The organism is Microcoleus sp. S36a_B3 (genome assembly GCF_036700745.1).
Classification (GTDB): domain Bacteria; phylum Cyanobacteriota; class Cyanobacteriia; order Cyanobacteriales; family Microcoleaceae; genus Microcoleus.
This window is the reverse complement of sequence record NZ_JAUBPN010000022.1, coordinates 9,905-67,575: the sequence shown is the minus strand read 5'-3', so window position 1 is coordinate 67,575 and position 57,671 is coordinate 9,905. Positions and strand designations below refer to the sequence as shown.

Genomic DNA, 57,671 nt, shown 5'->3' with positions numbered 1-57,671 from the left:
AAACAAACCCGATAGTGGCCCGCCCATCGCCCCGGCCAAATTCGCCGGCACGGGAATCGGCGTTTGCTGAGCGACGGGTGTCACCAGCCTGCGTAAAGTCAGGGTTTCCCAAGCCAACCAGCCCAACATAGCTACGCCCGCCATTTGACCCAGCAGGAGAGCACCAGTAATTCGCCCCGCACAAGTCCATAAAATTAACGCATAAAAAAGTCCTACCCCGCTCCAGGTAAAATCACTTTTGCGGTGAACTTCTGGAAAAAAGAAGGCCGCCATGTAAATACTGAAGCTGCCTAGACCGACCGCTAACGCCAGAATATATGCAAGCATCTTGTCGGTACCTCCGCTTTGTCAAATAACTTCTACGCGCTAATTCTACCTTTGTGAGACACTCAACGGCTTCTTTCTGTAGACCAATTATCTATTTGGAAGCAAGTTCGGCAGCGGATTAGTGTCCTGGATTTAACGGATTTAAAGGATTTAACGGGTGGATGTTGACCGTAAAGCTCAAGCGTGAAGATTTTCCCTACTTTCCCAATCTCTACCTCTTTACCCTCGGAGCGAAGTCGAAGCGCTTCTCACCCCTTCTTGGTCTCACCCCCTACTCGGTAGTGATGCGTGTCACTTAACTATGCCGGTACGATCGCACTTGCGGTAGAAGATGTTCTGTAGGGTATAGGTGTTGGAGGAATTATGCCTAGGGGCATAGATATTGGAGGTAGTGTCATGTTAGAAAAATTGTTGTTAGCTGCGGCTTTAACCTTATCGCTTCAAATTTTTGCTGGAGTCGGCACTGCCTCCAAGCTACCGAAAAATCTTGTATTGCGATCGAGCGATCTGCCGACACAAACCATACAACTGCCCCAGGTTGGAGCACCTTTGTCCGCACAGCAGAACGTCGAATCCTAATTCAGAGGGGAAAAATGAGAGGTGCAAGTGCGATCGAACCAAAGGCACAGCCTCTCTCTCATATTTTATGCAAGCTGTTCTGTTTTGTATTTTAGTCTTGACAATTTAGAGGTTTCATCATTCAGACTTCAGTCCTGATTATCAATTAATCAGGATTTGCGTTTCCAGCGATCGAACAGTAGGTAAATCAGGAATAGCCGATCGCATCTTAATTGCCACAACCTCAGACAAATCTTACATTAGGTTGCCAGTTATCAACACTCAAGGCTTAAAATGCTTGTGCAAACTTCAGTAAAGGATCGAAATAGATATATAATTTTCTGAAGGAACTTGAAGCTAATAAACACATTCACTGTTAAATCAAGGAGAGCAAAAATGGCACTTAGCGATATTTTATTGAATGAAAACAACAGAGACAATTTTGTTGATGACTGCGTACAGTTGATAGAGAAACAAGTTGCAGCAGCGCCGGGATTGGGCGGTTTGGCTCTGAAAGCCGCCTACTCTACTGTCAAAGGGATACGGGCTGACTATTGCGCTCAAGTCGTCGATCAAATTCTGCCAGAAATCTCGATCGCACTCGACCCCATGTGGACTGAAGCTGTAAACAATGGCAACCCAGTCGAATATTTTGCTGAAAGAAAAGCTGAAGTAGCAAACCAATTGCTCCAAATCAGTGACAAAAAAGCCGATAACAGCACAAGAGCAGTTGTTAAAGGTGCCTATGCCAAACTCCGCCCATCAGCTAAGACTTACGTAGAAAATGGCATACCGGATTTAGCCAAAATTATTAATAAACATACTGCGACCTGAATCTTGAATGGGTAGGAATTTCCTACCCATTTCAATGCTATTACGGGCAAAAAATTTCTGCCAAATTAGTTAAATCTCGCGATTTTGTAGGGTTGGAACTAATATTACTTGGTCAATTGATATCAAATCCTCTCTTCACCGGAATAGTAAATTCACTGTTGACTGTTGACTGTTAACCTCATTCCGATGCAACCGGAAACGATATGAATCAGCAGAGAGATTTTTGATTGTTCATATCGCGTCTGGTAGATTGACAACGATAAAATAGGTTCGTAGTGAGGACTGAAGTCCGCCACCTATTGCGCGATATTGTCCGCACGCGCGCACCTTGTTATGGTAATTGACCGGACATCAGATTAGAACATCATCAAAACTGACGCACCCTAGGATCTAAAATTGTATTATCCGCCAGCTACCCATTGATTCGCCGCCCATATTTTCCACATTGCTTGTCCCGAAATTCCCAATCCCAAAAACATTACTAACATCGCGCTCAAAGCCGGCAGAAACTTCACGGCTGTTATCTGTTTTGGTAGCTTATCAAAATTCCGTTTCGCATAAACTAAGATTAATCCGATCGCGCTCAGCACCAAAGCCAATCCCAAACTAAAGGCTACCACTAGCGCCATTCCCAAACCTACATTCCCCAAAGCAGACGCGCTCAACAGCATCACCAAAGCAGAAGGACAAGGCAACAATCCCCCCGAAATTCCCAACAATAATAAGCTTTTCCAAGTAATTGGATCGCCGTCAGCACCGGGGGGCAAATGTGAGTGCAAGCGCCCGTCTCCGTGATGGTGGTAGTGCTGAGAGATATCTGATTTTACTGGCTTAAATTCTCTTTCCCAAGTTCCTCTATTGAGCAGATTTACTGGTTCTTCAAGGTTCGTATTCAGGACGACAGTCCTGGTTTTTTTGCGAACTAAACTCCTCACTACGAACCTGATTTTTTCTAGGAATTTATTTAAGCCGATCGTGGTAAGAATTTGATTTTTTGATTTTTTGCGGACTGTCGTCCCCGTTACTAACCTTGTTTTGATTCTTTCTGAAAGTAACTTAAAGCCGATGACTGCTACTAATAAGCCGGAGATTAAACTCAGCCAAGGATCGAGTTTTTCTGGTTCGATTAAGTTGGAAGCGAAAAGAGTAATTCCGCCGACTGCAAACACCCCCGCAGTGTGAGTTATTGTGGTTGTTGCTGCTAAAAATAAAGCGTGCATCGGAGTAGCCCGCGAACCTACCAAATAAGCGCCGACTATGGTTTTTCCATGTCCGGGCGACATGGCGTGCACGCATCCCCAGACAAATGCTCCGGCTACTGCTAGCAGCAAACTCCAACCTGTATCCCAGATAGATTCATTTCCTGTTAACAAAAACTCCCGGTTTTGGGCTGTAAATACAAAGCTTTTAACAGCACCGGCTTCCACGATGGTAGCTTGACAGCTAGCTGTAGCAACTCCGGGTAAAAATAGATTGTAGTTAATCCGCAATTTTTCGTGTTTGGAAATGACACTATAAGCGGGCCAAGTGTAGTTTAAGATTAATGTGCTGTGGGTATTAGTTTGCTGGATTAAATGGGCGGTTTTACTGGCTAATTCTAGCGGATTTACTGTTAATGAACCTTGAAGTTTGCTGCTGTTGGTGATGCGAATTTGTTGGCTGAAAAACTTTTCTAGCTCTTTTTTGTGGCTGCGAACTTCGGCTGCTTGTAGCTGGCCGTCCCGATTGTCGTCGGCGAATTTTGTTAAGCCGGTTGGAAAAGTTAATGTTACTTCGGTTTGGAAATCGTTGACGATTATTTCTGCGACGGATAAGTCTGACCAGTGCGAGTAAACTGGTTTGGTTGATGTTGTGAGAAATAGTAATAGGGTGAGGGATAAAAGAATGAGGTATTTGTAGGATTTACGTAACTTTTTGGGCATATTTTTAAATTTTAAAACAAGTTGATTTTGTGAAATATTGTGGGTTTTTCAGGAGGCGATCGGGGGATTTATTCCCTGACTAATAGCTTGAGATTTTGTAGTAGGTACTCGTTATTAGTTAAAATTCAAAACTTCCTAAACTTAATGTTTTGCCATCACGCCCGTCAAAACTCGGATCTGTTTCTTTAGCCTTTTGAAAATAAGCGCGAGATTCAGCATCTTTTCCTAATGTGCGGGCGATCGCACCAGCCCGGTAAAAGATACCCGCATCGCGAATGCCCGATCGCATTATTTCGGCCATCACCCGATCGGCTTTTTGCCATTCCCCAGTGCTAGAAAGCGCCTTGGCGTAAATATCCAACGTCACAGCATCCCTGCGGATTTTTACCTCATCCTGCATTAACAGCAGCGCTTCGGCGACATCCTGCGATCGACCTTTTTCCAACAGCAAACTCGCCAAATCGCGCCGGTGTCCGAAACCGCGAGATCCAGAAGCCTGTTCCTGTCGCAGCCCCGCTTCTGCTTTGTCGCGCAGTCGCTTGGAGGATCGCGCATCTCCCTGCAACTCCTTCACCCTCGCCATACCGCGATCCACAAGGCGATCGTACACCGTCGCAGCACCGCCAGCATAGGCAGAAACCTTACTGTAACTAGCCTCCGCTTCCCGATAATTGCCCTGGTTGGTTTCCAAATCCGCCAAATAAATCAGCGCTAGCGGGTTTCGAGGCACCAACCGCAGCGATTCCAAAAACAGCGCTTTCGCCTGCACAAACTGCCCGCGACGCGCGTAAAATCGACCCAAGAGCGATCGGACCCGCGCCGATCCCGCAATCTCTCCGGGTTCCTCCGCCACCATTGCTTGTCGGTAATCCTGCAAAACCTCAGCATCTCGGCCCTGCGCCTCTCTCACTAACGCTCTTAATGTGAGAGAACCTAAGTTAGGAATCCGATTAACTAAGGTTTCTGCGGCTGTGTTTGCCTCACTAACTTTTCCCATCGCCAAGTTAGATGTAACCGAAAGGGCGATCGCATCTTCATTATTAAAACCCACCTGTTTCACCAAGCGCAAAGCACTAGCAAAATCGTGTCTCGCTTCAGCAATTCGAGCTAAAACCAACAGCGCACCTTTGTTGTCAAAAGGCAAATCGGCGATCGACCTTTCGGCCGCCTGTTCCGCCAATAAAAACCAACCACCCTCCCCAGTTGCGCGAGCCATTTTTAGATAAACTCCCGCCAACGCAGCCCGATTCAAACCGCTGTGAGAATCCACAGCCAATCGCTGCTGATAAAAAGCAATTTCTTGCTTAATCGCTTCCTTTGGACTGGGATTATTTCTGAGAGCGTCAAAAAAATGGTAGCGGTAATTTGCATCAAGATTAGCCGGAGTTTTCTCGGCAAATAAATCAGAAATAAGACGCAGATTTGGGGGAATGTTAATAACAGCAATACCCACAACAGGAACTGCTATCAATAACCACCACCAAAAAACATCAGATTTTATTACTTGTCCTGTTTTAGTTTTCATACATCCCCGTTAATCAGCGTTCATCTGCCGTAAAAAAAAAGCATTTTAGATAGTCATTTCTCAAAAAGATGAGGCACCCTAGGGCATAGGGCATAGGGCTATCCTCACCACGCGATCGAACCGCTATATGTCATTAGCCAACAAGCAATCACCAATCACCAATCACCAATTACTAATTACTAATTACTAATAACCAATAACCAATAACCAATAACTAATTCGGCAAAGCCAAATAAGGAAAATTCGGTTCTAACGGCTTGTGTCCCTGAGCCGCGTTTCCGGGAGTTCCGTTATATGAAACATTATCGCCAACTGGAGAACCTACCAAAGCTCCCAGAGTGATATCAATAACATCGTCCATCAGCATACGACCTCCGATCAAACTTCCTTGAGCATTTGTCGCACTACCGTAGCCGCTGGGTTTTGTGGTATCGATCCGCATGACATCGGGTAAGAAAGCTCCGGCGATCGCATTTGGATCTACATTATCGCTACCATCCAAAAGATCCACAGCATTCAGAGTAGCAACAGCTTCCTGCCGCACTGGAGCAGCAGCAGCGCTCAAATCCAATTTCGGAGAAATACTATTAAATGCCTCCATAAACGCGGGAGTAACTACCAAACCCTCGTTAATTGCAGGTCTCGCCAAGCGCTCGAATTGTTTGAAACCGCCAACTCCATCCCGGATCGAAATTGTTGACCAAACATCAAAAGTATTCGCCCCAGTTCCTGCTTGCAAAAACGCTTTTGGAACGCGGACGGTAATTGTATTGACGTTGTAACCTTTTGTAAAGTCGATCGCTTGATTCGGTGGCTTGAAACCTACTTTCGCCCCCGTGCCCAAAGCCCCAGCGCGGACTCGGAAAAATTGTTCTACATCAAAGAAAAATGGATCTTCCCGCAAACCTGCAAATACAGTTAAGTTAGAACCGTTCACAGGTACTGTATTCAAAACAGCATTAGAATTTAGCGGAGTTGTGGCAATTAGTCCACCATTAACTGTCGTTTTAGTAGTTGTTTCCGAGCCGTTGCGAATAACAGTTATGGCTACCGCTTGCATACCTTGATTGTTAGGCGGACTGAAGGCAAATCGCAAGATGGTATCGGCGCGTCCAGTAGGTGTAGAATTAACATCACCTACCTGCGAGATGTTAAATTGGTAGAGGGCTGTAGTGCTGAAATAATATTGATAGCGCGCTACAGACCTAGGATTTGAATTCATTGTCAATATTAAATCCCCGTCCGCAGCACTGGAATTTTGGTCTTTTTCGCGATATACGTACAAGTCTGTTAAATTAACAGTTCGACCTTTGATATCGACTTCGCCGTCGTCGTGATCGGAAGCGGCAATTATCCCTGGAGTTAATACAACAATTAGAGCTAATTCAATAGCTAGTATGGTTTTACGAAACTTTTTTGTTAGTTTCACAGTTAGCACCTTTATTTCAATGGGATTTTTGGACAAATCAATGGCAAATAACCCGCGTTTGCGGGTTGTATTTTTTTAGCAAAAGGTTTCAACCTTTCAACCTGTGGGGCTTTGGTGCTGTTGCCGATTATTGTGCTATCAGTATACGAGTTAGTATACGAAGGTTTGGCAATTTTGGATCTGTGCAGAAATATTAAGTATTAAAAACTAGACCGTCAGCACCCAACTGTTGCGGTTGTTGCTACTAACAAAAGCAGCAGGTACAATTTCCAGATTCATGCCCAAAGCCTTGAAAGTAGCGCGAATAGCTGCTGCGTGGGCTGCTTCTGCCATGCCGATGCTAGCTCCTGCAGTAATCAAACCCGGAGTCTTCAACTTGGCAGCTTCCACAGTGTAGGCGATCGCAGCATCGGTCTCTAAAGCCAGGGCTAATTTAGCAATATTTACATCAGAATCTATATTTCCCTCCTTCTTATTGATGTATGATGAAAGGTCGTAACTCGACTCGGCTGTCACGGGATTTGCGCCCAAATTTTTCACCGCAGAAGCGAGAAGATCTCGGTGCTCTTTGTGGTCGTTTTGATTGCGAAGTGCTAGGGCTAAGACTGCTTTGCCAACATCAGTATTTGTGAGCTTCCCTGCTGCAAAACTGTAGGCCCAAATTGCCTGATGTTCGTAAAAAAGTGCGTTGTTGAGAATAGCAGCATCATTTTTGTTGTCATCGGGAGTGGCGGCGATCGCCTTTTCCCCAAGCAGCGAAATGCCCAAAGCGCCAGCTAACCCGGCAATAGCACCACCTGCAAGCGCAGCGCGGCGCGATCGCAAATTATAAGTATGGCGAGTTTTAGACATTTGAGATAAAGCTATTTCTTCATTTTGCATAGAACGTATTGCTAGGTTTGAAAAGTTAACAAAAAAGGTGACAAAAGTGCAATATAAATCGGGAGCGGGACAATTTAAAGCATGACAAAATTAGCCCGTCAAGGCATACTTACGATCGCATCCCCAATTGACTTACAATTATGTTCTATAGTGATATACGCCAAATATTTAATTTTGGATCTGTACACTCAAAACAAAATTTTTTAGGTACACTGAGATGACAGGCCAGAAGTCCAGCGATGAATCGCTGCTTTTAGTGCAGATTGCCCGGAAAGACCAAACGGCATTAGCTCAATTTTACGATCGCTACGGTCGCCAAAGTTATGCACTAGCTTACAAAATCCTGGGTTCGGTAGAAGAAGCGGAAGAAGTGGTATTAGATGTGTTTTCCCAAATTTGGCAAAAAGCAGCAACTTACGATCCTTCTCGCAGTCGAGCGGATACGTGGTTGTTCATGCTTACCCGCAGTCGTTCCCTCGATAGACTCCGAGTTTTGCAGCGAACAGGCCGGGCGGCCGAAGCTTGTCTGGAAGATGCAAAAATTCCTTCTTCGAGCCTTCCAGAACCGATGGAAGATGCAATAATCGAAGAACGCAGGGAACGAGTCAAAGCAGCGCTAGAAAAATTGCCCGCAGAACAGCGAATTGCGATCGAACTCGCCTACTACCAAGGACTGACTTGTGCGGCGATCGCGACTAAAATTGGTATTCCGACAGGTACAATCAAAACCAGAATTCGTTTGGGTCTTTCTAAATTGCGTCAAGCTTTGAGTGAAGAAATTTAGGTTGTCACAAAAACACAAGTTAAATTGTCTAACCTCAATCGAAAATTATGGCATCTCCAATTTTCGATATTTAGTGCGAAAAAAACACTCTAAAATCGCAAATCTAAAATCTAAAATCTAAAATGGAAATGATGCCGGATGAGGAGTTTAATATGCTTGCAGTTTTTCAAGTTCTCGATACGATCGACGAGTCAGAAAGTCGCGCACTTGCAGAGAAATTGCAGAAATCGCCAGAACTGGAAAGCGAACGGGTGGTCTTGGAATCAGCAATTTCTGCGATCGCCTACACAGCCCCTCCAGTTCCCGTCGCCGCCGACCTGAAAAACCGCCTGTTGCAGCGTATAGCCGAACTGCCGCCTACTCCGGCAGAATCAGTCAATTTACCGCCAATTGTTACCGAGAAAACTGAGAATAATACTCGCTCTTTAATTGTGCGATCGGGCGATGTCAAATGGAAACCTTATGGAGTTCCCGGAGTTTGGATCGGCAAGCTTTCTTTTGATAAGAAAAAGCGCGAAATCACCTGCTTGATGCGACTGGAACCGGGGGCAAGTTTTCCGCTGCACCGACACGCGGCATCGGAAGAAGTCTTTGTATTAGAAGGAGATTTAATTGTAGAAGGGGAAGTTTGTCATCAAGGCGATTACATTCATTCGGTTCCCGGTTCCATACATTCGCCGCTCAGTGAAGGGGGATGTTTGCTGTTAATGAAAAGTTCCCTAAATAATGAAATGCTTGTTTGATATCGACAATTCGGTTTGTAGTAAGGAATGCGAGTCCGGGCGGTTTTGCGGACGGTCGTTTTCACTACAAACTGAATTTAGGTTCGTAGTAAGGAATGCGAGTCCTTAAGCGGTTTAAAATTCCAACTAAATAAGGTGAATGCTATGCTAAATTACTGGCGCTTAACTGCTGTGATGTGCGCCGTTATTATACAATTTGTACCTAGCGACAAAAGCGCGATCGCCCAAGAACACGAAGGATGTTTTTTGGTTAACTCAGCGGGAGAAGTGATTAACTTAAATCAGTTGTGTTCGCCTGAAGAATCAATTCAACTTACAGGAAACGATGGGAAATTTATTGAAGACTACAAACGCTTAGCAAAAAGCTACTCTCCAGAAGCAACGGGCAATTTACTGCAAGCAATCCAAAGAACCCCCGGTAGAAAAATTGCCGCAGCTAAAAAAATGTGTGCGGATGCAAAATCGGGACTTTCTTTGGCGGAAGTTAAATTAAGGGCGATCGGACAATCTCTCAGCATCGAAAATCCAAATGTCAAAGAAAGTTTTCTGGCTGATGCCGATATTATTACCACTCTTGCAGCTAACCATTATTGCCCGGAATTAGCAAATAAATAAATTAGTTGAAAGACGGAAGTTTCCCAATTGAGGAGGCGATCGACAATTACAGATTTTTGTGTAATTTAAAATAGATGAAACATTTAAAATCAAGTTCCGCCGACTTGCGGGATTTATTCAAAGACAGCATTACTGTTAAATACTTGGCGGAACCGCTAAAGTCTGTCCCCGCTGACGAAGATGCAGCTAAATTGCGATCGTGGATGGAGGCCCGGGATTTTGACGTGCTGGGTATCGAAGAAAACGGCACTGTTTGCGGTTATATAGAACGATCGCATTTAATCACAGGTAAATGTAGCGACTACCAGCAAATTTTTCACCCCTGTGAATTAATCGCCGCCGCGACTCCGCTGATGGAATTGTTGCCGCTGCTGCGAGAAAAACCGAGATTGTTTGTATTGGAAAGCAACCGCATCAACGGGATTGTCACCTGTGGCGATTTGCAAAAAGCACCGGTGCGGATGTTGCTGTTTGGGTTGGTGACGCTGCTAGAAATGAATTTATTGCGGATTGTGCGGATCTATTTTCCCCAAGATTCGTGGCAAAATTCGCTTAAGGGCGATCGTATTTTAGCGGCCAAACATCTTTGGGGATTGGGGCGATCGCGAAATGAAGCAATTGACTTAATCGATTATCTGCAATTCTGCGACAAGCGAGATTTAATCCTGACGAATGCCGAAATAATCGATCGGCTGGGGCTCAAATCCAAGCGTTACGGAGAGCGTTTTTTAAAGTCAGCAGAAGCATTGAGAAACAAATTAGCTCACGCCCAAGATTTAATCAACGGTTCTTCTTGGCCGGAAGTAATTTTGCTCGCTCAGGAAATAGAAGCGTTATTGCAGCGCTGCGAAGAAATTGAAATCACCAGAACCACTGAATTATAGCTTTTTTCAATAAGGTTAAAAGTTAGTCAATTTGAGATTTGAGATTGAGGACTCGATCGATACTTCATATCAATTTCGGTGGCATTCCTCATGATGTTAACTGTTAACTGTTAACTGTTAATTTACTATTCCGATACTAACGGATTTGAAATCATCTTTCACTCTAACTGCTGCAGACAGCATTTAATCCTTAATTTCTTAGTCCGCGGAGGCGGACATCGTTTGTATAGCAGCGATTTCAATCGCCGAGTATTGTCATTATTTCTTATTAGTCCGCGGAGGCGGACATCGCTTGTATAGCAGCGATTTCAATCGCCGTCCGATATCTGATTTAATTTCTAATTTTGAGTTTCCGGTTAGTATACTGAGGAACCCAACCTTGAGCGGTGGTGTAATACTGCACAGCTTTCAAGTAAAGCAACGGAGTCAAATAAAACCAATGTTCGGTATTGGATGGCACTTTTATGTATTCTTCAGCTTGTAACATTAATTGTACCTGAGATCCGTTAGGATACACAAATCCAAAAACACATTCGCCAGCTAACACATGAAGAACTTCTGCATCTGCGTGGGTGTGAGTGCGATCGCTTTGAGTCATGAGTGGGTAAATTTGCGGCGAACCGGGATGCAGCACTTTTAAGTCGCACCACTGACATCCGCTTGTGCGCTTTAACTGTTCAAACTTGCTGTTAAATGCTGAGAGAATCTGCTGTTTTTCTGTGAGGCTGAGAATGTCTTGGATGAGAATTTCTTGAACCGCAGGATTTTTTTTCGTTAGCAGGCGATCGACCTCAATATTTAAAATAGCGAGTTTGCTGGCGATCGCGCAAATATCGCTGTATGTCGTACCGTCTTCTAGTTGCAGAACAGCCATCGTACACCACCTATTTATTTGACTTTGAGAAGAATTTAGTTTCCAGTTTCTATATACTGTTGTGACAAACTAAACTCCTGCTTATTTTCAATAATAGCCGATCGCTCAAATTAGATATTGTGCTTCCCGAACATTTAAGGTAATATCATATTTTAACTATCAAGCCTTAAATTTTAACTTTTATTTAATAAACTTGCGAGTAGAGTCCGCCACAATCACCTGACAAAACTCAAAAAATTGACAGCAGCATTCCCGCCATGCAAGCAGTCATAAAACAAGCCACAGAACCAGCAATCATCGTCCTCATATCAATTCCGGTTGCAATCCTCATGATGTTAACGGTTAACGGTTAACAGTTAACGGTCAACAGTGAATTTACTATTCCGATGAAGAGAGGATTTGAGATCGCGCCCAACCGAGCAAAATCGCCCTGATGCGATAGCGCGATCGCACCAATCCCCCAAATTTGAATCCCGATGGAAGCAATATTAGAAAAACTGCACAAAGCAAAGCATAAATCGGAATAATTGCCGATCGTTCAGAAATCGTTTATGGTGATAAACGAAGAGAAAACAATGAGAGTCGGCAACACTGCAAAAGCGATAAAACGCTCCATCAATTTTTCTCCATATAAAAACTTTGCTCCGCTATATAAAAAAATTAGAAACTGGGTGACTAAATCTCCTAAAAATGTAAATAGCGCCAAACCACGAGCAGTTTTGAGAATCAAAATTGTCCAAATTAGCTGCCAAGCAATTCCCCAAAGTACGGGAAGCCACTTAACAGCGCGCCGAGAAACTGAAAATGCCTAGGACAAAGCGACAAAAACCGCTAACCCCAAGAGAGAAATAAGTCTGTCCATTTCAGTCAGATTCCCCTATAATCAGAGACTAAAGCTCAAAATTACGGCGCAGCATAATTGCTGCTACATTTATGCCTCTACCTATAGTTGCTATTATTGGACGCCCCAATGTAGGCAAATCGACGATAGTCAACCGTTTAGCCAACAGCCAAGACGCGATCGTCCACGACGAACCGGGAATCACGCGCGATCGCACCTACAGACCAGCATACTGGGGCGATCGCGAATATCAAATTGTAGACACAGGCGGGCTAGTATTCGACGACGAAACCGAATTTCTGCCATTAATCCGGGAACAAGCACTGGCGGCGCTTGCAGAAGCCAGCGCAGCCATTTTCGTAGTAGACGGAAAAACCGGACTCACAGGCGGCGACGAATCCATCGCATCTTGGCTGCGCCTGCAAAAAGTCCCCATCATTCTAGCCGTCAACAAGTGCGAATCGGAAAATACCGGACTCACCCAAGCAGCAGACTTTTGGACATTGGGACTAGGAGAACCTTTCCCAATTTCCGGGATTCACGGTAACGGCACCGGCGAATTGCTAGACGAACTAATGACTCACCTTCCCACAGAAATAGAGCCAGAAGTAGATGAAATTAAAGTAGCAATTATCGGTCGTCCCAACGTCGGAAAATCGAGCTTGCTAAACGCATTTCTCGGAGAAAACCGCGCCATAGTCAGCCCAATTTCCGGCACAACCCGCGACGCGATCGACACCATAGTACAACGCAACGGTCAAACCTACCGCCTGATCGACACCGCCGGAATTCGCAAAAAGAAAAACGTCGAATACGGTGCAGAATTCTTCGGCATCAACCGCGCCTTCAAAGCCATCCGCCGCGCCGACGTTATACTGCTAGTAATTGACGCAATTGATGGCGTTACGGATCAAGACCAAAAATTAGCCGATCGCATCAGCCAAGAAGGTCGAGCCTGCATCATGGTCATCAACAAATGGGATGCCATAGAAAAGGACAACGACACCATCTACGAGTACGAAAAAGAAGTAAGAAGCAGACTTTATTTCCTCGACTGGGCAGAAATGATTTTCGTCAGCGCCATGAGCGGACAGCGAGTTGAAAAAATCATTGAATTAGTAGACAAAGCCTCCGACGAACACAAGCGTCGCGTCCCAACCGCCGTGATTAACGAAGTCATAGAAGAAGCCACAAGCTGGCACTCAGCGCCAGTTACCCGCCAAGGAAAACAAGGTAAAATCTATTACGGAACCCAAGTGCGATCGCAGCCACCAACAATTGCATTGTTTGTCAACGATCCCAAACGGTTCACCGAAAACTACCGCCGTTACATGGAAAGCCAATTCCGCAAACACCTAGGCTTTACCGGCACACCAATGCGGCTGCTGTGGAGAGGCAAAAAAGTTCGAGCCACCGAAGTCAGCACAACAAACAGAGCACTCCGAGTCAAGTAATTTTGGATTTTAGATTGAAGAAAAAACGCAATTTAATAATAAAATTAATGAATTGCGTTTTTTTGTTTCATCAAAAATCAAACAATTGCAAAATCCCAATGTCAAAGACCCAATCTAAAATCTAAAATTTAAAATTCCAATGAAAAAATCAAAAATCGAAAATCGAAAATCCCAAGATGGACGAACAAGAGTTTAAACAAAGAACGAAGGCTCTAGCATTAAGACTTATTAAGCTAGTAAGTTCACTGCCCAAAAATACCGTTTCTGAGGTAATTGGCAAGCAGTTAATTCGTTCAGGAACTTCTGTAGGGGCTAACTATCGAGCAGCTTGTCGCGCTAGAGAGACAGCAGACTTAATTGCAAAACTCAGAATAGTGGAAGAAGAAGCAGATGAATGTCTTTACTGGATGGAGCTGATAGTTGAAGCTAAATTAGTAGATGTCACTAATTTGAGGAGTATCATGTCAGAAACGAATGAAATTTTAGCAATGACAGTTGCTTCAATCAAAACTTTAATTGCTAAGAACCCAACAGCAAGTCGCAAATAAAATAATCTCAAATCCCCAACCAAAAAAGTTTTCCCTCAAAAATTAAACAATAAAATAAAGTCCAATCAAATAATTAAACAATTCAAACAATCAAAAAATCTAAAATCTAAAATCTAAAATCTAAAATCTAAAATCGCAACATGGATTTACTTCGATCGCTCCCGATAGGACTTTACCTAGAACAACCCGTAACGTGGCTGCACCGCGTAGACTCCCGCGTCAAACTAGCCTGGTTGATGACATTCCTAATCGCGCCCATACTCGCCAACCCCGCTTGGCGGTTGATGCTAGTAGCAATGTTAATCGTACTGACACTAACCGCAGCCATTCCCCTGCGCGTGTGGAAACAGCAAATGGGACTGCTGCTGCTATTCTGCCTTTTAGTATTTTGCCTCAGCGCGATCGCCCCCGATGCACTCCCCTCAGAACACCAGCCCCGCATCCCCGCCGACGAATTAACCTTTTCCCAACAGCCCGCAACCCTTCCACCCCCTCCAGAGCCGAAAGCGTGGTACAAACCTTTTAATTTAGGCTCAAACTCCCCAACCCAAAATTCCAAATCTCAACCGCAAACTAAACTCCCCCAACCCACAAACTACCGTTACGTTTTATTTAAAGGCGGCCCGATCACAATCACCCGCAAATCCATAGATTTAGCTATCAACGTCAGCACCTTATTTTTCACAGTAATTTACAGCACCAACCTCTATCTACTCACCACAGCCAGCGAAGAAATCACCTGCGCTATTGAAAATTTAATGAGCCCGCTGCGCCGCTTGCACTGGCCTGTCACCGAAATAGCGCTAACATTAACGTTATCTTTGCGCTTCATTCCCCTAGTATTGGAAGAAATACAAAATTTAGTGCGATCGGTCAGCACCAGAGCCATAAACTGGAAAAAACTCGGATTTCGCCGCGCCGCTCAAGTTTGGTTGCTCATCGCCGAGCGGCTGTTAGAAAATTTGCTGTTGCGAGCCGAACAAATAGCCAGCGCCATGACTGTTCGTGGCTTCACAAGTCCCGATCGACACCGTGTAGAATGGCATCAGTTGCACTTCAAAATCCGAGACTGGATCGCCCTCGGTTGCTTGATCCTTCTCTGGAGCGCCCGCTTGGTTTGGGGTTGGGATAGTTAGGATTTTAGATTTTAGATTCTTCGACTTCGCGAGGGAACAAGTTTTAGATTTTAGATTGGGGGATTGAGTGATTGATGGGTAGTTGACGCCGCATTAGACCCGTTGGGCGATCGCGCTTCCTCGAAAAAGTTTACACGCCCGCCGAACGCAGGGATTGCGGGCAATAAAATTCTCAACACAGCAGCATTAAAGGTAAAATGAATCGAGTTTCCTGCAACCAGCTAGCTGCTGGGCCGCCAAGGACGCTGTTGTCAAAGCTCTAGGCACCCGATGGCGGGGAATACGATATGCAGATGTGGAAGTTCGGCGAGACGATCGCGGTGCTCCAAACGTGCAACTGCACGGAACAGCAGCAGCACGAGCTTCAGCCACGACGGAGACTACTGAACCGCTAGGGCGATCGCCCTTTGTACCCCGCCAGAAAACAACCCCCTCCCGTGATTCCCCAGCGAAACTTAAATCTAAAATCTAAATCTTTAAACTAAAATCGATCGACTGTGAGCATAAATGACTACAGAAACCTACCTGAACCATCCAAACTTCGGCCTCCTCTTCAGGGTATCCCAGGTTGAAGACAGCCAAGAATTATTCACCACACTATACGCCCAACGCCTATTCTTCTTAGTGACAAACGGCCCAGGCGGCCTGAGATTTGAACCCATCAGCCGCTCCGACGCTCGCCTGATGGTAGAAATTCGCCTGCGAACGCTCCGCCGCAACGGGCAATACAAAGATTACGACCAATTGCAAGCCATTCACCAGCGTACATTTCAATAGCGAAAATCTGTCATTGGTCATTAGTCATTGGTCATTAGTCATTGGTAATTGGGAATTTCGTAATAGGAAATTCCTCGTTACCAGGCTCTGCCTCTGTTTCCCTCGCCGCTTCTGGAAACACAGAAGTGTAGCAGATGTTTAAATTAAGTAACCGGGCATCATTAATTACAAAAAGACTCTTGACGCTGATTGGGCCCTGGGGCGATATGCAAGTGTAATTAATTCAGCACGCCCTACTGATTAAATTTTCGTTCCTAACTTTCCTTCCCTCCACTTCCGAGCATTGAGCAACTATGACCATTACCTCTCGAATTAACAGCATTCGCCAACACTTGCCCGAATCAGTGCGGTTAATTGCCGTTACCAAACAGGTATCGACTGATGCTATCCGCGAAGCATACGGCGCGGGCATCCGAGATTTTGGGGAGAGCAAGGTTCAAGAGACTGTCGAAAAACAAAACCAACTGCAAGATTTACCCGGCATCAACTGGCACCTCATCGGGCACTTGCAAGCCAACAAAGCAGCCAAAGCCCTAGAGCATTTCCAGTGGATTCATTCTGTAGATAACTTAAAATTGGCAGCTAGGCTCGATCGCATAGCGGGAGAACAGTCCTGCTCTCGGGAAGTCTGCCTGCAAGTCAAAATGTTGCCAGATCCCGACAAATACGGCTGGACAGTCCCAGAACTGCTTGCCGACCTCCCAGAACTGAATAAATGTCAGAATCTCAAAATTCAAGGTTTGATGACAATACCTCCGCTAGGATTAGATGAGGCGCAAATCCTAGAATTGTTTAACAGCACCCGCGAACTTGCTAATAAAATCCAGCAGCAAAATTTGCCCCACATCCAAATGCAGCAGCTCTCGATGGGGATGTCGGGAGATTATCATTTGGCAATTCAAGCAGGTGCTACTATGATACGGCTAGGAACAAGCTTGTTTGGCTCTAGAAGAGAGGACAACTTGGGTTAAAAATAGAGTAGTTAGCGACCCGCGGCTAACCCGCAACGCGAGTATAGTCGGGGCAGTACAGTCGTGAAGGAGCTTAAATGGTGAGCATTTTTTCTAAGCTACGAGATTTTGTAGGCTTCAACAATGAAGGTGAATACGATTACGAATACGACGAAGCGGATGGAGATCGTTTTCAAACCGTCTACCAACCGCCCGAACCGAACGCCGCTGCAGCCGCTGCAGCAGAAGAAGAACGCCGCCAAAATCGCAGAATGCGGGAGCGGTCAGTAGTAGGATCGACAGGTACGGATGTTGTTGCACCAACCGGGGGAGTAGGGTCAGTAATGAATAACGTGATTGGAATGCCTGGAGCTATGAACGGGATTTCGGAAGTAGTAGTAATGGAGCCGCGCACTTTTGAAGAGATGCCGGCAGCAATTCGAGCGCTGAAAGAGCGCAAGTCTGTGGTTTTGAACCTAACTGTGATGGATCCAGACCAAGCGCAAAGAGCTGTGGACTTTGTAGCGGGCGGTACTTACGCCCTTGACGGTCATCAAGAGCGAATTGGCGAAAGCATTTTCTTGTTTACGCCTAGCTGCGTGCAAGTGAGAACTCAGTCTGGTGTGGTTCACGAAGTGCCCCCAGCCCAAGGACGCCCCCGCCCTGCTGCTGCTCCTGCACCGACTGTCTGGCCGGCAGAACAAGCTCCAATGGCTCAGTAGTCATTAGTCAGTTGTCAACTGACAGTTGACAGTTGACAGTTGACAGTTGACAACTAATAAGCTGCTACGCATCTAAATTGAATACAAAGACGGGCTCTCCTGCCCATCCCACAATAATTGTAGAAAAATTGACTGTCAAATTAGATGCAAAGCAGCTTAACTGTGGAATCAAGACTGCAGATTAACTAACAAGCGGGAAGTCCCCCACTCTAATGGTAGTCCGTTGAGTGCCGGGATAAAAGCGTACAGAACAATTGGGTTCTATGCCCACTTGTTCGCTCTGCGATATTTGTAGATCGGCAAAACCTTTGATCTAATATTTACTATTAATTAGGAATTAGCAGTAACTAAATGCTACGCAAAGTTGTCAAAGTTCGTTTATACCCTACCGATCGGCAGTGCAAGCATCTGGCACAGAGCTTTGGTTGCGCTCGTTGGTGGTGGAATTACGCGCTTAATAAGTCGATTGAAGTCTATCAAGAGACTGGCAAAGGGCTTGGACAATCTGCATTAAATGCTTTACTGCCAGCCCTAAAAAAGGAATATGAATGGTTAAGTGACTGCTACAGTCAAGTGCTACAGGCGGCTACGCTTAATCTCACGATTGCCTATAAAAACTTTTTTGACAAAAGAGCTCAGTTTCCTAAGTTCAAGTCAAAAAAGCATAAGCAGTCGATTCAATACCCCCAAAATGTTCAAGTCATTTCTGACGCTGAACTCAAGTTCCCTAAACTTGGAGTAGTCAAAGCAAAATTACATAGACCGATTGACGGAAAAATCAAAACTGTCACAGTTAGCCAAAACCCTTCAGGTAAATACTTTGCTGCAATTTTATTTGAGATTGAAGGTGAAAATCCAGAATTTTCTACTTCTGGCAAAATCCTTGGGATTGACTTAGGATTAAAACAGTTTGCAATCGTTGCCGATGGCACTAAGATTTCTAAGTTTGAGAACCCTCAACATTTTGTAAAACATCAACACAATCTCAAGCGTAAGCAGCAAAAGTTAGCGCGTAAAAAGGATGGCAGTAATTCTCGCAAAAAAGCTAAAAAATTACTGGCTAAGATACACGAACGGGTAGCCAATTTTCGGCATGATTTTCTGCATAAACTCAGCGCAAAGCTGGTCAACAAAAACCAAGTTGTCATAGTAGAAAATCTTCATGTTAAAGGCATGGTTCGTAATCATTGCTTAGCTAAAGCTATTTCTGATGCTGGTTGGGGAATTTTTGTCAATTTCCTGAGCTACAAATTAGACCGCAAAGGCGGTAAGTTAGTAGAAATTGATCGATGGTTCCCTAGCTCTAAAACCTGTTCAGTTTGTTTGCATCAAGTCTCGGAAATGTCTTTAGATGTGCGCGAGTGGACTTGCTCTTACTGTGGCACTCATCACGACAGAGATGGCAATGCTGCAACAAATATCAGGAATGAAGGTATCAGAATGCTAAAGACGGATGGAACAGCCGTTTCTGCTGTTGGAGGGAAGGTAAGTCCAAAGGTGGGGCGTAAGTCCAATCTGAGGCACTCCCCTGCGAAGACAGAAGCCCACGCTGTATGCGATAGCATCAGCGCTGAGTAGTTCACTAACATTAGCTAACAACTGACAACTGACAACTGACTAATGACTAACATCAAATTTGGTACGATCGGCGGCGGGGTAATGGGAGAAGCTCTCCTGTCGCGCCTCATAGCACAAAAAGTTTATTTACCCTCAGAAATATTGGTCAGCGATCCGCAACCCCAACGGCGCGAATTTTTGACGGAAACCTACGGAATCGCTACAACAGCAAGCAATCTAGAAGTTGCTACCGCTACAGAAGTGCTGTTTTTGGCGATTAAACCGCAAATGTTTGATACGGTAGCTTTGGAGTTGGCTGTGGCGATCGATCGCCAACAAGCAAATAATGGAGAAACGGCTAATTCCCAGCCCGAAGCGTTGATAGTATCGATTTTAGCAGGAGTCCCGCTCAGCAAGCTAGAACCGGCTTTCCCTGGGCGGGGAGTGCTGCGGGTGATGCCGAATACTCCGGCGACGGTGGGGGCGGGAATGAGCGCGATCGCCCCTGGCAAACTTGTGCAACCAACCGATTTAGAATTGGTAAAACGCATCTTTGGCGCTGTGGGAGAAGTCGTGGAAGTTCCCGAAAGTATGCTGGATGCGGTGACTGGGCTTTCCGGTTCCGGCCCTGGTTATGTGGCAATTTTTATCGAAGCCTTGACAGATGGCGGAGTTTGTGTTGGACTGCCACGGGCGATCGCCTCTCAATTAGCAATCCAAACTGTATTCGGTACAGCGAAGCTATTACAAGAAACAGGAATGCACCCCGCCGAATTAAAAGATCGGGTGACAAGTCCCGGCGGTACAACTATTGCCGGAATTGCTAAATTAGAAAGTAATGGCTTTCGATCTGCTACGATCGAAGCAGTCAAAGTGGCTTATTTGCGTTCTCAAGAATTAGGGAAATAGGTGTTATAGCCTTTCTCGTAAAGATGAGGTATGTCCGGTAATGGGTAATGGGTAATTGGGAATTGGGAATTGCGAATTGGGAATCGCAAGTGCCTATAGGCTTTCTGAGGTTTCTGGAGGTAAAGACGGCCTCCGTGCGAAAAGCTGATCGTCGCATAATTTGGCATACCTCATGTTTTTGAGAACCGCTATATATCAAATCCGTTCGATTGACCGCAATCAGTAAAGTTTGTAATGCGGACTTTAGTCTGCAGCCGGAGAACGGACTAAGAACGAAGGGTTTTTGTTATGGTCATCAACCGGACATGATATGATTATTGATCGCTAGCTGCTGTTTCCAATTTCTCTCCAATCCTCGGTTCAGTACCGTTCAACAAACGCTGAATATTGCTGCGGTGCCGCACAATCACAAACACACCGCCCGCAATTGCAAACAATACATAAGCCAGCGGCTGATGTAAAGCAAACATCAATCCAGCAACGCTAATTGCTCCGATAATTGAGCTTAAAGAAACAATTCGGGACACTGCAAAAACAATTCCAAAAATCCCTAAAGTTCCCAAACCAACTGGCCAATACAAACCCAGCAAAACTCCCAAACTCGTAGCCACAGATTTACCGCCAGTAAACCCCAACCAGATAGACTTGCTGTGGCCCAAAACAGCAAACAAGCCTGTTAAAGTTGCCATCCAAGGAATGATAGTGGAAGTATTTTCTATACCTGCGCCGATCGCTAACTGACTGGTAAAATCTACAGAGTAAATGTAGCGGGTTAGGACGATCGCACTTACGCCCTTCAACACATCAACCAGCAACACCGCCAACCCCGGCCCTTTCCCCAAAGTCCTCAGTACATTAGTCGCGCCAGTCGAACCAGAACCCACCTCTCGAATATCAATTCCCAGCATCCATTTACCCAGGGTGTACCCAGTCGGAATTGAACCCAGCAGATAAGCTGCTATTAAAAGTGCGCCATTTAAAACTATCCAGCTAGTCATGTTTTAATTTAATCTTCGTGTATTTTTACAATTTGCCATAGCAAATGTGTTTTTTTTACCTTCATAAAGAGAGGGCGGATTTTGCCTCGATCGAGTTGCTTGTTTCATAGATTCTGAACTCAACCCGCCCCTGCCGGGTATGGTGTGTTTTTTGCTTGTCCAATCAGCAATTACCGATTACCATTACCCGTTTCTAATTACTAATTACCCATTCAAAAATCTTTAGGAACCATCAAACTTTGCGGATCTGGAGCAAAGGCCAGCCACAGCGGAAATTGCAGCATTGACAAACTAATTAAATCCTCAGTTTCATCGATCGCAATTAGCGGCAAATTGCCATCTTTCACCAGTCGATCGGCTTTTTGAGCCAAAGCCTCGGGAGACTCAAACATAATAATGCCGCGTTCCGGGCCAAAATCGCTGCGAGTAATCCCCAAACAGTCCTGCAAACCCCTGCGCCACTCTCCCAAACGTTCGGGAGTGTTGGCGAGCACCAAAGTCCGCACCCGTGCGCCGTAGACGCTTCTGAGGACAGAAACAATCGCCGAAGTAATCAAGATATTTTGCAAGCGCGAACCCATAGTTCGCAAAGCGCCCCTTCCTCCTTGGGTGAAAAACCAGTTAGAGACTCGTTCCGCGTGGATGGGTTCAAAGGTGCGGCGGAGTTGCCAAGCTGGGCCGTAGTAGTCCGGGAGGGTGCGATATTGGTCGAGGATGCGGCGAATTTGTTTGGTTTGTTCTTGAAATCCTGGTTCGGCAAATCTCAGATTTACTGGTGCTGAGGACTCCGATTCGTCCGCATACATTTGCTTGGGCGTTTCTTGGATTGGCGGTGTCAAATCTAAGAGTTCCGCAGTGGCGGCCAAATCCTGCAAACTTCCGACTAGATAGTCTTTGAAACCCTGGACTCGGATGGCTAAGTCTTGGGAAACGCCTGCAAAAGTTGTCCGCATTTCCTTTTGAATTCGATCGCGCCGGCGTTCGAGTTTTTCTATTTCGATTTGTAGGGTTTGTTTGCGCTTGTCTAATTGAATCAAGCCGTCTTGTACCAAACGCCCCATCGATGATTGAGCCTCGCTCAACGCTTCTAATGCTTTGGCTTTGTCGGCTTCCAGCGCCGCAATTTTTTCTGTCAAATTTTGTTCTTGCTGGAGCAATTTTTGAACTCGATCTGCCACATTTTCGGTAACATTTTCTGAAATTTCTGTCACCGTTGCGGCGGTTGCTGTTGGCTGGGAGTCTGTTTCTGGCTCGATTCGACCGATCCTCTTCGAGGGCTTCGCTAACGCGCTTTCAAAAGAGCGATCGTCTGTTTCTGGCTGAATTTGATCGATCGCGCTTGCTGCGTCCGCTTCATCGGCGATTTCGGCCTCTTCCTCGGCCCAGGGGTCTGTTTCTGGCGGGAATTGGGCGGCAGGTTTGTTAAGAGCGATCGGCTTTTGCGGTGTCTGAGATGGAAGTTGGTACTCCGTCTCAGATACCGATAAGTTTAGTTCGCCGTCAGCGGCGGCTGTTTCTTGAGGTTTTTGGGTTGGAGATTCGTCTGAATTCATGGGAAATTTTGTTCGGCCCAGGGCACGGAAAAGCTAAATATTTTAAATTAACAACTTTTTTAGTCTTGACGGGGACAGCGCTGTTCTAAGCAGGTCTGTAGCATTTTACGATCGAACAGAACCGGCAGAAAGTGAATGCTGTTAATTTCTTTGAAATAGAACAAAATCGGCAGCGCGGGCCAAAATATCCGCCAATTTTGCCATTCTCGGTAAGGAAAGCGGCGGATTAAGTTTTGCGATCGATAAATGTCCAAATCCGTTGCGGTGAATTGCAGCCGGATGGTGGCGGCTTGGTACATCAGAAACAAGCCGAACAGCGAAAGCGGCAAACTCGCCCACTTCTGCACGAACAGCAGCGGTACGGCGGCCAGTACCAGCATTAGGGGAATCGCAAAACTCGGGGCGAGCTCGATCGTATTTGTGGGCGCGGTCGCAGAGGCGGTTGTATTCACAGGTTTAAATCAAAGGTACATAAACGAATGTTGCCAATTATTCATATTTTATCTGTTTCCTAGCTTACAAGCCTTTGAGTACGCTAGAACCCGTCCCCTGAAACATGATCCAAGTCATCAAAAAGTTAACCACAAAAATTGCCAGCAAAGCCGTCACCACCGCTGTAGTAGTCGATTGTCCCACACCTTTTGCGCCGCCGGTGGTGGTCAAACCCCAGCTAGTACCGATTACAGCAATCAAAGCACCGAACACAAAAGCCTTAATTGCTGCGCTGCAAATATCCCACAGACTCAGGAAATGCCGGACAGATTCTAAAAACACTGTTTGAGAGATGCCGTACATTGTCGTTGCAATCAGCAGCCCGCCGATGATGCCGGTGACTAGGGACAATATTGTCAGAATTGGCAGCATCAAGCAGCAAGCAATGACGCGGGGAATTACTAAGTAGTCTATCGGGTCTGTTCTGAGCATCAGCAGGGCATCTATCTGCTCTGTGACCTGCATCGTGCCGATTTCCGCCGCAAAAGCCGAACCTACCCGTCCCGTCACGATTACCGCTGTTAAAACGGGGCCGAGTTCGCGAGTCAAAGACAAAGCCAAAACGCCGCCGACGACATTGCCGGCACCGAGGTTAATAAACTCCCTCGCTACCTGAATAGTAAATACCATGCCGACAAAACCAGCAGTCAGCAAAGCAATCAACAGCGATTCCGGGCCAACTGCTGCCATTTGGTCGAGGGTGTTGCGGCGGTTAATTTTGCGCGTCAGCAGGTGCAGCATGACTTGGCCGCCCAATAAAATTGCTGCGAACAACCGCTTACTCCACAAACTGAGGCTTGACTGTGTAGTTGTGCTCAAGGGATTTTGACTGTAGAACAACTGCCAAAAATGAAATCTATCTACAAATCTTAAACAAGTTTCTTCTCTAAGATTTAAGATTTTTGACAGAATTGGCTGCGGAGGGCGATCGCTGCCTATCGTAGAAAAAGACAAGTTTTGTTTACTTGCACCTTTCGGCAGTTTAGCTGAATTTACTGACTCTTATGAGCATATTTCCTAATTTTCTTCGCTCTTTACTGCTGACGGGCCTGTTGAGCTTTGTCGCTCCCTTATTGTCGATCGGCGCGGGATTGACTGGCTGTGCGCTGATTAGCCTCGTCCCTGGCTTCCAAGGGCTCGGTCGTTCTGGAGAAAACATGATTTTACAGTTCTTAGCGACTTTTGGCAGTGGCTCTCCTCTGCAGGGTGTTTTGGCGATCGGTCTAGCTTTTGGTTTGGTTGGTGCTTTGTTTGATACCTACGCTTCTTATCAGCATTCGCGGTGGGATTGACCGACTTGAGAAAAAGCAGAGCAATCTCAAATTTAACATTATTTAGCTGTGGCTCCCTCGGATACCTGCGCCTGTAATGATTTAGCAGTACGATCGCCAATGTTCGGAAATGCGATCGCCCTTTTTGCGGAAAACCGAATATCGCTGTTGCGGAAGCAGGAATATATTAAATACAGGTTGAGTCAAGTGTTTCTCAACCTCTAACAACGTAAGAGATTCGAGGTATCAATTATGGCACTTATTCGTTGGGAACCTTTGCGAGAAATGGACTCCTTGCAGCGAGAAATGAATCGGTTGTTTGATAGCTTGACACCAGCGACCGATCGCCCATCTAACGGCCTAGCTTTTGTCCCCCCCGCCGAACTCAATGACACTCCCGAAGCCATCCACCTTAAGTTAGAAATCCCAGGAATGGAAGCTCAGGATTTGGACGTACAAGTAACCGCAGAAGCGGTGGCTATTAGTGGCGAAAGGCGATCGGAAATCAAGAGCGAAGATAAAGGCATAACCCGTTCAGAGTTTCGCTACGGTTCCTTCCGCCGGGTGATTCCCCTACCCGCACGAGTTCAAAATGACAGCGTACAAGCTGAGTACAAAAATGGGATTTTGAACTTGACTTTACCAAAGGCGGAAGCAGAAAAGAACCGCGTGGTTAAAGTTCAACTCGGCTAATCAATAATTCTTTACCACTTTAGTTAGTTTATTAATAGGGGGCGCAGTGCGTACCCCTATTCTTTGGGTAATTGGTAATTGAAAATTGAAAATTGAAAATTGCGAGTTTAAGGAATAATTCTTCCATCTTCCTTCTTCCCTCTTCCCTCTTCCTTCTTCCCTCTTCCTTCTTCCTTCTTCCTTCTTCCTTCTTCCTTCTTCCTTCTTCCTTCTTCCGACGGACTTACATCCGTTACATCCCGTACATTGCTCGTTGCCGAACTTCCTTCTTCCATCTTCCGACGGACTTACATCAGTTACATCCGTTACATCCCGTACATTGCTCGTTGCCGAACTTCCTTCTTCCAACCGTGTTAAACTCAAATCAGCAATGGTTGGTGGGGAGACTGGCGTGCCGAGTCAGGGAGTTGGAGGACATGGAACTGCATCGGAATTTGGAAACTTAACCGGAATGACTCGCCAAGAAGTCGATGACTTTTTGCGCGGACTGGGTGCAGAAATCCGACCTACTAAAGGTGGTTATCTTGAATAGGAATTTGCCGCTCGTTCGCGAGTCCATATTCGTATTGATGGTGAAGTTATACGCACCGCTGCTCCTAGATACGGTTCAGATGGCAGAAGAATAAACAAAGGTTTGCGTCTTGACAAAGACGGCAGTTTGATCAAAACACGCGATGAATTTGGCAACCCAATTCTGGGTACACACAATACTGGAGAAAAAGTGAGGAATTAGTATGCCGGATGACTACAACTTACTTAATTTAGGTGGACTGACATCCCTCGTAACCAATGTCAATGTCTCTTTGTGGGGAAATGAAATTTTATTTCAATGTATTTACGATCCTACAGGTGATCGCTTGCCTTATACCATAGTATTTCATGACTGCCGAGATGTCAGTTGGGAAGTGTTTCATCCGGAAGATGTACAAGAACCTGAAGCTGATTTAATTGGCATTCATTTGGGTGAAGACGAACACCGTCAAGCAGCTTTAATTCATACGGATATTTTTGAGATTTCTATTCTGTATGGCAGCTTCAATATTCATAAAGGAGAGGATTTGAATTTAGAAATAACATATTTAGAAACAAAGGTTTTGGTGTCCTAACCGCCAGCAATCTTGTAGGGATCTTAAATTGCCTCGCGACTAAGTTACATATTAGTTAATAATATGATACCTATAAAATAACCATTGTCAGGTTAGAAAGTTCGGACTTGTACCCGCAAAATAAGAGAGGAGATAAATCCCAGCACCTCAACGAATTACCAATTTTTTAGTAAAGACAGTAGGTATTTTTGCCCGCATCAGTTTACGATACTTAATAGAACTTTTTTGCCAAACGAGGTAGAACAAAATGCCTGATATTGTGGATATTGCCGTAGGTGCGGGTTCCTTCCAAACCCTTGTAACAGCGGTGCAAGTAGCTAATTTAGTAGATGCACTCAAAAGTCCGGGGCCTTTCACGGTCTTTGCACCCACTGACGATGCTTTTGCGAAATTGCCACCGGGAACTATCACTACGCTAGTGCAGAATGTCCCCCAATTGAGCAGAATTTTGATGTTTCACGTCGTCTCCGGCAAGTTTATGAAGGCTGATTTGGCAAAACTCGGTTTTGTTACTTCTTTAGAAGGTTCGCCAATTAAAATTGATTGTTCTGACGGTTTTGAAGTGAAAAACGCTACTGTTGTCGCGGCAGATATCGAAGCTGACAATGGTGTCATCCACGTTATTGATAACGTGATTTTGATGGGATAATTTCACTTTTCAACTTTGCAGCGGGAGCGAAGCAGGTGTCTTGCACTGCTGCTTCGCTCCCGATCGCGCTTTTATTTTGTGACGAATGAAGGTAATTTAAATCTAAAAAATTTGTCTTTTCGCCGGATATATTTTAAAATTATTGTTTAAAAAAGTTTGAAAATCAATAATTATAATATAAGGAAACCTGTGTGGTGAGCACTATGCAAATCCTAGCCGCCAGCCTCAAAGCACAAGTCCGCCAGCGTACTTTTGAACTGCAAGTTCTCAACGAACTTACCGTGAAAGTACAACTTGCCAGGGTTGCTGAGGAAATTTGGTCTGCGTGTATCGAACATATCGGGCGTCTGATTCCTGCGGAGACGATCCTCTTCGAGGGCCCAGCCACCCTAGGGGCGGGCTTTCCTTCGGATCGCTTCGCTAACGCTAACGAACTTTTGACGCTACCGGACGATCGACTATACCTCCAACCACTGTCAAACCCTTTAACTGCTCGCACCAAAGCCAAAATTAAAGCACGATTGCAAGCAGCCCGCGTTGAATGGCTCGCTGGAAATCGGGACTGGGCGTACAACATCGCTTTGCCACCAATCGGTCAGTTTAAGTCTGTCTTGATGGCACCAGCTAACGAAGATGAAAGTCAAGAATTGTTGGGAGTATTTTTTATCGGTGCAGAGCAGGCAACTGCTTTTAATATCGAACACCTTTGTTTGCTCCAAACTGTCGCTCAAATCTGTGCAACATCTTTGATTAATTTAGCAGCTAAAAAGCCGAATGTCAAGGAAAAAGATCGAGATAATTTTGCAGTCGGTGAGGAAACTAAAGAATTCGTATTGCGGGCTTTGGCGGACTGTGCGCCGGACATAGTTTTTGCCAAAGATAGAAATTTTAAATACATTTTTGTTAATCAAATTTTGGCGCAATATTTAGGGAAAAATGTTGAAGAAATTCTCGGAAAAGATGACATTGAATTAGGATTTTCAGCAGCAGCCGTGTTTGGCGATCGCCAAGGCTTTGTTAGGGGCATTCGCGAGGAAGATCGAGCTGTACTCGCCGGGGAGATGGTTCGCAATCCCTACCAGGCGATCGTCTTTGGAGGCGACAGACAGCACTTTTTTGATGCCCAAAAACTGCCGCTGCGCGATGCGGAGGGCAATATATTTGGGGTTTTGGGTATTTATCGGGAAATTTTAGAACACTCTGCAGCAGAGGAAGCCAGAAATCAAAGCCAAGCCAAACTGCAAAAAATTACTGCTAGCGTACCTGGTACGGTATATCAAATTGACTTGCAGCCAGACGGTTCGATGACCTTCTCGTTTGTGAGCGCGGGCTGTCGAGAATTGTATGAAATAGAACCAGAGGTGGCTCAGCAAGATTTTAATGTAATTGTTGACATGATTCATCCCGAAGATCGAGATGATTTTGTTAACTCGGTGCAGATTTCTGCTGAAAGTTTGCAGCCTTGGCGGTGGGAAGGCAGAATTGTTACTCCGTCGGGAAAACTGAAATGGATGCAAGGAGCTTCTCAACCGGAAATGCAAGAATCGGGGGAGATAGTTTACTACGGCTTGTTCACGGATATTAGCGATCGCAAACGAGCGGAATTAAAACTGCAACTTTATCAAGAAATATTTTTAAAGTCTAACGATGCGATCGCCATTTTAGACCCCCAAGGCTATTATTTAGAAACAAATCAAGCTCACACGGTTTTGCTGGGTTACACCTCATCGAAATTGTGGGGGAAAACCCCTGCGATTCACATGGGAGAACCGGCTTTTGCGTCGCTGCTGCAAAGCTTAGCCGAAACAGGGAGTTATCGAGGCGAAATAACCTGTGTTAAGGCTTTACAAGCCGGAATCTTTGAGGCGGAACTTTCGGCTTTTGCGGTTCTCAATGATGCTGGGGATGTGGTTTGTTACGTCAGCGTCAAAAGAGATATCACCGAACGCAAGCGAGCTGAGGAAAAACTTAAACTTTATCGAGAAATATTTTTAAACTCCAACGATGCGATCGTAATTATCGATGCTGATGGGTTTTTTCTCGAACAAAATCGCGCTCACCAATCGCTGCTAGAATACACAGACGCAGAATTAGAAGCAGAAGCGCCGCCGCTGGTGGCGGAGGAGCGCTTTTCGGCAATTACCAAAAATTTAGCGAAAACAGGAACTTTTCGGGGCGAAATTACTAACTCTACTAAAAAAGGGCGCACGCTGGCGATCGACGTAGCGGCATACTCTGTGATGAACAACAGCGCCGATATAATTTGTCACGTCTGCGTCAAGCGCGACATTACCGAACGCAAAAAAGAAGAAGAAGAACGGCAAAAATTTGTGTCGTTGATTGAAAATAGCAGCGATTTTATCGGTATGGCTACTCTCGAAGGCCACACACTGTTTGTCAACGAAGCCGGACGCAAAATGGTTGGTGTAGATCAGCTTTCGGAAATGCTTTATACGGAGATATGGGATTATATAGGTCACACTTTTAAACAAGAATTTACTCAAGAAATTTTGCCCAAAATGCTCAGTGACGGTCAGTGGCAAGGTGAAGGTAAAATGCAGAACTTCCACAGCCAAAAACGCATAGATGTGGTGATAAATGCTTTTCTGGTAAAGCATCCTCAAAGAAGCGAACCGCTGTGCTTTGCTGCGGTAATTCGCGATGTGACAGAACGCAAGCAAGCTGAGAGAATGCTGCGGGAACAAGCAGAACAAGAACGGCTGGTTTCGGCGATCGCCCAGCGAGTCCGGCAGTCTCTCAATCTCACTCAAACTCTGAGCACAGCCGTGGAAGAAGTGCGGCATTTGCTGGCGACTGACCGCACGGTAATTTATCGTTTTGATTCGGAGGAAACAGCGATTGTGGTTGTGGAATCTGTGGGCGAGGATTGGATGCCGCTGCTAGACAGAAAGCTGGAAGAATCATCTTTTGAGGAAAGTTATGTATCGGTGTACCGCGCTGGTAAAATTCAAGCTATTGAAGATGTTCATGCGGCAAGCTTGAGCGACATCCACCTAAATTTTTTGGTGAGTTTGCAGGTAAGGGCTAATTTAGTTGTCCCAATTTTTATCGGCGATGAAAATCAAGAGTCGATCGCCGAAAATTGGTCAAAAACTCCCGGAACAGAATCGCCCATCGCGAGTTGGGAAACCAGTCAAAATCGGTTGTGGGGATTGCTGGTTGCTCACCAGTGCGGTGGCCCACGCGCTTGGACTGATTCTGAGGTGGATTTGCTGGGAAGGTTGAGCGTGCAGTTGGCGATCGCCATTCAGCAATCTACTTTGTTTGAACAAGCGCAGCAAGCCCGAGAAGCAGCCCTAGAAGCCTCTAGAATGAAGTCGCTATTTTTAGCAAATATGAGTCACGAAATCCGCACTCCGATGAATGGAGTGATGGGAATGACTGATTTGCTGCTGAAAACAAATCTCACTCCCGAACAGCTAGACTTTGTACAGACGCTGAAACTCAGCAGCCAAAATTTGCTATCAATCATTAATGATATTCTCGATCTCTCCAAACTGGAAGCCGGAGAAATGCGCTTGGAAACTATCGAATTTGACCTCAGTATCTGTTTGGATGAAGTGCTGGATTTGTTAGCAACTCCCGCACAAGAAAAAGGTATAGAATTGGTGGCGCTGATTGACAGCGACGTGCCGCAGAAAATTAGAGGCGACGCAGCGAGGTTGCGACAAATTCTCACTAACTTAATCAATAATGCGATTAAGTTTACCGAAGTAGGAGAAGTAGTAATTGAAGTTTCTACTGGCAGACCTCCGGGGTTGGTGGCAGCCAGTGCCGCCCGCCAAAAATTAGAGAATATGCAGCCGTTAAAACTCGGAAGCGATCGATCGCTGTTCCTGCTGTTTAAAATCACAGATACAGGAATTGGTATAACGACAGAAGACCAAATAAAGCTGTTTCAATCTTTTACTCAAGTTGATGCTTCTACGACGAGAAAATACGGTGGTACAGGTTTAGGTTTGGCTATTTCTAAGCAGTTGGTGGAGTTGCTAGGGGGTCAAATAGGCGTGGAAAGCACGCTTGGTCAAGGCTCAACTTTTTGGTTTACTGTGCCGGCTGTTAAGGAAAATTTGACTGCTGCGAGGACAGCGTGCCACGTGAATTTGCAAACGGTGTTGGCGGGACGAAAAATGTTAGTTGCTAGCGATAAGCCGACATTGCGAAAAGTGCTGCTGAAAATGGCTGTTTTGTGGGGAATGGAAGTTGACGAGGTTGAGAACGGTTGGATGGCGATCGCCTCTCTGTACAAAGCTGTCAGCATTAATTCTCCTTACGCTATTGTTTTGGTTGATATTCAGTTACCGGAAATGGTGGCGGGAAGTCTGGAACGTTTGATGATTGCTGAGCAGGCTATGCAGCAAACGCATTGGGTGGTGTTGACTTCTATTACTCAGATATCGGAGGCGAAACGTTTGGTAGATATCGGTTTTAGCGGCTATTTAACTAAACCTGTGAAAGCTCATCGGCTGTTTGATTGTTTGGTGAATGCGATCGCCCCTAGTGTTGAAATCGATCTGTCGCTGGCAAATCCCACCAATAATCAACCCTCAGTTATTGACAATCGGGAGTTAGCCAGCTTGAAGATTTTGTTAGTTGAAGATACTCCGATCAATCAAAAAGTTGGCTTGAATCAACTCAAACTTTTGGGATGCGCTGCGGATGTGGCGAATAACGGTGCTGAGGCGCTATCGATGCTGACTCTCAAAAAGTATGACATTGTGTTGATGGACTGTCAGATGCCGGTTTTGGACGGTTACGAAGCGACGCGGGAATTGCGCCGTCTGGAAGCGACAGGCGCTGCTGGTTTGGGAGAGTTGAAGCTTCATACGGTGGTGATTGCGATGACGGCGAATGCTTTGAAGGGCGATCGGGAAAAGTGTCTGGCGGCGGGGATGGACGATTATATTAGCAAACCTATTTCGATCGAAAAGTTAAAATCTGTACTCGAAAATTGGTCGGTAAAGTTAAAAATTGAAAGTCCCAAGTTTCAGGGCGAGGAACTCGAAAACTCTGCAGCGGATCTAGAATCTGTAGTGGATATGGCGCGTTTGCACGAAATTGCTGGCGCTGATTTAGATTTTGAGCGGGAAATTTTGCAAACTTTTGTGGTGGATACTGACAGTTATTTAAAAGCAGCTAAGGGGGCGATTTCTTCGGGAGATGTGCAGGCGCTGGCCCGCCACGCGCATCAAATTAAAGGTGTCAGCGCTACGGCGGCGGTGCGGCGAATGCCGGATTTGGCTGCTGAGCTTGAACGTCTGGCACAATCAAACGATTTGGAGGGCGCGACGAAAATCATCGCTGAATTAGAATTAATTCTGGCGGGGGTTGAAAAGTGGACTGCTGGTCAGTGATAGGTTCTACAGTATTTGTATGAGTGCCCAGGCCTAAAAAATCATGATAGTTTGGCTACAAAAGAAGTGTTGGGTTTTTTGCACGGGCGATAGTTTGCAAGGTGCGGATCTATGAGATTATGGATATGTTTAGGGATTTTCGCTAGGCGACGCAACCTAGGACTTGATTGATTTTATGCAAAAGTGGCCCGATCGCCCGATCGCAAATACCTCCTATTAGCCCCTGCGATCGATAACCTGTAAAGATTTTTAACTTTTTATCAAGATATTTATTTCTATGTGACGAGATTAGGAACTCTTATAACATCTTGTGTGTTGTAGCTTTTGACACTACTAAATTGAGTTATTGTGGTGAAATATAAAATAATCATTAAGCCGATCGCTCAAAAGGTACTTTTCGTATATCGGCTTGAAAGACTAAGATCGGATTTTCGCCCGCCCAACCCATTAACTGCGTATTTACGCTTGAGGAGGTTTTATGACTCCAATCATGTTACGTCAACTCTGGTCGTTAATTGAGACCACCCAAGCCACTCTGTTAGTCAATTTAGACGATGACACCCTGGTACAGTGGCTGCTGAAGCAGTTAAAGGCAAATTCTGCGCTCAATGGCAATGAAACAGATGTGTTGAACGAGTACATCGAGTCTCGGCTGTCGCTAATTCGCGATTTAGCTGAGGAGCGTTTGGCCCCCGATCAGTTCTGAGCCGATTAAATCAAAATTGGATAAATATTGTAGAGAAGGGCGATCGCCCGCAGCCGGCTCAAAAAGATCGGCTGGTTTGCGTGGAGTTGTCGCGGTTCACAACAGCTAATTTGAAGCAGCCCAATGTTGTAAATGGGCGATCGGCAAAGTTATCGACAGCTACAAGGTAGGATCGTCAGGAAAGCGTTCTACTAAAATCTATGCGTAAATGGGGATTTCTATTGCTAGCAAGCGTGTTATTAGTCGCACCGCTAGCATCTTGTCGGGATCGATCGGCACAAACCGGACAAAATACAGCGACAAATTCTGGTGAAGGCAAATCGCAACAAGGTTCCAGCCGGATAGATACTATTGTCAGCCGCGGCAAACTCATTTGTGGCGTCAGCGGCGAACTACCGGGTTTTAGCTTTGTAGACGAAAAAGGTAAATATTCGGGACTCGATGTAGATGTGTGCAGGGCGGTGGCGGCCGCAATATTTGACGATCCCGAAAAAGTCGAATACCGAAAGCTCAACGCCAAAGATAGATTTACAGTTTTGCAATCTGGAGAAATCGACATTCTCAGCCGAAATACCACCTTTACGGCAAGTCGCGACAGCACTACGGGACTGGAATTTGCGCCAATTGTCTTTTATGACTCTCAAAGCATCATGGTCAAAAAAGACAGCGGCATCAAAAGTTTAAAAGATTTTGCGGGCAAATCTATCTGCGTGCAGACAGGTACGAGCAACGAACAAAATTTGTCCGACCAAATGCGAAAATTAGGAGTCAAATACACTCCTGTCGTGTTTGAAGATGTGAATGCTACCTTTGCTACCTATCAAGAAGGTCGCTGTCAAGGTGTTACTTCCGATCGATCGCAACTTCTTTCTAAGCGCACAACTCTACCGAATTCCGAGAACAATGTGATTTTGCCGGTAGTGATGTCAAAAGAACCCTTAGCCCCAGCGGTAAAAAGCGGCGATGCGAAATGGGCGGATGCGGTGAGATGGATTATTTTTGCGACGATTGAAGCTGAAGATTTGGGAATTAATTCAGCAAATGTAGATAAAATTGCAGCAAGCAGTACCGATCCAAACGTCAAACGTTTGCTAGGAAAAGAAGGAGACTTAGGTAAAGGTTTCGGACTCTCGGACGATTTCGCTCTCCGCGTTGTTAAAAAAGTGGGGAATTACGGGGAAATATACGATCGCAACCTCGGCCCGAAAAGTACACTTAAGTTAGACCGAGGTCAAAACAGACTCTGGAAAGATGGCGGTTTGCTTTACTCGCCACCCTTCCGTTAATTTCATCAGGACTTAAACGCGCTTCGTCCCAGAAACCGGGTTTTTTACGCAAATATTTGACGCTTGCTCTTTACCGCTTCAAAAACCCGGTTTCTGGGCTATTGGTGCGTAATTCTCTGTATAGTAGACCTCTGTCATTCATTGGCTCTCAAGACTTGAAATTATCTGCGTTTATCGTGGGTTGCATCTGCCTTGCACCTGCGGTAGATCTATCAATCAAAGATTTATGCAATTCAAGTCTAGTTCGCTCTACATTAAAAAAATATGAATACAGAACCTCAACCGGGCCACTCCAAGAAATCATCCAAATTTCAAGAGTTATCAACACTGCTGCGAGACGATCGCTTGTGGAAAATAGTCGGACAGGCGATCGCCCTAATTTTAGTAATAACTGTAATCGCCATTTTTTGGGACAATATCAGCGCCAATTACGCGCAACTAGGGATTGAATTTGGATTTGATTTTCTCAATTCCCAAGCATCCTTCGATATCGGCGAAAGCGTAATTCCCTACAGTCCCGAAAACACCTACAGACAAGCTTATTTTGTCGGTTTAGTCAACTCGCTGCGGGTAATGGGTCTGGGGATTGTTTTCACAACAATTGCGGGCGTGACGGTAGGAATTGCGCGCCTTTCCGACAACTGGTTGCTGCGGAATTTGGCTGCTTTGTACGTAGAAATTCTGCGAAACACGCCCTTATTGCTGCAATTATTTTTCTGGTATTTTGCAGTGTTCATTTCCCTGCCAAAACTGGAAGACAACCCGCAGATGAAAGGGCCGATTTACTTGACAAATCGCGGTATTGCTGTACCTTTGCCTGCACCTTTGCCCGGTTTTGAGATTTGGTTGATTTTGTTAACTGTTGGAGTTTTGGCGGCGGCGGGGCTGTGGATGTGGCGGGGGCGGGTGATGCTGGAAACAGCGAAGCCGGGAAGACAGTTATTTTGGGCGGCCGGTGCGATCGGGCTAAGTGCGATCGTAGCTTTAATTATCACCAAAAATCTGCCTTTGCGCCTAGATTTTCCCCGCCTGACACCAGCATTGCAACTCCAAGGAGGATTAAAAATAACTCCAGAATTTGCAGCCTTAGTAACAGGACTCAGCTTGTATACTGGGAGTTACATTGCAGAAATTGTCCGCGCCGGAATTCAGTCAGTATCCCGAGGCCAGTGGGAAGCGGCAAAATCTTTGGGACTAAAATCGGGAACCGCGATGCGGATGGTAATTTTGCCGCAAGCTTTGCGGGTGATTGTGCCGCCTTTAACCAGTCAGTATTTGAATTTAGCTAAGAATTCGAGTTTAGCTGTGGCGGTTGCTTATCCCGACGTTTACTTTGTAGTGGGTTCTCCGACTTTGAATCAGACCGGTCGGGCGATCGAGGCAATGCTAATTATCATGGTAACATACCTAACAATTAGTTTAATAGTTTCTCTATTCATGAATTGGTACAATCAAACCGTACAACTCAAGGAAAGATAAAAACTTAATTCTGGTGACAATAAGGCAAATCAAATGGCTTACAGTGACTTCAGTTTAAGCAGCCTCTTAAAAACATTTAAATTAAGTTATTCTGAAACTGCTAATTTGTTTGCGAACGAACAGAAACTAGAAAGCCCTCAAAACTTTAGAAATTTTAGTAAGTGCAATTAGAAATTAACGACTAACCACTAAAGAATTATGGAAAAAACCCCCGTACTACCGCCTCCCCCCACCGAATCGCCCACACCTTGGAATTGGGCGCGCAAAAACCTATTTAGTACCTGGTACAACTGCATTTTTACAGTAGTTTGTCTGATTGTCGGTTTCCAAACTATCAAAGGAATTATCGTTTGGGCTACAACAAAAGCTCAGTGGCGGGTATTAGAAGCCAACTTACCGCTATTTTTTGCGGGCAGATTTCCCAGCGATTCCTACTGGCGGCTGTGGATAGTGGCGGGAATAATTGCTTTGTTGGGAGGCTTGACTTGGGGAAATATTCAGCGGGAAGAACGACTTTGGAATGCGCCTACATTGATTTTACTCGGTGCTGCGGTTGTCGGTGCGCTGATTTCGCCGATCGACCAAACCTCTAGCTTCTATCTCTTAGGAATTATTATCGCAGCCACTGCAGGCTACGTCACCGCCAGACAAGTCAACCCTAAAATCATGGGTTGGATGCCAGGAATTTGGGCTTTATCCTTCCCGCTGATTTTGTGGCTAATTAAAGGCGGGTTAGGTTTGAGAGAAGTCTCGACAAATGATTGGGGCGGTTTAGTGTTGACGCTGTTTTTAGCAATAATTAGTATTGTGCTTTCCTTTCCCTTGGGAGTATTGCTAGCCTTGGGGAGACAAAGTTCTTTGCCCGTCGTCAAACTGCTTTCAACATTATATATTGAAATCGTTCGCGGTTTGCCATTAATTGGCATTTTGTTTTTAGGTCAAGTGATGCTGCAATTATTCTTGCCGCCGGAATATCCCAAATTAGATAGAGTCGTAAGGGCGATCGCCGGATTAACATTATTCAGTGCGGCATACTTGGCAGAAAACGTGCGCGGGGGCTTGCAATCCGTACCCAGGGGACAAATAGAAGCGGCAAGGGCGATCGGGCTAAACACACCACTACTTACAATTCTCATTGTACTACCCCAAGCGTTGCGAACAGTCATTCCGGCGATCGGCGGTCAATTTATCGGATTATTCATGGATACATCCCTACTTGCCCTATTTGGAATGTTAGAATTAATCGGAATATCCCGCGCAATTTTAGCAAATCCATCATACATCGGCAGATACGCCGAAGTTTACATATTCGTCGGCCTAATTTATTGGATATTTTGCTACTCAATGTCATTAGCTAGCCGCAAACTAGAACGGAGTCTCGAAAAAAGTCATTAGTTATTGGTTATTGATTATTGGTTATTGGTTATTAGTTATTGGACAATTTTTCAACATGAATTTCTATTAGCGTTCATCAGCGGTTAACAAATAAAACAAACATGGAAACTCAATCCACAAATCCCGAAACAGTAATCGTAGCAGAAAATGTCCATAAATGGTACGGAAATTTTCACGTACTGCGAGGCGTTAGCATGAACGTCAACCGAGGCGAAGTCGTCGTCATAATGGGCCCGTCCGGTTCGGGAAAATCCACATTTATTCGTACTTTCAACGCCTTAGAAGCATATCAGCAAGGTAAAATAACGATCGACGGAATCGAACTTTCCCACGACTTGCGGAACATCGAGACAATTCGCCGGGAAGTAGGAATGGTATTTCAACAATTCAACCTGTTTCCCCACCTATCAGTCTTGCAAAACGTCATGCTAGCGCCCGTATGGGTGCGCCGCTGGCCCAAGAAAAAAGCCGAAGAAGCAGCAATGCAACTGTTAGAAAGAGTGGGAATTTTGGAACAAGCACAAAAATATCCCGGACAGCTATCTGGCGGACAGCAGCAACGGGTAGCAATTGCACGTTCTTTAGCAATGCAGCCTAAAATTATGCTTTTTGACGAACCAACATCAGCATTAGATCCAGAAATGGTGCGAGAAGTTTTAGATGTGATGCGAAATTTGGCTGAAACTGGAATTACAATGGTAGTAGTAACTCACGAAGTCGGATTTGCGCGCGAAGTAGCCGATCGCATTGTATTGATGGACGGCGGCGTTTTAGTGGAAGAAGCCGGGCCGGAAGAGTTTTTTCAGAATCCGAAGGAAGAACGCACCCGCAAGTTTTTATCTCAGATATTGTAACTAATTTTCAAGTTTAATCGGTGAATTTGGCTGCGGTAGCAGCCGTAAAAAAAGACAGAATTAAGGTAAAATAAAAAAGTGTACAATCAGTCTCTATTTTGCTGAGATAGCTTGCAATGCCATCCACAAAAACTCTGCCGTTAGTTAAAGACTCGGAACGCCTAGAAAGTCGCCTCAAAGAAATTCCGGCGGTTCCTGGTGTATACTTAATGCGAGACGAGAGCGATCGCATCCTTTATATCGGTAAATCAAAAAAACTGCGAAATCGCGTCCGTTCCTACTTCCGCGAAAGCCAAAACCTCAGTCCCCGCATCGCGATGATGGTACAGCAAGTGCGGGAAATTGAATTTATCGCCACCGACACAGAAGCGGAAGCTTTAGCATTAGAAGCAAACCTTGTAAAACAGCACCAACCTTACTTTAATGTCCTCCTCAAGGATGATAAAAAATATCCTTATTTGTGCATCACTTGGTCGGAAGAATACCCGCGCATTTTCATCACCCGCAAACGTCGCGCCAGCAGTGCAAAAGACCGCTACTACGGCCCCTACGTCGATACAGGTGCGCTGCGGAGTACGCTGCATTTAATCAAGCGGATTTTCCCCCTGCGACAGCGCCCTCAGCCGCTGTTTAAAGACCGTCCCTGTTTGAACTACGACATCGGCCGCTGCGTCGGCGTTTGTCAAGGGCTAACTTCGCCGGAAGAATACCGCAAAATTATCCAAAAGGTAGCGATGATTTTTCAGGGAAGGACTCAGGAATTGCTGGATATTCTGGAACCGCAAATGGAACAAGCAGCGGAAGATTTAAACTTTGAAACTGCGGCGCGGATTCGAGATCAAATTAAGGGTTTGCAGTCTTTGAGTGCTGGCCAAAAAGTTTCTTTACCCGATGATACGGTTTCTAGAGATGCGATCGCCCTTGCAGCCGGCACTCAGCACGCTTGCGTTCAATTATTCCAGATTCGTGCCGGCCAATTAGTCGGAAGACTGGGATTTATTGCAGAAATCCCCTCCCAACCGCCCCTTACCAAGGCGGGCCAAGAGTTGTCTCAACTTTCTGTTTCCTCCCCTCTTTGCGAAGGTGGGGAAGCGGGGGGGGAACCGGGAGCAATTTTGCAGCGGGTGTTGGAGGAACATTATCAAAATGTCGAATCTGTAGAAATTCCCAGCGAAATTTCAGTGCAGTACGAATTGCCAGAAGCGGAAATATTAGCAGATTGGTTGAGCAATCGTAAAGGACGAAAAGTGACAATTGTGACTCCGCAGCGCCAAACTAAGGCGGAGTTGATTGAGATGGTGGAACGCAATGCTGAGTATGAATTGGCGAGAATGCAGAGATTGGGCGATCGCAATTCTCAAGCAATGGAAGATTTAGCAGAACTTCTCGATTTGCCCGAACTGCCGCACCGCATAGAAGGTTACGATATTTCTCACATCCAAGGTTCGGATGCGGTAGCTTCCCGCGTCGTATTCATTGATGGTTTGCCGGCCAATCAACACTACCGCCATTACAAAATTAAGAATCCTGAAATTAAATCGGGTCATTCTGACGATTTTGCGAGTTTAGCAGAAGTTATCGGTAGGAGATTCCGAAAGAATCAGGAAAAAGAAAGTTCGGCAACGAACAATGTACGAGATTTAACGGATCAAAGTAATGAAAATGAATTGAGTAATTTAGGATTGCGGCAAGAAGTCAGTAGTTTATCTTCGGTTTCTCATACTATTTCTGACAAACCGGATTTGATTATGATAGATGGTGGCAAAGGTCAACTGTCAGCAGTTGTGGCTGTTTTGCGGGAGATGAATTTGCTAGATGAGTTGCGGGTTGTTAGTTTGGCTAAGCAGCGAGAGGAGATATTTTTGCCGGGGGAATCTTTGCCGCTGCCAACTAATTCTGAGCAGCCAGGGGTACAATTATTGCGGCGGGTGCGGGATGAGGCGCACAGATTTGCTGTGAGTTTTCACCGGGATCAAAGAAGCCAGAGAATGAAGCGATCGCGCCTTGATGAAATTCCCGGATTGGGACACCACCGACAAAAACTGTTGTTAGCGCATTTTCGGTCGATCGACTATCTGCGTTTAGCGACTCCCGAACAGTTGGCAGAAGTTTCTGGGATTGGCCCGCGTCTGGCGCAGCAAGTCTACGATTATTTCCACCCGTAAAGCCTTTGGTAGCCTGGGAAAGGGAGATTTTTGGCTGGATTGGGCGATCGGGCTCCAAGTCCCGATTTAGCCCTTGGGAGGGACAACTTAAAAAATTTTGCACAGGCCTATTGCAATTTTTAGAAGCTTGTGTTATATTTGGATTCTGTGTGCGGGCATAGTTTAGTGGTAAAACTTTAGCCTTCCAAGCTAACTATGCGGGTTCGATTCCCGCTGCCCGCTTACTACACTTAAAAACCTCAAACCCACGATAAATCAACGGTTTGAGGCTTTTTATTGCCTAAATTACCAGGCATTAGGGCGTTGAGGTAACTAGAAATTGGATACAAATTAGCCACCTATCACCCTGTTGACACTAAATTGGATACAAATTGGATATGATTTTGTATCCAATTTAGACCTGTACTCAGTCCCTGTCCCCCAGTAGATCCAACACCGCCTCCATATCTGCCAAGTCAGCCCTCGACTTTTTACGCCGCCCTTTCAACTGGTTAAGCAACTCTGCCGGCTCTGGCAACTCCGCGACGGTCGGAGCTAAATTAGTTTCCCGATCGCGCTGCGCTTCCTTAAGTTCTTGCTCCAACATCTGCACCTTCAAAACCAAATCGCCGTTGCGCTCGTGTAACTGATTCAGTTCTGCGTCCCATTCTGTAAGTTGCTTGTTGGCCGCTTTTAATTCAAGCCTGAGTGATTCATCGTTGCCATCACTCAGGCTCTCAATTTTCCCAGCCGTTCCTCAATGGCGGCCATCCGCTCGATTACCGGGTCAAGTTTTGAACTTACAGCCTTGTCTACAATGTCTACAGTATTTGTAGACACGACGCTATCATTGTTTCGTGTAGACAAATCTGTAGACGGTGTAGACACATAATCGTTGCTTGCTGTAGACGGTGTAGACACCGCTGTGGACGTGCCTGACACTTCCTTGAGAATGCGTTGTGCAGCTTGATTAACCGACTCACCGTCTAACCTCTGAGCCTCTATCCAGTTTAGGAAGTGACCGGAAGCTCTAAACGATACGACTTGACTTTGACTCATTGTAGACACCTGTATACAGTATTTGTCTACAATAACAGGCGACTGTCTACACTGTCAACATTTTGTCTACAAAGTTTGTATACACAAAAATCCCCCAGTTAAGGGGGGATGGGTTTAGCCGTCAATTGTCAGTCAGCGGTTAAATTTTCCGTAGGTTGCAGAACAGCATTGAGATTATCCGTCCGCCTTTCATACCTTCTCGCTCTTGCCAGTCAACCTTGCAACTGATGCTCGTGTGGATTTCAACGATGCGGCCGTGCCAGTTGTAGCTCATATCCTCTGGATTGTTACCAGCCACTTTATCTCCAACTCTGAATGCTTTTAGCGGGTCAGAGCAGGGAGTGCCGGTGAGTAGTTCTACCAGTTTTTGCTTGTCGGAAACAGAGAGTTTAGAGAAAGAATTGCAAAAGTCTAAAATAGTTGGGAAAACTGCTTCACTTGCTTCACTTCCTTTGCTAGTAATGGTTGTAGCTTCACTCGCTGCTTCACTTGATTTAGCGAGTGAAGCAGCGAGTGAAGCTGTATCCCCGTCACTGTGGGAGAGTGAAGCAAGTGAAGCAAAAGTTTGCACAATTCCAGACAAATAGAATTGCCCTTTAAGTGGATCAAGGCTGCCACCCTCCGTATGCCGTACTTTTTGGATTTTGGGAAAAATCTCTGAAAACCTTGCAAACACTTGATTTGTGGCTTTTACAGGTGTGTCGTATTTGTTGGGTAGGTCATGCCAAATCAGCTTATCTTTGCGATCGCCATTGCCCGATTCAATTTCTAGTGTCCCGGTTTCTACGTACCACTCTTGCAGTCGCTCCCACAAATCCTTAATGTAGATGCGGCCGCCAGATTGTACCTCAATGCCAGCGTCACGGACAAACTGCCAGAGGTGGCGGCTTTCCTCCTGAGCCTTCTGCATCGCTTCCTTGGTTGCTTTGTAGTCGATACCCTCGGAAAGTAGCAGCGGCCACCGCTCCAACATCTTGTTGAGCATAGCGGGTGCAATCTGTTCCAAAATGAACTTTTCGTCATCCTTAAACCGCGGGTCAGCTTCTAATTGCCCCTCAGAAGCGATCGCATTTTTGGCGTAAGTCTTTTCAAAATTCAGAATTCCGTAACGGCCATCGATCGCCTCGGTTCCTCCGGTGATGGATGGCAACTTATTGCAATTAGCAAAGAAAGTAGCAATCGGCTTGTATTCGTGACTGTCCTTACCTTTGGGCTCAATGTCGATTGGGTCGCCAGTAATGAACTGCTTGAGACTCTGAATATTATCTAGGTCTACTTTTGCAGTGTTCTCTGAAGCCCAGTTACAGACACCCCCTAGCAGGCCGGACAGATTAAACTTGCGGCCAGTATCATAGGCTCTGAAGTCAGACAAAGACTTTCCAGTCATTCCATTCCCATAAACGGCAGCGAGCACGGCGCGTAAAGTGTCCTTACCATTGGAGCCTTCACCGTGGCAGAGCAAGCCTTTTACACCCCGCCCCGTCAACTTTGATCGCACCAGTTTTAGGTTGAGTGCAGCAGCAGCCGTCCGCAGGAAAATTTCTCGCTGGGATAGCTCCAAACATTCTAAAAGGCGATCGCAATCTGCCGGGTCAATAGTGGGGTCATACTTACACCCGACATAGGTATAGATGTTTTTTGGATCATGTGGCTCTACCTTGTAAGAGCCGTCAGGATTGACTTTAATTACCCCATTAAGGGTATTCAACCCGTCAGGATTAATAGTGTTTGGATCTACCGCAAACCCTGCAATTACCCAGTCATAAACCTGGTTAATGCTTGCAGAATTTGCATATTTCTTGCGAGGGACTGATCGAACCATCTCAACGTAATTACTCAGATAGTCTCGAATACGTCGCTTCTCTACCACCTCTAAGCGCAATTCATAATGAGTGCCAGTGAATCGATAAAGTAGTCCCGCGATAGATACCCAATGGCCTTCCGAATAAAGAGATTCCTCAGCTTTCAGTACAAAGTTTTGCTCTCCGACAGGTGCTGTGTCTGGGATGTAGTCACTTCCACTACTAGAAGATGACAAAGATACTACATTCCCATGTGTGCGCGGGTGAGGAGTTAAAGAAATATTAGGGTTAGAAGCGTCATTTTTGCGATCGCTTTTTTTGAGCTGTTTTTCCCATTTGACCAAGGTTGGCGCGTCCGCCACGGCTTCCTTGAAAGCGTCAGCACCGTTAGCTTTGATGAAATCATCCATCCCCTTAAACTCGGTATCCCAAACCGTGATACGTACCTCACAGCCGTGCTCTGCCAGCAAGTAAGCGAACTTCAGAATGGCTGCACGGCAAGATTTGTTGCCCGCGTAGTCAGAGTCAAAGTCTATGTAGTGAACGGTTCCGGGTTGCGCCCAATCCTTCACTAAGTAAGCCAGCTCTCCGTCCTTGCCCCAATTCCAAACACCCGTAAGTGCAATGGTTGCGAGTTCAATACTCAACCCAGCCCCGGCTTTTTTAACTCCCTCTGTCCAGTGGCGGGGAATGGATGTGTCAGCGTGAACCTTTGCCCAATAGTCTCTATCAGGCATCGCTAGGAAAATTGCATCAGGCTCTGCCCCGCTGGCAGTGAGATATTTGCGCGGCTTAGAATCTTTTGGTTGGTGCGGTCTGTCTGGTTTCGCTTGACCGAATAAGTTCCCAGCGCGTTGACCGTTTCGCCACTGAACGCCTCGACACCACCATCCCGCAGTTTTAATCGCTTCTTTGGGGCGAACGCGCTCGTTGAGTTCTTCGGCGGTTAGCGATTCGATATTGAGACGGGCGATCGCTTCTGATACGGCTGAACCTTCAACCCACTCGGCGAGGTGTTTTGGGTTGACAGGAGCTGGTACTAGGAATGAGGAAAAATTGCTGCTATCATTGAGTGCAGACATGATTATTGCCCGACCTCTAGCCGGGAATGATTCCAAAAAGCCGTTGCAATCCTGGTTCCAATAGAAGAGCAGCGGTTTTTTGGTGTTTACTTAGTTTTTTGGAAAATTTAGAGCATAGGAGGAACCGCCCCGCGCGTTAGATTGCGGGTGCGATTAAGCTGTCGTTGCGGGCACAGCCACCTATTTCGATATCTGGTATGGGGATAAACCGCTTAGGCGGGCCGCGAGTAATCTTTGTTTTCGGGAGTTCCTTTTTGACGGGTAGGGCAAGCTCTCCAGCGTCGGCGTAGACAAAAACATGAACGAGTGAAAGACCTGATACCAGGCACGACAAAGATGTCGCGTAGAGCGGTGTTTTTAGCAACGCACGTATTTGTGCTCTCACAACGCAAAAGATCTGTTGCCAATGCTGCCACTGAGCGGGGGATGTCATCCTTCTATAACGTCGCAAGAATGAAATCACCGTGTCGCTCGGTTGAGGACGGCACAGTAATGACATGACTCTTTTTGCAAACGTTATTGTATCCATGTGGTTATTTTACCTCTGGAGTCACGAGTGAGTTTTCCTGTTTCAACACGAACCAGAAACGAAATGAAACTTGCTCGTCGGGTTTAAAGGGAAAAGCACGCGACGACGCGCTCCTGGCCTGCTTTTTTCAAACCTCTAAAACAGGGTGGTGCGGTTGGTGCGAAACGCCGAAAGGCTGGTGCACTAATGGTGCGGTGTTTGGTGCGGTTGGTGCGGTGTTTGGTGCGGTTGGTGCGGTGTTTGGTGCGGTTGGTGCGGTTGGTGCGGTCGAGTCAAGTCTCAAGTTACCACCGATAACGAGATGCCCGTCAAAACAGGGATAACAAAAATCTGGGCCCTGTCCGCTTGTCCAATCGACAAGATAAGCCCAAACTTGCTTGCGGGGATGCCAGCAGACTCCGACTACTTCACCAAACTCAATACATTCTTTCTCGAACTCGTCGATCCAGTGGTCGCTTACCTTGTCACCAATGACAAAATCAGGGCTAGGGAGACTGGCAGGCTGCGTTAAAAATTGCGATCGCCCATTAGGGAAATCAGTTGAATGTGACATAATAATTTAGTTCCAAACGTTGGAATAGAACGGTTTGGGGAAGTCGTGGTTTGTTCGGTGTTACTAGCACCGCGCAACCGCGCAACAATCTTCCTTAGTTACTCACGATTGCAGACTTACAATCCCTTGTCAACAGGTGCGACTGTAAAGTTTTGTCTCGCAAAAGTTGCCCATAGAATCAACATATTAACAGCATCAAAGCGGGCGTAAATGCTCTAAAATCTTGCCGTCTAAATACACAGAATTAATCACTTTCTCCGACGTGTCGCACCACTTAGCCACAACCGCACTCGGTACGCCTTTACCAACCTGTTCGCTGATAAAAGTATCCCGACAAGAATAAGGCGTAGTTGTCTTGCAATCCTGTTGACTTTGCCGACTGCTTTGGGTAATCGGGTCAACCAGCTTATGCCATACCTGCTTAGTGAAATTGTTGTAATTAATCGCCCCGCCCTTAATCGGTGACGGAAAAACCAATCTATCCTTGTCAGTCAGGTTTAGTGGCTTAATACTTTTCAACAACTGAATCAGTTCTTGATTGCAAGGGAATTTACGCCGCTTGTTGTTTTTACTGCCGTCAACCCTTGTCTCCTTACCGCTTGGGTGTTGTACGCTACCGTTAAACACAATGTGAGAAAAGTCAGGAGCAACGTCACACCACCTCAACCCCACAGCCTCGGACGGACGGCATCCAGTCAGCAGCCAGAATTGCACCATAGGGTAGTAAAAACAAAGCTTTTGCCCGGTTTCCCCTCTCCCGTTCCAAGTCCCTCTGTGATTCTTAAAAGCCTCCAACACCAGCTCTTTCTCTTGAGCTGTAAAAGCATTAGGCTCTGGGTCACTTTCCCATTTGTGCTTAGGCAACTCTGCCGACATCCCCTCAAACGGGGAAGCAGTTAAGCCCCTCACAATCTTGAACTTAATCCCCCACTTAACCGCTGCATTGAGATGCGTTAAAACCCGTTTTGTCATGCTGTTGGTTGTATCTTCTAGCAGCCACGCGCGTACCTGCAAAGCACAGTCCTCCGACAGAGGCTGGCAAGGGCAACGGTCAACATAACTCTGAATGCCCGTCACCATATAATTGAACGTTGTTGTCTTGAGTGTGGGCTTCTTGAACTCCAAATATCTCTCAAACAACTGAGTCAGTGTCAGTTCTGGCTTAGGCTTGATTGTCTCAACAACGGTCAAGTGAGTTTGTGACTTGTACTTTTTGAGCGTGGGGTCAAACCGCTCAAACTTGATATCAGATTCAATCAACTGTGCTTTAGCCTCTGCCAGTTTCCAGTTTTCGGCGGTGTCCGCTAAGTTTAGGGACATATATTTGCGACTGCCATCGTACAGTTGCCTAGGTAACTGCAATCGCAGCCTACCTTGAAAAGTTTGAACAACCACTGACCCTTTTTTTGCCCTGCTAGGGGGATTCGTCATCCTATGTACCAATTACGATGACGATATGATAGCGAATTTTGGATACAAATTGGATACAAAATACTTGGCTCGATTTTCGGTTAAAGCTGGAAGCCTTGACCTGTATAGTGATATAGCTTATTATCTGGTTGCCTTCCAAGCTAACTATGCGGGTTCGATTCCCGCTGCCCGCTTACTACACTTAAAAACCTCAAACCCACGATAAATCAACGGTTTGAGGTTTTTTATTTCCCCAATTACGAAGAATTAGGGGGTTGAGGTGAGTATCATCGGCGGTTTGGGGAATGTCTAGCAATACGGTTCTGATATCAAATCCTCTCTTCATCGGAATAGTAAATTCACTGTTGACAGTTAACCGTTAACAGTTAACCGTTAACATCATGTATGATTGCAACCGGAATTGATATGACTTGCTTGGCTACCTCTAATGTGATGTCCGATCGATTAGACTAACAAAAATGGATCGCGCGTACATCCTGGAGTCCGCAACCCAAGAACGGACTCGCATTCCGCACTACGAACCAATTTCGTCATTGTCAATCGACCGTACAGGGTATGAGTTTCTCAACAACAGTTATAAAGTGTTTGCTAAGAGCACCCTAAAACCGACTGTTTGCTATTAAATATCGTCATCATCTGGGCCCTGTACCCCCTGAATAATCCGCGATAACTCACTCTTCTCATTAATCGCAATCCGAGTCGGAGAACCGCTGATGACCCGTTCGTAGCCACGGAACGAATCTTTAATTTGCGGCCCCCGTTCAGTAATCGTATATTCCCGAATCCCTTTGTCGTGCCACGAACCGCGCATCTTAAACACATTAATTGCCCGCGACATTTCCCCGCGAATTTCTACATACTGCAGCATGATAATCGTGTCAGTAATCGTAGAAATATGGGAGTCAGTAATCGAATGAGAACCCATAAACTGATCGCTGGTATTTGTAAAAAAGCCAGTGATTTCTTCCTGCTTCGCAAAACCAGTTACTCCGATTACAAATTGCCTAAAAGCATTATTACTAACACCCCTAGCTAAGGCCGACAGCGAGTCAATAGCAATTCGAGAAGGTTTGAATTCCGCAATTTCTGATTTAATCGTCTGCAAGTGGTCTTCCAAACCCGCAGATTCCGGGTAAGTACACAGCAGTTTTAGCAGTCCTTTCTGTTCCATTTCTTCAAAATCAATGCCCCAAGAATAAGCATTGCGGAACAACTGAGCCCGCGATTCTTCATAGGCAAAAAGCAGCGCCCGATTGCCGTTCATGCAAGCATTTTGCAAGAATTTGCTTACCAACAAGGTTTTGCCGGTTCCCGTTGCACCCGTAGCTAAAATAATCGAGTCTTTAAAGAAACCGCCGCCGCACATCTCGTCGAGAGTTTTATCGCCGGAAGAAACCCGCACGTTAGAAGACTTTTGAGTTAATCGCATCGCTCCCAATGGGAAAATATTAATGCCGTCATTAGTCATAGTAAAAGGATATTCGCCTTTCATGTGAGTTGTACCGCGCAACTTCAAAATTTCCATTGTGCGGCGGCGGCGTTCCCCTTCTAAAACGTTGCGAACAATTACTACATTATCCGATACAAATTCTTCCACTCCAAACCGCGCCACTGGGCCGTATTCTTCCAGCCTTTCGGTAGTCATAACTGTAGTTGCGCCTACTTGTTTGAGGCGCGCAACTAAGCGAAAAATTTCTCGGCGCACTACCGATGCAGCGTCGTACTGCTGAAATACTGCTGTCACTGAATCTATAGAAACGCGCTTGGCTTTGTACTTGCGAATGGCGTATTGAATCCGTTCGATTAAGGCTGATAAATCAAAATTTCCCACGATATCCTGACCTTCTGGATCGGGGGAAGCGTCCAAAATAAATAGCTTGCCTTCATCGATTAATTTTGCCAGATCCCAACCGAAACTGCACGCATTTTTAATAATATCTGTCGGTGATTCTTCAAAAGTTACGAGGACTCCCGGTTCGTCAAAATGGGTGATTCCGTTATAGATAAATTGTACGGCGAATAAAGTTTTTCCTGTTCCTGATGTGCCGCTGACTAGGGTGGTTCTGCCGACTGGCATTCCGCCGTGACTGATGTCGTCAAAACCTTCAATCATCGTGCGAATTTTTTCAACTCCTGCAGTTGCATTTTTTTCTGGTTGTACTGTTTGAATAATTTCATTCATATCGATTTTTGTGAACTCTCAGTATTCTTTAGTTGTGAATCATTAACTTTTATAGTGGTGTCCGCGTTCGCACTGGCTTATATAACCCGCGCGAACGGGGACAGTTCTATAACAAAAAAATGCTTTTTACAAAAATGAGATGCTCCCATAACTAATAACTAATCACTGCTGACTAATGACTGTCACCCGCTCGTCTTATGAATTCAGGTCTTCTTCGCGGAGTTCTTCATAGAGCAAATCTAATCCTATCAGAACTTTCTCGCGATCGGACAAATCGCCAATAATTTTTCGCACCGGGGGCGGCAGGATTTTCGCCAGAGTCGGGGTTGCCAAAATTTTGTCCTCTTCTGCGAGTTGAGGATTTTTGAGAACGTCTATGACTTTCAGGGCGTATACTCCTTGAAATTCTTGTTCTAGGATGTCCTTTAGGGTTTTCAAAGCTCGCACTGAGTTGGGAGTATTTCCAGCAACATAGAGCTTGAGAACGTAGGTTTTTTTGAGAGGACTCATGAACTTTTATAGATGTTGAGTATGAGTTGTCAGATGTTAGTTGTAGTGGTTATTTGTGTTAAGTCTGCTGTTCTTTGTTATTTTATAATAATTGCTGCTTTCCGATCGCCCGATCGAACGTCTTCTCCTTTCTGTTTTGGTAAATTTTAGCTTCTGCTTTCTTCCTTCTACTCTCTAGGTTTAGATGTCTCTTTGGGAATCGATCGCCTGTACATTTCGCACAGATGAGCGATCGCGTCAATCAGAGTCAAGCGGTAATCGAGCAATATTTCCTCGCTGCGTCCTTCTAATTTTAGCTGTTTAGCAAACTCCTCCATCAACTCCATATGAATTTCTACAAGTTGAGTCACGGGAACGTCTGCAAAAAAAGCCAAATTGACAAATTCATCTATTTGATTGTTGACTGCAGTATCTTCAGAAAAATAATGCAAAACGATGTCGCGATAACTTGACTTGAGTTGCTCCAAGAACTTTTGCTTGTCTGACTCAGACAGATTTCGCAAAAAAATCTGGGAATTTCTTTTATAATACACACCTAAGTATCCTAATCGCTCCCGTAATTTTTCCGCAAGTCGCCGCTGCTGCCGGCTTAGCAAACTTTGAGCAGTCAATAGGGTTGTCGGATCGACTTTTGCGGATCGATCGTTGAGAGGAACTAAAGTTGAAAGTTTGAGAAATTGCCCGATCGCCCGATCGATAGCTGCAGTTATTTCGCTCGATCGGGCGATCGGCAGTTGCACCTCCGCAGGGTGGTAAAAAAAAGTACAACTTTGATCTTGACTCTTGTCGGCGTTACTGGGCTGCGTCTCAAAACTATCTGAAAGTGGTGCTTCGGGTATTTCATCCTTCCCCGGCTGGGGCGAAAAAATCACAGCAGGCAATAAGAGCGATCGTTCTTGCAGCTTGCTGAGAAGTTCGCGCCGATCTCCATCTACCTCAACAACCAAACAATCGAGGTGATAACTGTGCTTCAGGAATCCCAAAAACTCCACCGCCGACTTGATGTGGGTTAAAGCATAGCGATCGCCCCTCAAAAGCTCGATCGCCGAGCCTGCGAGTTCCTGTGAGCGGACAAAAATACCGATCGACAGTTGAGGAAGCAAAGCTGTAGGTGAAACACCTAAGTTGCCCGAAAGTGCTGGATCGCTCAGAGTTGATATCTCCTTTACAAAAAACTTAACATTTAAAAACTCATCGAAAACCTAACCGACTATCAATACTTTCAGCCATTTAGCAGGCACTCTCTAGGAACGGTCTAGCAAAACACCGTTTTTAGATGCCTTCAGACCTTACAGGGACTGACTTGCTACTTACAGTGTCGCTTAGTTGCTACCGCCATACAAGCAAACTCATCTAGAAATAGTCTAGAGTTTGGTTACTTGGCGCAAAAAAACCCGCTGGCTTTGTGTCATGAACGGGCAAATTTAGGTCAAGCGCTGTTCGCTCTCATCCTGATTTCGTTTTTAGGCCCCCAAATTAGGCAGGGCTGATTCAACCCCTTAAAATAAGTAGAATGTCAAGCATCTAGGAAATGAAAAAAATCACTACAAATCTGATTGAACAAATGGGGAGAATCTGTGTTTTGCATGGGGGCATCTGTGTTTTGCCTTTGAGCGTGTTCCGCTCGCGTATTGTACAACTCGCTCTTCGGGGACAGCACTATCACAAAAAAAATGCTTTTTGCAAAACACAGATGCTCCCAATACATTTATATAGTGCTCCATAAAAAAAATGCTTTTTACAAAACACAGATGCTCCCCAACAAACAACAAACTCCCTCGCGCCGTCAAAAATAACTAGCAAAAAAAACGAATTATTCCTCCCCAAAAAGTGTCAGTCGATTTGAGATTTTCCATTTTTCGATTTGAAATTTACTTGCTGCTGGGTGAATCACCGGAGCTTGAACTGGGGTATAAAATTTAAATTTTTCCACGGTAGTAGGTGGCACGGTCTCCGTTTTTGGGTGCAAAAAGCGAAAAAAATAGGTTTATGAAAGAAGAAGAAGCGGCAGTTTGAACCGCTTCTTTTTTGAGCAAACCCGTACCGGAAGTTTGTTGAAGATAATTTATCCGAATCTTTGGCGCAAAATGAATTCTGCTACGCTCAAATCAACGGGCGTTGTCACCTTCAAATTTGTCTCTTCTCCCTCAACAATTCGCACGGCTAAACCGCATTTTTCAAACAAAGCTGCATCGTCTGTAACTTCCCAACCCTTTTGTCGCCCTTGTTCGTGACACTGCTTTAATAATTTCACTTCAAATCCTTGGGGAGTCTGGGCCGCCCACAAATTGCTTCTGTCCGGCGTGTCTCGCACAATCCTAGACTCGTCCACCACCTTAATGGTATCCTTGACCGGGACGGCGACAATCAAGCCCGGACAGCCCAACAGAGCCTCGGCAGATCGATCGAACAATTCAGGAGTTGCCAAACACCTAGCGCCGTCGTGAATCAACACTCGATCGGCATTTGGTGGCAAAGCCTGCAAACCGTTGTAAACTGACTCTTGCCTGGTAGCCCCTCCTAGAATCAGTTCCACAGGCTTGATCAAAGCTAAGTCGGCCAGAATTGCCTTAAAATCTGGAAAATCGTCAGGCTGTCCCATGATGCCGATCCAACTAATCTGCTGCGAAGCTTCAGCAGCAGCCAAAGTCCAACTCAGCAAAGGTTTAGAGAGCAAATTCAGCAGCAGTTTATTCCGCTGACTCCCCATCCGTCGCCCCGAACCTGCTGCAGGAATTAATAAGTGCATTAAGTAACCCTTCTTCACCCAACTAGGTATATATTAAGAGCGTCCTGTACTTTTGGGTCAGTTGTTTAGCTGTCAGCCAGTAGCTTTTAAAGTCTAGAAATACTATAAGCTGATAGCTGAAGACCGATCGCTGAGAGCTACCTAGATAGATAATAGCCCGATCGTTTATGATGCGAATACTAGCACTTGTCCCTGGCGGGATTGGCGACCAAATTTTATTTTTCCCCACCCTTGATGACCTCAAGCAGTCTTATCCCGACGCGCAAATTGATGTCATCGTGGAACCGAGGGCAAAGGGTGCTTACCGAGTCTGCAAATCCGTCAAAGAAGTCTTGACGTACAATTTCAAAGACCGCAACGCTATGGCAGATTTGGGCAATTTACTGGGCGTAATTCGCGATCGCGAATACGAAGCAGTTGTTTCCCTCGGCCAGCGGTGGACTGTAGGGCTGCTGCTGTGGCTGACCGGCATTCCGCAGAGAGTTGGCTATTCTGGAACTAACGGCGCTCGATTTCTCACCGATGCCGTACCTCTAAAAACTGACCAGTACGCTGCCTCAATGTATCACGATTTGCTGCAAGGATTCAACATTAAAAATCCTTGTCCGCCCCTGGCAATTAATGTACCAAAACAGGATATTCAGTGGGCGGAAGCCGAACAGCAGCGGTTGGGGGTAAAAGAAAGCGGCTACATTCTAATTCACGGCGGTTCGAGTCAATTAGCTGTGTCTAAAGGTATTGACAAAATTTACCCTACAGACAAATGGAAGCAAATAATTGAAGATTGTCAGCAGCGGCAGCCTAATTTGCCTGTTGTTGTTGTGAAAGGCCCCGAAGATGCAGACTTCGTGACAAAGTTAGTCGAGTTATGTCCGAATGTAAAAGTTATCTCGCCGGATGATGTCGGCAAGTTGGCTGCTACCATTGCTGCTGCTAATTTGATGATATGTACTGACAGTGCGCCGATGCACTTAGCTGTGGCGGTTCAAACTTATACAATAGCTTTGTTTGGCCCGACTGAACCGGCGAAATTGTTGCCAAAGAGCGATCGATTTTTGGGGATTAAATCTCCTACTGGCAAAATGGCGGACATCTCTCCTCAAGATGTTTTGAAGAAGGTTTGGGGCGGCTAAAAACTAGGATATCTTCGGTAGGGAAACGGCATTGCCGTGTCCCTACAATTAATCCGAGGATGGTTGAATTTATCGTGGAGTGCGATGGCGTTCCGCCCCGCAAGCTACGATCATTTTGGGGTAGGGGAACGGCATTACTGTGTCCTCCTTAGCAAATTTTTATTGCCGTGTGCTGGGGCGGCTCAAACCTGTAACCGTAACCCCGAATAGTTTTAATAAACTGCGATCCAGTAGGATCAACTTGAATCATTTTCTTGCGAATCTGAGCGATATGTACGCTAACAAGTTTGCCTTCTTCTGTGTCGTTGCAGTTCCACCCCCAGATTTTTTGGATTAACTGTTGGCGACTCCAAGATTGACCGGAATGACTTGCCAAAAAATACAAAATATTAAATTCCAAGGTTGTTAACTTGATCGTGCGATCGTTGAGTGTTGCTTCCCGGCGCTCTGAATCGATCGCGAATTGATCGAATACGATACGTGATGGAGTGACAAGCCTCATGCGTCTCAACACAACTTCGATACGAATTGCTAACTCCGCCAGACCAAATGGTTTGCAGATATAGTCATCAGCACCAGCAGATAGCACTTTCAGTCGATCGGCTTCATCGGTGCGGCTGCTTAGCATTACCACAAAAACATTAGTACGGCGCTGCATTTCCTGGCAGAGGTGATAGCCTGTAGTATCTGGCAAATTCCAATCAAGAACTACTAGCACTGGTTTGAATTCCTCAAACAATTCTAAAGCACTATCGCCATCTGCTGCCGAATTTACGTGATATTTCTGATTTAAAAAGCGATGAACTAGATTGCGGATGGCTGGGTCATCATCCACAACCAGAATTTTGGGGGTAGTATCAACAACCATAACAAAAATATCTCTTTCTTTTGTTAATGAAATTTAGTAAAACGTAAAGCCCAGCTCGTTCCAGCTAAACAGATTTTTTTCGGGCAATTCTTCTTTTAACTTCGCTTTCAGGTCAAACAACTGTCCCCAATCCCAAATTTTGATTTCTAGGCGATCGGCAAAAACTGCGATCGCAAGCTCAATCGGAGTTTCTGAGGGTAGAGTTTTGTGTGCGTGGCGAACAGCATTGGTAAACCCTTCAATCGCTGCAAGTTTGCACTGTTGCAAAACTGCTTCGGGAATTGTTTGTAGATTCTCTAAAAAAAACTGCTCAATCCACCATAAAACTTGAGTTACACCCTTGATATCCGACTTTAGTTGCAGGCTTATTTTTTGGAGTGGTTGATTAGAAGAATTTCGAGCGGACTGAGGAGTGAGTTGCTCTTGAAGCCAGTTAAAGCTGTTCAAAACATCGATCGCCCGCTTAAAATAACCAGCTTGAGTGCTAGGTTGGGGTGGTACTGGCTGAAAATATTTGATAATTAACAAACAGTTTCGACCGTCAAAGGTGCGGGTATAACTTAGCTCATCGGCAATTTTGCCCATAAGTTTTATACCTATTCCACTTGATGGAATTTCATCGATGTCAGAGTGCGAGTTGCCGAACAAGTTAAAATTCATTTGACTGACCTCTCTTGTTTATCAAAACTTGTTTTTGTGTCTTGATAAAATCATGGCATCAATTTAATTGAGTGAAGTTGACCAGAGGTATAAACTTAGGTCTATTAGAGGTCGGTATAATCAAAGTATACTCAAGGTATAATTAAACTACTGTCATGCAGAGTCCTTATCCTTCACAAGGCTCAGGACTGCGAAGCATCCCAGCCGTCTCAGAGATCCTTGGCAAGGCTCAGGATGATTTAAGTGCATGATGCGTAAGTTGTAATAAAGTTGAATAAGGGGTTAACCTAGATGGATTGGCAAACATTCCTGAGTGGCGAATCTGGGAGACATGGATTATCGATGGAACAAACCGAAACATTACTAGCAGCACTCATCTCTCCTGAAAGAGAACCCCAAAATCAGACACAGCTTTCATTAAAATTCAGCATATCAGAAGCTACTGTAAAACAGCGAATGGGAGAGATTTACAGTAGGTTTTCAGCCAGTTTTCCTGAACTCGATCACCACGCAGGTGCAGGTAAGTTGAGGATTCTGCGGAGTAGATTAATACAGAAGTATTCTCAACCATCACAACCAGTAGTTGCTCCCTATCCTGAAGAATTTAGATCGTTAATAGAAGAAAAAATTCGCAGGTTTTGCGGCCGCCAATTTGTTTTTGATACGTTTCAGCAATTCATCACCGAAAATCCTCACGGTTATTTTACGATCGTCGGGGATGCAGGAATGGGCAAAAGCTCGATCGCAGCCAAATACGTCTGGGAACATAAATCTCCCTGCTATTTCAATATTCTCGTCGAACGTCGCAACCGACCAGAATTGTTTTTGAAGAGCATTCGTCGGCAATTAATTGACCGCTATCAATTGCAAAATTCAGAAGACGCCGATTTACCAACTTTACTGGCACAGGTGGCGGGAAAACTCACGGCGGGCGATCGTTTGGTAATTGCAATTGATGCACTGGATGAAGTCGAACAAGAACCGGGAGGTAATCTTTTACATTTACCGAAAAATCTGCCCAATAACGTATATTTTTTGCTGACTAGGCGACCCTATAGCCTCGATAAAAAGCGGTTGTTAGTAGATGTTCCCGAAGAAGAGTTAGATTTAAGAGACGAAGAGTATGTCAATGATAATCAGGATGATATCAAAGAATATATTCGGTTTGTTATCAAGACCGATTCAGACAAAAATGGGTTGAACAACTGGATTCAAACCCGCAACATTGCCGATACAACTTTTGTCGAGCAAGTGGCAAGCAAAAGCGAAAACAATTTTATGTATTTGCGGTATGTTTTGCCAGCAATTGCTAAGGGCGATTACAATGACTTGAGTTTAAAGGAATTGCCAGACGGGCTGCAAGAGTATTATCAAAGCCATTGGGTGGGAATGGAGATGGAAGCTGAGCCAGGGCAATTGATGGAGAATGTCTTGTATATTTTACTAGAGATTGGCACGCCGATTCCCTGCGAGATGATTGCTGGAATTACAAAGGTGGATGAATGTGACGTGGGAAAGGTTTTAGAATATAAGTGGGTTGAGTATTTGAAAAAGCAGAATGTAGAGGGAGAAATCTGCTACACCATTTATCATGCTAGTTTCCTTGACTTTCTGAAAAGCAAACGGGAGATGGATTCAAAGCGGAAGATGTTTAAGGAAGTAAATCAACGGATTACTGAGTATTTAGAAGAGGGGATGGCGTGATATGGAAAAATTTGCTGACAAGTTAGCGGCCAAACCACTTTTCTATCAACGTGCTTATCTGGGCAGCTTACTGCCCAATCATGTTAAGTCAGGGAATTTAGAAAAGTATTATCAAAAACTGACTGATTTTAACTTTCTGATAGCAAAGATTCAGCATCCTGAGTTTGGGGGGCAGGCACTGATTGATGATTTCGATTTGGTTGACGCTTCAGAATCATTAAGTCACCCAGAATACAACTCAGAAAAAGCGAAATCCCTGAACTTGATTCAAAGGACACTGAGGTTGTCGGCACATATTTGGGTTCGAGATCGGACGCAACTGGCAGGGCAATTGTTAGGTCGCTTACTGTACTTTGAAATGCCTCCGATTCAGGCAATGCTGGAGGTAGCAAAGCAGTGGAAAGCAGCAGCTTGGTTGCGTCCTTTGACACCCTGTTTAACTCCCCCTCGCAGGGGATTGCTACGCACCATTGAAGGTCACAGCAACTCGGTAAATGCAGTCGCTGTCATTGCTGATGGCAAGCAGGCAATTTCTGGTTCAGGAGACAACACCCTCAAAGTCTGGGATTTAACAACTGGAAAAGAACAGTTTACTCTCAATGGTCACAGCGGCTCGGTCAATGCAGTAGCCGTCACCCCCGATGGCAAGCAGGCAATTTCTGGTTCATCGGACAACACCCTCAAAGTCTGGGATTTAACAACTGGAAAGGAACAGTTTACTCTCAATGGTCACAGCGGCTCGGTCAATGCAGTAGCCGTCACCCCCGATGGCAAGCGGGGGATTTCTGGTTCATATGATAAAACCCTCAAAATCTGGGATTTAACAACTGGAAAGGAACAGTTTACTCTCAATGGTCACATAGGCTCGGTCAATGCAGTAGCCGTCACCCCCGATGGCAAGCGGGCGATTTCTGGTTCATATAATAAAACCCTCAAAGTCTGGGATTTAACAACTGGAAAGGAACAGTTTACTCTCAATGGTCACACCAGTTGGGTATATGCAGTAGCCGTCACCCCCGATGGCAAGCGGGCGATTTCTGGTTCATATAATAAAACCCTGAAAGTCTGGGATTTAACAACTGGAAAGGAACAGTTTACTCTCAATGGTCACACCAGTTGGGTATATGCAGTAGCCGT

At 45.5% G+C, this 57,671-nt stretch carries 54 protein-coding genes, 1 tRNA gene and 1 pseudogene (1 of these 56 cut by a window edge); 31 read left to right on the top strand and 25 right to left on the bottom strand.

Annotation, left to right across the window (positions count from 1 at the left end; all coding sequences use genetic code 11):
* Positions 1-327, bottom strand: partial view of a Ycf66 family protein gene (locus QUA01_RS20985; protein ID WP_333092811.1) — the start only. It extends 1,302 nt beyond the left edge of the window; the window shows 327 of its 1,629 coding nt (coding positions 1-327); the start codon lies at positions 325-327; its stop codon lies off the left edge, out of view.
* 396 nt (positions 328-723) lie between these two features.
* Here QUA01_RS20985 and QUA01_RS20980 point away from each other — a divergent pair, with 396 nt between their 5' ends.
* Together QUA01_RS20980 and QUA01_RS20975 are read left to right on the top strand one after the other, a co-directional pair.
* A complete protein-coding gene (locus tag QUA01_RS20980; RefSeq protein ID WP_194011459.1) occupies positions 724-906 on the top strand; it encodes a hypothetical protein in 183 nt (60 codons plus the stop codon).
* Positions 907-1,281: 375 nt separating this feature from the next.
* Positions 1,282-1,719, top strand: a complete 438-nt coding sequence (locus QUA01_RS20975; RefSeq protein WP_194011455.1) for a DUF6918 family protein — start codon at positions 1,282-1,284, stop codon at positions 1,717-1,719.
* A 401-nt stretch (positions 1,720-2,120) separates the two neighbouring features.
* On the opposite strand, the gene QUA01_RS20970 is transcribed toward QUA01_RS20975, so the two are convergent.
* From QUA01_RS20970 to QUA01_RS20955, 4 genes are all read right to left on the bottom strand, one after another.
* Entirely contained in the window at positions 2,121-3,641 is a 1,521-nt protein-coding gene (locus QUA01_RS20970) for a nickel/cobalt transporter (protein ID WP_333092812.1), read from the bottom strand.
* A gap of 118 nt (positions 3,642-3,759) precedes the next feature.
* On the bottom strand, positions 3,760-5,166 hold the full coding sequence (locus QUA01_RS20965; protein WP_333092813.1) for a tetratricopeptide repeat protein: 1,407 nt from the start codon (positions 5,164-5,166) through the stop codon (positions 3,760-3,762).
* A gap of 214 nt (positions 5,167-5,380) precedes the next feature.
* On the bottom strand, positions 5,381-6,595 hold the full coding sequence (locus QUA01_RS20960; protein WP_333092814.1) for a DUF4331 domain-containing protein: 1,215 nt from the start codon (positions 6,593-6,595) through the stop codon (positions 5,381-5,383).
* Between the two features lie 207 nt (positions 6,596-6,802).
* Positions 6,803-7,477: a DUF4439 domain-containing protein gene (locus QUA01_RS20955; RefSeq protein WP_333092815.1), complete on the bottom strand. Its 675-nt coding sequence runs from the start codon at positions 7,475-7,477 to the stop codon at positions 6,803-6,805.
* 217 nt (positions 7,478-7,694) lie between these two features.
* Here QUA01_RS20955 and QUA01_RS20950 point away from each other — a divergent pair, with 217 nt between their 5' ends.
* From QUA01_RS20950 to QUA01_RS20935, 4 genes are all read left to right on the top strand, one after another.
* Complete coding sequence (locus tag QUA01_RS20950; RefSeq protein ID WP_333092816.1) at positions 7,695-8,261, top strand: sigma-70 family RNA polymerase sigma factor; 567 nt, start codon at positions 7,695-7,697, stop codon at positions 8,259-8,261.
* Between the two features lie 152 nt (positions 8,262-8,413).
* Positions 8,414-9,004 carry a cupin domain-containing protein gene (locus tag QUA01_RS20945; RefSeq protein WP_333092817.1) on the top strand — a complete coding sequence of 197 codons (591 nt, stop codon included), beginning with the start codon at positions 8,414-8,416 and terminating at the stop codon, positions 9,002-9,004.
* 144 nt (positions 9,005-9,148) lie between these two features.
* The gene (locus QUA01_RS20940; RefSeq protein ID WP_333092818.1) at positions 9,149-9,619 is read left to right on the top strand and encodes a DUF732 domain-containing protein; all 471 of its coding nucleotides are present in this window, start codon (positions 9,149-9,151) and stop codon (positions 9,617-9,619) included.
* 74 nt (positions 9,620-9,693) lie between these two features.
* Positions 9,694-10,503 carry a hypothetical protein gene (locus QUA01_RS20935; protein WP_333092819.1) on the top strand — a complete coding sequence of 270 codons (810 nt, stop codon included), beginning with the start codon at positions 9,694-9,696 and terminating at the stop codon, positions 10,501-10,503.
* A gap of 331 nt (positions 10,504-10,834) precedes the next feature.
* On the opposite strand, the gene QUA01_RS20930 is transcribed toward QUA01_RS20935, so the two are convergent.
* From QUA01_RS20930 to QUA01_RS20925, 3 genes and pseudogenes are all read right to left on the bottom strand, one after another.
* Positions 10,835-11,377 carry an acireductone dioxygenase gene (locus QUA01_RS20930; protein ID WP_333092820.1) on the bottom strand — a complete coding sequence of 181 codons (543 nt, stop codon included), beginning with the start codon at positions 11,375-11,377 and terminating at the stop codon, positions 10,835-10,837.
* Between the two features lie 349 nt (positions 11,378-11,726).
* Positions 11,727-11,882 carry a hypothetical protein gene (locus tag QUA01_RS27500; RefSeq protein ID WP_442921580.1) on the bottom strand — a complete coding sequence of 52 codons (156 nt, stop codon included), beginning with the start codon at positions 11,880-11,882 and terminating at the stop codon, positions 11,727-11,729.
* A gap of 33 nt (positions 11,883-11,915) precedes the next feature.
* Positions 11,916-12,173: pseudogene (locus QUA01_RS20925) on the bottom strand (Na+ dependent nucleoside transporter N-terminal domain-containing protein); the annotation flags it as partial.
* A 137-nt stretch (positions 12,174-12,310) separates the two neighbouring features.
* On the opposite strand from QUA01_RS20925, the gene der reads away from it, so the two are divergent.
* From der to proC, 9 genes are all read left to right on the top strand, one after another.
* Complete coding sequence (gene der, locus QUA01_RS20920; RefSeq protein WP_194068387.1) at positions 12,311-13,672, top strand: ribosome biogenesis GTPase Der; 1,362 nt, start codon at positions 12,311-12,313, stop codon at positions 13,670-13,672.
* 176 nt (positions 13,673-13,848) lie between these two features.
* Complete coding sequence (locus QUA01_RS20915) at positions 13,849-14,220, top strand: four helix bundle protein (protein WP_333092821.1); 372 nt, start codon at positions 13,849-13,851, stop codon at positions 14,218-14,220.
* A 140-nt stretch (positions 14,221-14,360) separates the two neighbouring features.
* On the top strand, positions 14,361-15,356 hold the full coding sequence (locus QUA01_RS20910; protein ID WP_333092822.1) for an energy-coupling factor transporter transmembrane component T family protein: 996 nt from the start codon (positions 14,361-14,363) through the stop codon (positions 15,354-15,356).
* A 211-nt stretch (positions 15,357-15,567) separates the two neighbouring features.
* Positions 15,568-15,828, top strand: a complete 261-nt coding sequence (locus QUA01_RS20905) for a 4'-phosphopantetheinyl transferase superfamily protein (RefSeq protein WP_333156974.1) — start codon at positions 15,568-15,570, stop codon at positions 15,826-15,828.
* 35 nt (positions 15,829-15,863) lie between these two features.
* Positions 15,864-16,133, top strand: a complete 270-nt coding sequence (pipX, locus tag QUA01_RS20900; protein WP_194011441.1) for a transcriptional coactivator PipX — start codon at positions 15,864-15,866, stop codon at positions 16,131-16,133.
* A 293-nt stretch (positions 16,134-16,426) separates the two neighbouring features.
* The gene (locus QUA01_RS20895; protein WP_333092823.1) at positions 16,427-17,104 is read left to right on the top strand and encodes a YggS family pyridoxal phosphate-dependent enzyme; all 678 of its coding nucleotides are present in this window, start codon (positions 16,427-16,429) and stop codon (positions 17,102-17,104) included.
* A 77-nt stretch (positions 17,105-17,181) separates the two neighbouring features.
* Complete coding sequence (locus tag QUA01_RS20890) at positions 17,182-17,805, top strand: cell division protein SepF (protein WP_333092824.1); 624 nt, start codon at positions 17,182-17,184, stop codon at positions 17,803-17,805.
* A 351-nt stretch (positions 17,806-18,156) separates the two neighbouring features.
* Positions 18,157-19,383, top strand: coding sequence for an RNA-guided endonuclease InsQ/TnpB family protein (locus QUA01_RS20885; RefSeq protein WP_333092825.1), 1,227 nt, complete (start codon positions 18,157-18,159; stop codon positions 19,381-19,383).
* Between the two features lie 42 nt (positions 19,384-19,425).
* On the top strand, positions 19,426-20,271 hold the full coding sequence (proC, locus tag QUA01_RS20880) for a pyrroline-5-carboxylate reductase (RefSeq protein WP_333092826.1): 846 nt from the start codon (positions 19,426-19,428) through the stop codon (positions 20,269-20,271).
* A gap of 314 nt (positions 20,272-20,585) precedes the next feature.
* Here proC and plsY read toward each other — a convergent pair whose 3' ends face one another.
* The 4 genes from plsY to QUA01_RS20860 all read right to left on the bottom strand — a co-directional run bounded on the left by plsY (position 20,586) and on the right by QUA01_RS20860 (position 24,133).
* Positions 20,586-21,269, bottom strand: coding sequence for a glycerol-3-phosphate 1-O-acyltransferase PlsY (gene plsY, locus QUA01_RS20875; RefSeq protein WP_333092827.1), 684 nt, complete (start codon positions 21,267-21,269; stop codon positions 20,586-20,588).
* 212 nt (positions 21,270-21,481) lie between these two features.
* Positions 21,482-22,822 (bottom strand): DUF3086 domain-containing protein, encoded by a 1,341-nt coding sequence (locus tag QUA01_RS20870; RefSeq protein ID WP_333092828.1) that lies wholly within the window; start codon positions 22,820-22,822, stop codon positions 21,482-21,484.
* 59 nt (positions 22,823-22,881) lie between these two features.
* Positions 22,882-23,274, bottom strand: coding sequence for a DUF3119 family protein (locus tag QUA01_RS20865; RefSeq protein ID WP_333092829.1), 393 nt, complete (start codon positions 23,272-23,274; stop codon positions 22,882-22,884).
* Positions 23,275-23,338: 64 nt separating this feature from the next.
* Complete coding sequence (locus tag QUA01_RS20860; protein WP_333092843.1) at positions 23,339-24,133, bottom strand: MlaE family lipid ABC transporter permease subunit; 795 nt, start codon at positions 24,131-24,133, stop codon at positions 23,339-23,341.
* A 185-nt stretch (positions 24,134-24,318) separates the two neighbouring features.
* Between QUA01_RS20860 and QUA01_RS20855 the strand changes: the two genes are divergently transcribed.
* Together QUA01_RS20855 and QUA01_RS20850 are read left to right on the top strand one after the other, a co-directional pair.
* The gene (locus QUA01_RS20855; RefSeq protein WP_194068401.1) at positions 24,319-24,606 is read left to right on the top strand and encodes a hypothetical protein; all 288 of its coding nucleotides are present in this window, start codon (positions 24,319-24,321) and stop codon (positions 24,604-24,606) included.
* Positions 24,607-24,837: 231 nt separating this feature from the next.
* Positions 24,838-25,278 carry an Hsp20/alpha crystallin family protein gene (locus tag QUA01_RS20850; protein WP_333092830.1) on the top strand — a complete coding sequence of 147 codons (441 nt, stop codon included), beginning with the start codon at positions 24,838-24,840 and terminating at the stop codon, positions 25,276-25,278.
* Positions 25,279-25,385: 107 nt separating this feature from the next.
* Here the strand turns inward: QUA01_RS20850 and QUA01_RS20845 are convergent, their stop codons facing one another.
* The gene (locus tag QUA01_RS20845; RefSeq protein ID WP_333092831.1) at positions 25,386-25,553 is read right to left on the bottom strand and encodes a hypothetical protein; all 168 of its coding nucleotides are present in this window, start codon (positions 25,551-25,553) and stop codon (positions 25,386-25,388) included.
* Between the two features lie 44 nt (positions 25,554-25,597).
* On the opposite strand from QUA01_RS20845, the gene QUA01_RS20840 reads away from it, so the two are divergent.
* From QUA01_RS20840 to QUA01_RS20790, 11 genes are all read left to right on the top strand, one after another.
* Complete coding sequence (locus QUA01_RS20840) at positions 25,598-25,810, top strand: hypothetical protein (RefSeq protein ID WP_333133207.1); 213 nt, start codon at positions 25,598-25,600, stop codon at positions 25,808-25,810.
* Between the two features lie 202 nt (positions 25,811-26,012).
* A complete protein-coding gene (locus QUA01_RS20835; RefSeq protein ID WP_333092833.1) occupies positions 26,013-26,384 on the top strand; it encodes a hypothetical protein in 372 nt (123 codons plus the stop codon).
* A gap of 247 nt (positions 26,385-26,631) precedes the next feature.
* The gene (locus tag QUA01_RS20830) at positions 26,632-27,033 is read left to right on the top strand and encodes a fasciclin domain-containing protein (protein ID WP_194011615.1); all 402 of its coding nucleotides are present in this window, start codon (positions 26,632-26,634) and stop codon (positions 27,031-27,033) included.
* 191 nt (positions 27,034-27,224) lie between these two features.
* The gene (locus QUA01_RS20825; protein ID WP_333156972.1) at positions 27,225-32,408 is read left to right on the top strand and encodes a PAS domain-containing hybrid sensor histidine kinase/response regulator; all 5,184 of its coding nucleotides are present in this window, start codon (positions 27,225-27,227) and stop codon (positions 32,406-32,408) included.
* A gap of 478 nt (positions 32,409-32,886) precedes the next feature.
* The gene (locus QUA01_RS20820) at positions 32,887-33,114 is read left to right on the top strand and encodes a hypothetical protein (RefSeq protein ID WP_333092834.1); all 228 of its coding nucleotides are present in this window, start codon (positions 32,887-32,889) and stop codon (positions 33,112-33,114) included.
* A gap of 200 nt (positions 33,115-33,314) precedes the next feature.
* Positions 33,315-34,400: an amino acid ABC transporter substrate-binding protein gene (locus tag QUA01_RS20815; protein ID WP_333092835.1), complete on the top strand. Its 1,086-nt coding sequence runs from the start codon at positions 33,315-33,317 to the stop codon at positions 34,398-34,400.
* Positions 34,401-34,664: 264 nt separating this feature from the next.
* A complete protein-coding gene (locus QUA01_RS20810) occupies positions 34,665-35,879 on the top strand; it encodes an amino acid ABC transporter permease (protein ID WP_333092836.1) in 1,215 nt (404 codons plus the stop codon).
* Between the two features lie 198 nt (positions 35,880-36,077).
* On the top strand, positions 36,078-37,274 hold the full coding sequence (locus QUA01_RS20805) for an amino acid ABC transporter permease (RefSeq protein ID WP_333092837.1): 1,197 nt from the start codon (positions 36,078-36,080) through the stop codon (positions 37,272-37,274).
* A gap of 101 nt (positions 37,275-37,375) precedes the next feature.
* A complete protein-coding gene (locus QUA01_RS20800) occupies positions 37,376-38,128 on the top strand; it encodes an amino acid ABC transporter ATP-binding protein (protein WP_194013110.1) in 753 nt (250 codons plus the stop codon).
* Between the two features lie 116 nt (positions 38,129-38,244).
* Positions 38,245-40,293, top strand: a complete 2,049-nt coding sequence (gene uvrC / locus QUA01_RS20795; protein ID WP_333092838.1) for an excinuclease ABC subunit UvrC — start codon at positions 38,245-38,247, stop codon at positions 40,291-40,293.
* A gap of 151 nt (positions 40,294-40,444) precedes the next feature.
* Positions 40,445-40,515, top strand: a tRNA-Gly gene (locus QUA01_RS20790).
* A 184-nt stretch (positions 40,516-40,699) separates the two neighbouring features.
* Here the strand turns inward: QUA01_RS20790 and QUA01_RS20785 are convergent.
* From QUA01_RS20785 to ispD, 10 genes are all read right to left on the bottom strand, one after another.
* Entirely contained in the window at positions 40,700-40,879 is a 180-nt protein-coding gene (locus QUA01_RS20785; RefSeq protein WP_333092839.1) for a hypothetical protein, read from the bottom strand.
* Between the two features lie 122 nt (positions 40,880-41,001).
* Complete coding sequence (locus QUA01_RS20780; RefSeq protein ID WP_333092840.1) at positions 41,002-41,331, bottom strand: hypothetical protein; 330 nt, start codon at positions 41,329-41,331, stop codon at positions 41,002-41,004.
* 139 nt (positions 41,332-41,470) lie between these two features.
* Entirely contained in the window at positions 41,471-44,215 is a 2,745-nt protein-coding gene (locus QUA01_RS20775; protein WP_333133209.1) for a DUF3854 domain-containing protein, read from the bottom strand.
* A gap of 136 nt (positions 44,216-44,351) precedes the next feature.
* Entirely contained in the window at positions 44,352-44,714 is a 363-nt protein-coding gene (locus tag QUA01_RS20770) for a hypothetical protein (RefSeq protein ID WP_333133211.1), read from the bottom strand.
* 157 nt (positions 44,715-44,871) lie between these two features.
* Positions 44,872-45,297 (bottom strand): hypothetical protein, encoded by a 426-nt coding sequence (locus QUA01_RS20765; RefSeq protein ID WP_333093370.1) that lies wholly within the window; start codon positions 45,295-45,297, stop codon positions 44,872-44,874.
* A gap of 195 nt (positions 45,298-45,492) precedes the next feature.
* Positions 45,493-46,692: a tyrosine-type recombinase/integrase gene (locus tag QUA01_RS20760; RefSeq protein ID WP_333093371.1), complete on the bottom strand. Its 1,200-nt coding sequence runs from the start codon at positions 46,690-46,692 to the stop codon at positions 45,493-45,495.
* 655 nt (positions 46,693-47,347) lie between these two features.
* The gene (gene kaiC / locus QUA01_RS20755) at positions 47,348-48,910 is read right to left on the bottom strand and encodes a circadian clock protein KaiC (protein WP_333093372.1); all 1,563 of its coding nucleotides are present in this window, start codon (positions 48,908-48,910) and stop codon (positions 47,348-47,350) included.
* 195 nt (positions 48,911-49,105) lie between these two features.
* Positions 49,106-49,420: a circadian clock protein KaiB gene (gene kaiB / locus QUA01_RS20750; RefSeq protein WP_006632119.1), complete on the bottom strand. Its 315-nt coding sequence runs from the start codon at positions 49,418-49,420 to the stop codon at positions 49,106-49,108.
* Between the two features lie 167 nt (positions 49,421-49,587).
* Positions 49,588-50,523, bottom strand: a complete 936-nt coding sequence (locus tag QUA01_RS20745) for a circadian clock protein KaiA (protein ID WP_333093374.1) — start codon at positions 50,521-50,523, stop codon at positions 49,588-49,590.
* 962 nt (positions 50,524-51,485) lie between these two features.
* Positions 51,486-52,169, bottom strand: a complete 684-nt coding sequence (ispD, locus tag QUA01_RS20740) for a 2-C-methyl-D-erythritol 4-phosphate cytidylyltransferase (protein ID WP_333093375.1) — start codon at positions 52,167-52,169, stop codon at positions 51,486-51,488.
* 170 nt (positions 52,170-52,339) lie between these two features.
* Here ispD and QUA01_RS20735 point away from each other — a divergent pair, with 170 nt between their 5' ends.
* A complete protein-coding gene (locus tag QUA01_RS20735) occupies positions 52,340-53,302 on the top strand; it encodes a glycosyltransferase family 9 protein (RefSeq protein ID WP_333093388.1) in 963 nt (320 codons plus the stop codon).
* Between the two features lie 148 nt (positions 53,303-53,450).
* Here the strand turns inward: QUA01_RS20735 and QUA01_RS20730 are convergent, their stop codons facing one another.
* Complete coding sequence (locus tag QUA01_RS20730) at positions 53,451-54,170, bottom strand: response regulator transcription factor (protein ID WP_333093376.1); 720 nt, start codon at positions 54,168-54,170, stop codon at positions 53,451-53,453.
* Positions 54,171-54,203: 33 nt separating this feature from the next.
* Positions 54,204-54,830, bottom strand: a complete 627-nt coding sequence (locus QUA01_RS20725) for an ATP-binding protein (RefSeq protein WP_333093377.1) — start codon at positions 54,828-54,830, stop codon at positions 54,204-54,206.
* A 291-nt stretch (positions 54,831-55,121) separates the two neighbouring features.
* Here QUA01_RS20725 and QUA01_RS20720 point away from each other — a divergent pair, with 291 nt between their 5' ends.
* Positions 55,122-56,534 (top strand): transcriptional regulator, encoded by a 1,413-nt coding sequence (locus tag QUA01_RS20720; protein ID WP_333093379.1) that lies wholly within the window; start codon positions 55,122-55,124, stop codon positions 56,532-56,534.
* Between the two features lies 1 nt (position 56,535).
* Positions 56,536-57,671 (top strand): WD40 repeat domain-containing protein (locus QUA01_RS20715; protein ID WP_333195127.1); only part of this gene is annotated, 1,136 nt, incomplete at its 3' end.

What these genes read in the sequence shown, in the direction of transcription:
- QUA01_RS20980 (WP_194011459.1), top strand. Translation starts at nt 724, where the DNA reads ATGTTAGAAAAATTGTTGTTAGCTGCGGCTTTAACCTTATCGCTTCAA.
- QUA01_RS20935 (WP_333092819.1), top strand. Translation starts at nt 9,694, where the DNA reads ATGAAACATTTAAAATCAAGTTCCGCCGACTTGCGGGATTTATTCAAA.
- QUA01_RS20855 (WP_194068401.1), top strand. Translation starts at nt 24,319, where the DNA reads ATGAGCATATTTCCTAATTTTCTTCGCTCTTTACTGCTGACGGGCCTG.
- QUA01_RS20785 (WP_333092839.1), bottom strand. Translation starts at nt 40,879, where the DNA reads ATGTTGGAGCAAGAACTTAAGGAAGCGCAGCGCGATCGGGAAACTAAT.
- QUA01_RS20975 (WP_194011455.1), top strand. Translation starts at nt 1,282, where the DNA reads ATGGCACTTAGCGATATTTTATTGAATGAAAACAACAGAGACAATTTT.
- QUA01_RS20735 (WP_333093388.1), top strand. Translation starts at nt 52,340, where the DNA reads ATGCGAATACTAGCACTTGTCCCTGGCGGGATTGGCGACCAAATTTTA.
- QUA01_RS20775 (WP_333133209.1), bottom strand. Translation starts at nt 44,215, where the DNA reads ATGTCTGCACTCAATGATAGCAGCAATTTTTCCTCATTCCTAGTACCA.
- QUA01_RS20890 (WP_333092824.1), top strand. Translation starts at nt 17,182, where the DNA reads ATGGTGAGCATTTTTTCTAAGCTACGAGATTTTGTAGGCTTCAACAAT.
- QUA01_RS20805 (WP_333092837.1), top strand. Translation starts at nt 36,078, where the DNA reads ATGGAAAAAACCCCCGTACTACCGCCTCCCCCCACCGAATCGCCCACA.
- QUA01_RS20765 (WP_333093370.1), bottom strand. Translation starts at nt 45,297, where the DNA reads ATGTCACATTCAACTGATTTCCCTAATGGGCGATCGCAATTTTTAACG.
- QUA01_RS20780 (WP_333092840.1), bottom strand. Translation starts at nt 41,331, where the DNA reads ATGAGTCAAAGTCAAGTCGTATCGTTTAGAGCTTCCGGTCACTTCCTA.
- QUA01_RS20770 (WP_333133211.1), bottom strand. Translation starts at nt 44,714, where the DNA reads ATGTCATTACTGTGCCGTCCTCAACCGAGCGACACGGTGATTTCATTC.
- kaiB (WP_006632119.1), bottom strand. Translation starts at nt 49,420, where the DNA reads ATGAGTCCTCTCAAAAAAACCTACGTTCTCAAGCTCTATGTTGCTGGA.
- uvrC (WP_333092838.1), top strand. Translation starts at nt 38,245, where the DNA reads ATGCCATCCACAAAAACTCTGCCGTTAGTTAAAGACTCGGAACGCCTA.
- QUA01_RS20950 (WP_333092816.1), top strand. Translation starts at nt 7,695, where the DNA reads ATGACAGGCCAGAAGTCCAGCGATGAATCGCTGCTTTTAGTGCAGATT.
- QUA01_RS20955 (WP_333092815.1), bottom strand. Translation starts at nt 7,477, where the DNA reads ATGCAAAATGAAGAAATAGCTTTATCTCAAATGTCTAAAACTCGCCAT.
- plsY (WP_333092827.1), bottom strand. Translation starts at nt 21,269, where the DNA reads ATGACTAGCTGGATAGTTTTAAATGGCGCACTTTTAATAGCAGCTTAT.
- QUA01_RS20810 (WP_333092836.1), top strand. Translation starts at nt 34,665, where the DNA reads ATGAATACAGAACCTCAACCGGGCCACTCCAAGAAATCATCCAAATTT.
- kaiC (WP_333093372.1), bottom strand. Translation starts at nt 48,910, where the DNA reads ATGAATGAAATTATTCAAACAGTACAACCAGAAAAAAATGCAACTGCA.
- QUA01_RS20870 (WP_333092828.1), bottom strand. Translation starts at nt 22,822, where the DNA reads ATGAATTCAGACGAATCTCCAACCCAAAAACCTCAAGAAACAGCCGCC.
- QUA01_RS20835 (WP_333092833.1), top strand. Translation starts at nt 26,013, where the DNA reads ATGCCGGATGACTACAACTTACTTAATTTAGGTGGACTGACATCCCTC.
- QUA01_RS20830 (WP_194011615.1), top strand. Translation starts at nt 26,632, where the DNA reads ATGCCTGATATTGTGGATATTGCCGTAGGTGCGGGTTCCTTCCAAACC.
- ispD (WP_333093375.1), bottom strand. Translation starts at nt 52,169, where the DNA reads ATGCACTTATTAATTCCTGCAGCAGGTTCGGGGCGACGGATGGGGAGT.
- QUA01_RS20820 (WP_333092834.1), top strand. Translation starts at nt 32,887, where the DNA reads ATGACTCCAATCATGTTACGTCAACTCTGGTCGTTAATTGAGACCACC.
- QUA01_RS20800 (WP_194013110.1), top strand. Translation starts at nt 37,376, where the DNA reads ATGGAAACTCAATCCACAAATCCCGAAACAGTAATCGTAGCAGAAAAT.
- proC (WP_333092826.1), top strand. Translation starts at nt 19,426, where the DNA reads ATGACTAACATCAAATTTGGTACGATCGGCGGCGGGGTAATGGGAGAA.
- QUA01_RS20895 (WP_333092823.1), top strand. Translation starts at nt 16,427, where the DNA reads ATGACCATTACCTCTCGAATTAACAGCATTCGCCAACACTTGCCCGAA.
- QUA01_RS20910 (WP_333092822.1), top strand. Translation starts at nt 14,361, where the DNA reads ATGGATTTACTTCGATCGCTCCCGATAGGACTTTACCTAGAACAACCC.
- QUA01_RS20720 (WP_333093379.1), top strand. Translation starts at nt 55,122, where the DNA reads ATGGATTGGCAAACATTCCTGAGTGGCGAATCTGGGAGACATGGATTA.
- QUA01_RS20970 (WP_333092812.1), bottom strand. Translation starts at nt 3,641, where the DNA reads ATGCCCAAAAAGTTACGTAAATCCTACAAATACCTCATTCTTTTATCC.
- QUA01_RS20815 (WP_333092835.1), top strand. Translation starts at nt 33,315, where the DNA reads ATGCGTAAATGGGGATTTCTATTGCTAGCAAGCGTGTTATTAGTCGCA.
- pipX (WP_194011441.1), top strand. Translation starts at nt 15,864, where the DNA reads ATGACTACAGAAACCTACCTGAACCATCCAAACTTCGGCCTCCTCTTC.
- QUA01_RS20965 (WP_333092813.1), bottom strand. Translation starts at nt 5,166, where the DNA reads ATGAAAACTAAAACAGGACAAGTAATAAAATCTGATGTTTTTTGGTGG.
- QUA01_RS20850 (WP_333092830.1), top strand. Translation starts at nt 24,838, where the DNA reads ATGGCACTTATTCGTTGGGAACCTTTGCGAGAAATGGACTCCTTGCAG.
- QUA01_RS20730 (WP_333093376.1), bottom strand. Translation starts at nt 54,170, where the DNA reads ATGGTTGTTGATACTACCCCCAAAATTCTGGTTGTGGATGATGACCCA.
- QUA01_RS20930 (WP_333092820.1), bottom strand. Translation starts at nt 11,377, where the DNA reads ATGGCTGTTCTGCAACTAGAAGACGGTACGACATACAGCGATATTTGC.
- QUA01_RS20845 (WP_333092831.1), bottom strand. Translation starts at nt 25,553, where the DNA reads ATGGAAGAAGGAAGTTCGGCAACGAGCAATGTACGGGATGTAACGGAT.
- QUA01_RS20915 (WP_333092821.1), top strand. Translation starts at nt 13,849, where the DNA reads ATGGACGAACAAGAGTTTAAACAAAGAACGAAGGCTCTAGCATTAAGA.
- QUA01_RS20940 (WP_333092818.1), top strand. Translation starts at nt 9,149, where the DNA reads ATGCTAAATTACTGGCGCTTAACTGCTGTGATGTGCGCCGTTATTATA.
- QUA01_RS20945 (WP_333092817.1), top strand. Translation starts at nt 8,414, where the DNA reads ATGCTTGCAGTTTTTCAAGTTCTCGATACGATCGACGAGTCAGAAAGT.
- der (WP_194068387.1), top strand. Translation starts at nt 12,311, where the DNA reads ATGCCTCTACCTATAGTTGCTATTATTGGACGCCCCAATGTAGGCAAA.
- QUA01_RS20725 (WP_333093377.1), bottom strand. Translation starts at nt 54,830, where the DNA reads ATGAATTTTAACTTGTTCGGCAACTCGCACTCTGACATCGATGAAATT.
- QUA01_RS20885 (WP_333092825.1), top strand. Translation starts at nt 18,157, where the DNA reads ATGCTACGCAAAGTTGTCAAAGTTCGTTTATACCCTACCGATCGGCAG.